Below are 57,456 nucleotides of genomic sequence, written 5' to 3'. Positions count from 1 at the left end.
CGAAAGACTGCATGTTTGCGCGGGCGCCGTTACCGCCCCCTTATGTGCTATCGAGATGGGGTAATGCAGGTGAGGCAGGTAGTTTCGAAATTGGCGGGAGTGGCGCTGTTGTTGGCAGCAGTGTCTTCGCCGGCTGTGGCGCAGGATGCAGGCGGCTACGAGAAACAAAGCTACAACTATAGTGAATGGGCCAAGGGCCGCTTTTCAGAAGTGGTGACTGTGAGGAATCCGGGACGACTGTTGTTCTTGGGCGGTATCGGCGCGGAAGATGAGGCAGCAACATCCGGCGGAGCGATCAAGCACGTTGGAGACTTCGGCGCACAATGCAGGTACGCGTGGGACAAGATCAAGCGTATCCTGGAGAAGCAGGGTGGTTCTTTGAACGATGTTATCAAGGTCACCACGTTTGTGACCGATATCAGGACCTTTCCAGAGGCAGGAAAGTGCCGGAGCGAAGTTTTCGCCGGATCGACCCAGCCAGCAGGTACGTTCGTCGCGGTCAGTCAGCTCGCATGGCCAGGCATGATGATCGAGGTCGATGTGATCGCGGCAACCGCCAAATAGGCTTCGGCTTGACGCCTTGTTTGAAGATACAAGGCGCGGGGTCGAACCGTCGCCTTGTTGTTAATTCAGAGGGCTCCTGACAGTGCCCGGAGGTTTTGATGCGAGACGCCGTCAATCCTCAGCGCTGCCCATCGTGCACAGAGATATCGGATGCGGCGAGCCCGCCGATCCGCGCATGAGGCCTGCCGCCGGTCGCCATTACCAGCCCGAAAGCGATCTCGTCTCGTCTGGGCGCATCCCATAGCGTCATCTCCGCGGTGCCGAAATGGCTGCGCACATAGCACGCATGGATGTGTCCAAGCGGAACCATGAGACGCGTGCCTGGCCCGCCGATGGTCTTTGCCGCCGGCACGATCGCCTTGGGCTGACCGAGTACCTCGCGCATGCCCTGGCCACCGGCTTCATGCCACACCGCGCCGTGTTCGAGCTCGCCGTCTTCGCCGACGATGATGCCCTTGCCATAGGCTTCAATGTGCGAGACGCCTCCGAGCTGCGCGATCAGGCGCGTTGCAAGTTCGCGCCCGAGCTCACGCAAGGACGCCTGAAACGGCATCAGGTTGGGCTCGTAGCGACCGGCGAAGGGATTGCGGATGATCGCCACGGCCGTCCCGACCAACAGCGGCTTCTCCAGGCGAGGCCCGCGTTCATGCCAGATCTCCTCGACACTGAGCGCGGTCTTGCGAACATCGTAGGACATGCGCGCCTCTATGCTTCGTCGACGACCGGATTGCGGAGCACGCCGATGTTCTCGATCTCGACCTCGACCACGTCGCCAGGCTTGAGAAAGATCGGCGGCTTGCGGGTGAAGCCGACGCCGGCCGGCGTGCCGGTGGCGATGACGTCGCCGGGAACGAGGTCGAAAATGGTCGAGCAGTATTCGATCAGCCGCGGGACCGAGAAGATCAGCATCGAGGTATCGGAGGACTGCACCACCGCGCCGTTAACGCGTGTCTCGAGCTTTAGCTTGGCAGGATCGCCGATCTCGTCCGGCGTAACGAGCCATGGTCCGAACGGACCGGTGCCGACGAAGTTCTTGCCGGAGGCAATTTGCCCGGCATGGCGCTGCCAGTCGCGTACGCTGACGTCGTTGTAGATCGAATAGCCCGCCACGTGATTCCAGGCATCGGCCTGGCTGATGTGGCGACCGCCCTTGCTGATGACGACGGCGAGCTCGCCTTCCCAGTCGAAATTGTCGGAGACCTTCGGCCGGATCACCGGCGCGTTGTGGCCGACCTGGGAGCGCCAGACCCGCAGGAAGATCGGTGGAAACTCGGTGATCTCGCGCTTCATGCCGAAAGCTACCGCTTCGTTGTGGTGGTCGAGATAATTGCGCACGGCGCAGACGATCTTTTCGGGACGCGGGATCGCCGGAAGGTATTTGACGTCAGCCAGCGCCATCGTCGGCTTGTGTTCGGCGACAATGGCCTCGCGGCGCGCGTAGTCGTCGCTGCCGAGAAAGTCGGCGAGCGTCGGATATTGGGGTAGGGCACGGCCGAGATCGACCACGCCATTTTCGACGACGGCTCCCCAACTTTCCCGATTTCCATCCAAGAACGACAGCAGCTTCATGCTTCTACCCCAAAAGTTCGCATTTTTTCGATCTTGGATATTATTTTCGAAAATTATGGGAGACGCAAGCCTGACCCGAGCGAAAATGCCGACGCGTCCTATTCGGTCTCGAGCAGGTGCCCGGCGTATTTCGCGACATTGTCCGCGGTGGTGCGGATATGCGTCTCGATCAGCGGCACGGCGAGATCGGCATTGCGCGATATGGCGGCTTGCATGATCGCCTGGTGCTCGCCGGCCTTGTCGCGGGGGCGTGGCCGGAAATTGGCCGACAGATGCCGGTATCGCTCGGCGCGGTCGAACAGCTCGGCGCGGATCGCGAGCAGGGTTGCAGAGCCGCAGGCGGAGACCAGCGCCTGGTGGAATTGTCGGTGGGCGATCTTCCATTCGGGATCGCGCAGCGGATGCTCGGGATCACGTTGTTCGATGCGTTTCAGCCTGTGAAGCGTCGAGATGACGGCAATCTCCCAGTCGTCATCGCCCTTCTGGATCGCGCGGCGGATCAATTCGACTTCGATGAGGACCCGGGCGTCGGTGACCTCCACAAGATCCTGCCGGCTGACCGGCGCAACGCGAAATCCGCGCTGCTCCTGGGCGTCGACCAAGCCCTCGGCGGCGAGGGCGGTCAGCGCCTCGCGCAAAGTGGTGAAGCTCGCGCCGAAACGCTCGCGCAGGACGTCGAACCTCAACGGCTCGCCGGGGGCCAGACCGCAGGTCACGATCTCCTCGCGCAGCCGATGGGTGATGTCGGCGGCGATCGTCTTGCCGAATTCCTTGCGGGGGCGAATGGCGCTGTCAGGCATGGTCCTGCCTTTGAATCGATAGCTCAAGATGCCGCGCCACGGACCATCTTGCAATAATTTTCGTAATCGCTACTATTTTCGAAAATCAGAGTCCGAGGAGGGGTATGAGCTCATGAGAGCGGTCCTGGTACGTCAACCGGGCGGGCCGGATGCCCTTGAATTGGTCGAGCTGCCGGTGCCCGCGCCCGGTGCCGGACAGGTTCAGATCCGTGCCGAAGCATTCGGCGTGGGGCAGCCGGACGTGCTGATCCGCCGCGGCGTGTACAAATGGATGCCGCCGCTGCCGGCCAATCCCGGCAATGATGTTACTGGCCGCATTTCCACGCTAGGGTCGGGGGTTGAAGGCTTGCGCGTCGGCCAGAAGGTCCTGCTGAGCGCGCGTGATCTATCGCAGCGCGGCGGCTGTTATGCTGATTATGTCGTCGCTCCCGCCGACGCCGTGCATGTGCTTCCCGACAATGTCGATCTGCAAGCAGCGGTGTGCCTGTCGAATTATCAGGTGGCTTACGCACTCCTGCAGGAATGCCGCCATCCGCGCGCGCCCGCGAGTGTCCTGGTGATCGGCGCTGCCGGCGGCGTTGGCACCGCGCTGGTGCAACTGGCCAAGCTGGCACAGATGACCGTGATCGGCACGGTCTCCACCGACGAGAAGGCCGAGTTCGCGCGCCGTCACGGCGCCGACCACGTCATCTTCTACCGCAGCGAAGATGTCGTGGCGCGGACCCGCGAGTTGACCAAGGGCGAGGGCGTCGGTCTCGTTCTCGACCACGTCTGCGGACCCGAATTTGCCTCCTATCTTGGTGCGCTCGGAAAATGGGGCACGCTGCTGTCATACAACGCCTTCGCCGGGCTGCCGGAAGAAAATCTGATGGCCGCGATGCGCAATCATCTCGATATCTGCCCGGCCGTGCGCTGCTTCTCCTTTCACATCTACGACCATGATCGCGAGGGCCGTCGCGCGCTGATGCGCAACGTGATCGAGGCCCTGAGCCGCAATGCGATCAAGCCGGCGATCTCGGCGGTTCTGAAGCTGGATGACGTCAGGCAAGCTCACACCTTGCTGGAGCAGGGCTCCGCGCTCGGCAAGATCATCATGACGCGTTGAAAGAGTGGACGATGACAATGACCACGCAGGGACCCATTGCTCGATTCACACGGCTGAGACACGCCACGTTCACCTCGCCGGATACGGAGCGATTGCTGGATTACTACCGCGGAGTGATTGGTCTCGGTCTGGCCGGCCGCGATGGCGATCGTATTTTTCTTGCCAGCGATTCCGAGCAGCTTTCGCTTGTGATCGAGCCCGGCGAGGCGGCTTTGACGAGTATCGCGTTCGAGATCTCACCTGATGTGGAGATGGAGGCGCTGAGGGCGGCCCTGAAACGCATGGATCTGCGTCCAGAACTGCGCAGTGATCCTCTGCCAGGCGTCTCCAGGCTGCTATCGTTCATCGATCCTGAAGGAACGCGGTTCGAATTGATTCAAGGCTGGACGCCGACGCCGGCGCAGGAGCGGATCGGCGCGCTCGCCGTCACCAAGCTGGGTCATGTCGCGCTCAGGACACCCGACCCGCTCGCGACATCGAACTTCTGCGCAAACGTCATGGGCTTGCGGGTCTCCGATTGGGTCGAGGACCGCTTCGTCTTCATGCGCAGCGGCTACGAACATCATACGCTGAACTTCGCCCGTGCTCCCGTGCGTAGCCTCCATCACCTCGCATTCGAATTGCGCGGCCCTTCCCACATGCAACAGGCTTGCGATCATCTCGCTCGCCACAAGCTCAATATCCTGTGGGGACCAGTCCGCCACGGCCCGGGCCACAATACGGCCGTCTACCACCGCAATCCCGATGGCCATCTGGTCGAGCTGTTCCACGATCTCGATCGGATGATCGACGAAGAGCTCGGCTATTTCGATCCGCGCCCTTGGCATCGCGATCGTCCGCAGCGTCCGAAAGTCTGGGTTGGGCTGCCGCGCGACGTCTGGGGTCTGCCGCCGTCACTTGAATGCGTCGAGTTCGCCCGTTAGGCGCTCGGCACTCTTCTTGAAGACCGCCGCGTCGCCGCGGCCAACGAAACAAAGTCAAAGGGAGGATGCATCCATGCAATGGATGAGGCGGATTGCTGCGACCGGATTTCTGCTTGGCAGCATCATGGCTGCTGGCCCTGCCCAATCGGCAGATAACTACCCGTCGCGGCCGATACGTTTGGTTCATGGCTTCGCTGCTGGTGGAGCGGCCGATACGCTGTCGCGCATCGTTGCCGACGGGCTCTCCAAGAAACTCGGGCAACCGGTCGTCGTCGAGGCCAAGCCGGGGGCAGGCGGCAACATTGCGGCGGACGCGATCGCCAGGGCTGAGCCCGACGGCCATACGATCGGCCTCGTCACGGGCGCCCATGCCATTTCGGCCGCGACCTATAAGAGTCTGAGCTACCAGCCGACCGAAAGCTTCGACATGATCTCGACGCTGGTCTACTACGCGCTGGTCATTGCAGTGCGTAACGACTACCCGGCCAAATCGCTCGGCGAATTGATCGCGATGGCAAAGGAAAAGCCGGGCGCGCTCAGCTTCGGCTCGGTCGGTTTCGGCAGCACGCACCATCTCGCAGGAGAGCTGCTTAATGCGATGGCCGGCACCGAGATGGTGCACGTCCCTTACCGTGGGGATTCCCAATCCATTACTGCGCTGCTTGGCGGCGAGGTTCCGGTCATCATCGGCACGCCGGTCCTGCTCGCAGCGCAAATCCAGAGCGGAGCCGTTCGCGGGTTGGCAGTGACTTCGCCAACGCGGACCGCGCTTTTGCCGAATGTCCCGACGGTCGAGGAAGCCGGAGTCAAGGGATATGACGTGCGCACATGGGCGGGCCTTCTTGCCCCCAAGGCCACCCCGCCTGCCATTGTTGCGGCACTCAACGCGGCGACGCTCGAGATCCTCAAGGAATCCGAGATCAAGAATCGCCTGGAAACAGCCGTGGGAGGCGAAGTCCGTGGCAGCTCCCCCGAGGAAATGAAGAAGCTGATCCAGTCTGAAATCGCGAAGTGGTCGGGCGTGGTGGAGGCGGCGAAGATCCCGAAGATCTGATCCGTGCGTTCGCTTCGCGGAAAAACGGAGAGAAGCTTGCAGGGGAGGGAGTATCATGGATCGTCGTTCTTTCGTGGAGGCGCTGTTGGCTGGCACCGCCATTTCGGTCTTTGGCGGACCGCGGTACAGCCTTGGGGCCGAATTCGTCCTTAACGCGCGCAATGCGCCGAAGGGCGGAAAGGTTCTGATCAAAGGCGGATCCCTGATCACCATGGATCCAGCGGTGCCTGATCTGGCCGGTGACGTGCTGATTGAGAACGGTAAGATCGCCGCAATCGGCCGGCAGGTCGAGGCGGCAGGTGCCGAGATCGTCGATGCCAGCCGACTGATCGTCGCGCCTGGTTTCATCGAAACGCACAGGCACACGTGGCAATCCTGCTTGCGACACCTCGGCGCGAACTGGAGCGCGGCCCAGTACTTCGCCAACAATTTCTTCAAGTTCGGCGTCGTGATGCGTCCAGAAGATGTCTATGCCGCCAATCTGATCGGCCGGCTCGCAGCGCTGGATGACGGCATCACGACGCTCGTCGACTGGTCTCACATCATGAATAGTCCGGCTCACGCCGATGCCGCAGTCCAGGGTCTTCGCGATGCATTGGCGCGATCCGTCTTTGCGATGGGCTGGCCGCAGGCCCCGGACCCTGCGAAATGGATATCCAAGAGCACCCAGGACAGTCCCGATGACATCAGGCGCGTGCGAAAGCAGCATTTCAGCAGCAACGACGGGCTTGTCACCCTGGCCATGGCCGGCAGGGGGCCTGACTTTGCGGTGATCCAACAGGTCGGTCGTGATCTATCGATCGCGCGCGATCTCGCGATACCGACCACGATTCATGTAGGTTTTGCCGTCCCTGGCGGCATCAAGGCGATGAAGGAGGCAGGACTGCTAGGCTCCGACATCACACACGTCCATGTGAAAGACAGCACCGACGAGGAGCTGCAGTTCATCCGGGACACGGGCGGCACCGTCTCGATCTCGCCGTTAGACGAGATGCTCCGCGTGCGCTGGCGTCGTGGGCTGCCGCCGGTCATCCGGATTGTCGAAAAGGGGCTGGTCACAAGCCTGAGCTGCGACAGCGAGTCGACGTCCTCGGGCGACATGTTCTCGATCATGAAGACCACCCTGGCTGTCGGGCGCTACCAAGCGAGCAATCCCAGCGACGATCGGCCGGAGCCGCCCAACTGGAACGCCGCGAGGGGCATATCGACGCGAAAGGCTTTCGAGATGGCGACGATCGAAGGTGCTCGAACGGCGGGCCTGGAGAAGGTGACTGGCTCGCTCACCGTCGGTAAGAGCGCCGATATCATCCTCTTGCAAGCGGACAATCTCGCTTACTATCCTCTGCAGAATCCCGTGGACGCGATCGTCGGCGCGGCAGATGCCGGTTGCATCGAGGCTGTCTTCGTCGCCGGCACACCGGTGAAGTTTGGTGGGAAGTTGCTCGACGATGCGCTCGTTGCGAGAGCCAGGCGCCTCGCAGCCGAATCTCGCGAGTACTTATTTCAGAAAGTCGGATTCGCCCGCGGCTGACCAAGGATCGGCCGCGGCCCGCGCCCGCAACCACTTCGCTCGAGGTTCCTGTCGAGAGTCATCCAAGAACTGCTTAGCTGGAAAATCAACATGACTGAAGCCACGTCGAAGGTGGAATCCTCGCTGCACTCACGTCCGAACCTCAGTCACGTAGGCATCTATGTCTGGGATATCAATAAGATCGAGGACTTCTACTGCAAGACCCTCGACCTGGTGGTTACGGATCGTGGCGTCGGCAGCCGTTTCCAAAACCAGCTCGTTTTCATGAGCTCGCAACCGAACATGCATCATCAATTGGCGCTTGCCTCGGGCAGAGCGCAAAATGCTCCTAGCACCGTGATGCAGCTGTCCTTCAAAGTCACAAAGTTGGAGCAGCTTCGTTCCGTGCGAGCCAAAGCCCTGGCCAACGGCGCAACCGAGCTGTTCGGACTGAACCACGGCAACGCCTGGTCGATCTACTTCAACGACCCCGAGGGTAATCTGGTCGAAGTCTATGTGGATACGCCGTTCCATGTGCCGCAACCGCACGGCGATCCGCTTGAACTTGAAAAGACCGATGAGGAGCTCTTGCGGGAGACCGAGGAGGCCTGCCGAAAGGACCCTGGCTTCATGATGCTTTCCGAGTGGGAGCGGCTCATGTCGCAGCGTCTGGGGAACGACAAGGCTCACTGATCCATGGCCTCACGCCGCGCGCATGGCCTCCAGGAAGCTGCCCACCTCGCGCTTGAGGCGGCTGGAATCGCCGGCCAGTGATTTCGCCGACGACAGCACCTGCGCCGACGCGGCGCCGGTGTCCTGGGCGCCCCGCTGCACATCGCCGATATTGTCCGACACCTGCTGGGTGCCGTGGGCGGCCTGCTGCACGTTGCGTGAGATTTCCTGGGTCGCCGCGCCCTGCTCCTCGACGGCGGCGGCGATCGTGGAGGCGATCTCCGACAGCTTTTCGATGGTTTCGCTGACCTCCTTGATGGCGCCGACCGACTCCTGGGTGGCCGATTGCACGCCGGAAATCTGCTGGCTGATCTCGTCGGTCGCTTTCGCGGTCTGCTCGGCCAAAGCCTTCACCTCGGAGGCCACCACGGCAAAACCACGGCCGGCATCGCCGGCGCGCGCCGCCTCGATCGTCGCGTTGAGCGCCAACAGGTTGGTCTGTCCGGCGATCGAGTTGATCAGCTCGACGACGTCGCTGATCCGGGCCGCGGCCTGCGACAACTGCCCGACCCGGCTGTTGGTCTGGCGAACCTGCGCGACCGCCTCGCCGGCGATCCTGGCCGAGGTCTGCACCTGCCGGCTGATCTCGTTCACCGAGGATGAGAGCTCTTCCGCTGCCGAGGCGACGGACTGGACGTTGGCCGAGGCTTCCCCGGAGGCCGATGCCACCGCGGTCGCCAGCTCCTGCGACCGATCCGCCGTCCTGGTCAGCGTGTCCGCCGACGTCTCCAGGCCGCTCGCCGCGGTCGAGACCGTATTCACGATCTCGGCGATCGCGGTCTCGAAGCCGCGGGTGATGCCGTCGAGCCGGCGCGCGCGCTCGATCTGCACCTGGGCGTCGCGGGACGCAGCCTCATCGGCGGCTTTCTTGGCGATCAATGCCTCCTTGAAGATGTTCAGCGCGCGGGCCATCGCGCCGATCTCGTCCTTGCGGGTGTCGTTCGGGATCTCCGCGCTCAGCTCGCCATTGGCGAGCCGCAGGGTCACGCCGGTCAGGCCGACTAGCGGACCGATGACGCCGCGGACGACGCCGATGACGGCTGCGACCGAAACCGCCGCAACGAGCAGAAGCACGCCGAGCGCAACAGACAGCCGGAGCCGCGCCGCGGCGATCGCTTGGTCGATCGCCTGATGCGCCGACGTCAGCGCCGCGTCGCGCAGCACGATCACGTTGTTGAGCATCGGCGTGGTCCAGCGGCTCCACTCGTCCACGCTGATGGGCGCTGGCTGGCCGTCGCGCGCGGCGGTGACGATCTGGCGGTAGCGGCGCTCGCCATCGCCCATCAAGGTCGAGCGGACATGCTCGAGCGCAGCAGACACCTCCGGCGCGTTGCGGACGCTGCGCGCGGCAAGTTCGATCTGCTGCCAGAGCAGCGTCACCTGCCCGCTATTCTCGGTCACATCCGCGAGACGGGCCGGCGTCCAGCTCGTGTTCTGAATGAAGAAGCGCAGCACCGACGAGCGCCCGCCATTGATGTTGCGCATCGACTGCGACAACTGCGCGAGCTGTGCCGATGGCAGGAGGTTCTCGACCTCACCGCCGGTCCGTGCAAGTTCGATCGCCGTCTCGTCGATGGCGGTGCTGAGCGCGTCGGCCGCGCGCCCGAGCCCGTCGGATGTCGTGGCCTGGATATTGGCTGGGCGCTGTGCGGCCGGTAGCTGCGCCGCGCCTCGCGCTGCCGCGCGGACATCCGTCAGCGTCTGCATGGCCGCGTCGACATGCCTGGTCGGCAAGCCTGCCGTCTGCACCCCGGTTCTGGCCCGACCGAGTGCCTCGTCCGTCGTCGCAATCGCCTTGTCGAGCTTCGCCATGTCCTCGGGCGACGCCGCTCCAGCCAGGCCGAGCACAGTCCACTGACCGCGCTCGAGCGGGATCGTGGCGTTCACCTTCATCACCAGCTCGAAGGCATCGAGGACCCGCGCGGCCTGCTCGCGCTTGCCGAGATCTCCCCAACTGCTCCAGGCGAGGATGCAGGCGAAGGCCATGGCAAAAATCCCGGTCAGCAGGGTGCCTGACAGGATCTTCCATTTCAGGCTGACCGCTCCTGCCTCCCGGTGAAGAGGATCGCTCTGCATCGTCGCGAGATCAGACATCGGTCATTCCAATCGATTATGATCTGCCGTGTTATGACTTCGATACCGCCGGCAACCACGGATCGCGGCAGCACTGCCGCACCATCATGATTAGGAAAAATTGCGACTAATCTCTTAAAATGTGCTATTTCGGACGGTATTTCGATGTAGATCAGATCAGTTGGACAAGGTTATCAGTTGAGCAAAGACGCCGGCTCGCTCGCTTCCTTGAAGCTGTTTGAAGCGCGGGTTCACCGATCCACGCCGTCGCGAGGCGATGCGGGGTGGCGATCATCAAGTGGCGGATGCGACGGGGGCGCTTTTCGGCAACGGCGGACAAATCCCACCGATGGCCTCCTTTACGGCCTTGCTCTTGAGCGCGATGGCGGCGCGGATCTCTTCGATGCAGGCACCGTCCCTTTGCGGTCTGTGCTCGCCGGCCGAGCCGCCTGATCCTCGAGAATGGCTGCGCGCAACCGCTCAGTCAGCCGCTTCAGCGCTGGGGACACATACCCTCCCTTACGGCAGAGAAAGCACAGGGTCCTCCGCATCGTTGTGTACCTGCAGCGAAGCTCGACCAGCCCAGTGCCCAACCGGCCTTGTCGCAGGCTGCGCCGCGGAACGAAGCTGAGCATATCGGATTTCTCGACGAACGCTGCGACCAGTTGCGCCGAACCGATCTCGACGCGCACATTGGGGGGCGCGAAGCTGCGCGCAACAAACGCGGCGTCCAGCCATTGACGGCTGGCAATGGCCGCGCCGGTGAGGACCCAATCGAACCGGGCCATGTTCCGCATGTCGACGCTGCCGCTTTGATCCAGCGCGTGTCCGGCACGGGCTACCACAACAACGTCATCCTCCACCCAATCCTGCCGCTCGAATTGCGACTCGTCTTCTCTCAGCGCGGTGGTGATGATGCCGTCAAGCTGGTCATCGGCGAGCTCGCGCCGCAGGGCATCGTTCAATCCAACCTGCACTGCGAGCGAGATGCCCGCCGACTCCTCCCGATACCATCCAGCAAGGGCCGGGAGCATCGCCTCGACGATTGAGGTGCCGAGGCCGATACGAATATGGCCACGCTCGCCGGCGGCCTGCTCGGCCGTGTGGCGCAACGCGTCCGCCATCGACACGCGCATTCGCCGCGCATGTTCCAGAAGTGTCCGGCCTGGCTCGGTCAACGCCAGGCGTCGCCCTCGGCGCTCGAACAGCGGCGCCTTCACATGTTCCTCAAGGCGCCGGATGCACTTGCTGAGCGCTGGCTTGGTTCGCCCGACTTCCACCGCAGCTCGGCCAAGATGGCCCAGGCGGGCGATGGTTTCGAAATACACCAGATCCCGAATATCCATTGGCCAATCGTTTCCTGATATTCAACGAATGATGAATTTTAGAAACTAGACGTAGACGACGTGTTGCGCAATCTAGGTGGGAAGGACAACTCATTGAACGGGCCGGGAATGCCCTCCGCAACCATACTTGTCACCGTGCCCACGCTCGCGCCCGCGGGTCTCGACATCCTTCGTGCCGAAGGATGCCATGTCATCTTCACCAGCAGGGATGGGGGTGTGCAGGAGATGCTGCAGCACCTTGCGCGCGGACCGATCGACGGGGTCATCTCTCGGACGCTTCCGTTCGGCGTGGAAGCCTTCGCGGCCGCTGGCTCAAGGCTCAAGGTCGTGTCGCGCCACGGGGTCGGCTTCGACAATGTTGATGTCGCCACCGCGACGGCCAAGGGTATTCCGGTCCTGATAGCGCCCGCAGCAAACGGGCAGTCGGTCGCCGAACTGGCGCTTGCCCTGATGCTTGCGGTCGCGCGCCGCCTCCCAGCGCGCGACGCCGCCATTCGCGCCGGCGAATGGGATCGCAGCGGCAGCGGACTTCAACTGTCCGGGCGCACGCTCGGCCTGGTCGGTTACGGCGGAATCGGCAAGGCGGTGGCGCGGATGGCGCTCGGATTCGGAATGCGGGTGGTTGTGTTCGATCCCGTTGCGAAGCCCGAACCTGACAGCGCGGTCGAAATGGTCGATAGCCTCGAACGGTTGCTGCCGCGTAGTAACTTCCTGTCTCTACACGTTCCGCTGACGGTGCAAACGCAGGGCATGATCGGGAAAAGAGAGCTTGAGGCTCTTCCTCGCAATGCCGTTCTGGTGAATACCGCGCGCGGTGGTCTCGTCGACGAGACGGCCCTGTTGGCCGCGCTCGCAAGCGGGCATTTGTACGGCGCCGGCCTCGATACGTTTGCCAGTGAGCCGCTGATGCCGAACGATCCCTTGTGCACCCGCAGCGATGTCGTGCTCAGCGCGCACATGGGCGGATCGACTGACGCGGCGCTGGACGCGACAGCGCGTATGGCGGCTCAGCACGTACTGGCCGTTCTCAATGGCCGGCCAATCGATCGCGCGGTGTGCGTGAACCCCGAAGTCTTGAAGGAAACTTGCTCGTGACAGAAACCAAAGTGTGGCCGCCTGGCTATAGGATCAATCCGCGCGTCGAGGTGATGCCGAAGCCTCTGATCGCCGGATTCAGAGGGGTGCCGACGGCACACGCTGGAGACAGCCTTGGCCGGTCCATCGGTGCAGTCGGACTGCGCTCCTACCACAACGATCTAAATCTAATGGTGGCCGGACCGGCGATCACGGTGCGCGTCCGTCCTGGCGACAATCTGATGATCCATCAGGCCATCGCCATGGCGCAGCCGGGCGACGTCCTCGTCGTCGATGCGGGCGGCGATGTGAGCCAGGCCGTGATCGGCGGGTTGATGCGGACCTCGGCGATCACACGGCGGATCGCAGCATTCGTCATTGATGGCGCCGTTCGAGATCTCGCTGAGTGGGCCCAGGGCGGAATCGCCTGCTACGCACGCGGTCATACCCATCGCGGGCCCACCAAGGATGGGCCGGGCGAGGTCAACGTGCCCATCGCGTGCGCCGGCATGGCCGTTTGTCCCGGCGATCTCGTCATCTGCGACGCCGACGGCGTCATCGCGGTTCCGGCCGCTGAGGCCGATGCCCTGCTTCCTCGCGTCAAAGCCCATGCCAAACGAGAGAACGAGATCCGCGCGGCCAACGCGGCCGGCACCACGGATCCTGAACGTTTCAACGCGCTGCTACGATCGAAGGGATGTCCCGTCTGAGCCGGATTCCGACCAGTCTGAACCGTCCGCTTTCAGGGAGTGGGCCGAGCATCGTCTCGTTGCCAGCTGCCGAGGCAGAGGGAATTGGGACGTTTCGCGATCTGCCGGTCAGTCTCATGATATTGGCGGAAGATTCGTTGCGTCACGGCGACTTGCCGGCGGCCGCGGCCATCGCGGGATCAGGCCGAGACGCCACGGTAGAGTTCCATCCTGCTCGCATTTTGATGCAAGACAGTTCGGGCATTCCCGTCCTGGCAGACCTTGCAGCATTGCGCGATGCAACGCCGGAAGATGCCGCGGTCGAGCCGCGGATTCCGGTCGACCTCGTCATGGATCATTCGGTGGAGGTCGACCGGCACGGCACAGCCGAGGCGTTGCGCGCCAATCTTGCCATCGAGTTCGAACGAAACGCCGAACGTTACAGATTCCTGCGATGGGCCGCGTCGGCATTCAAGCGATTGGGCGTCGTACCTCCAGGGCGGGGGATCTGCCACCAGATCAATCTCGAAGTCTTGGCAAGCGTCGTAAGCGTGCGCGATGGCGTAGCCAGGCCGGACACGATGCTGGGGACCGATAGTCACAGCACGATGGTCAACGCTTTGAGCGTCTTTGGGTGGGGTGTCGGTGGGATCGAGGCACTATCTGCTATGCTCGGTCGTGCCGTAGCCTTGCGCATACCGAGAGTCGTCGGTGTACGGCTTCGTAACCAGCTTCCCGCTGGGTCAACGGCGACGGATCTCGCGTTGACGATGACCGAGTTGCTGCGCGGGCATGGTGTAGTCGGGAAGTTTGTCGAGTTCTATGGCCCCGGCCTTGGTGCGCTTAGCCTCCCTGACCGTGCGACGATTGCGAACATGGCGCCCGAGTACGGAGCGACCATGGGGTTCTTCCCCATCGATGACGAGGTACTCGCGTATCTACGCCTGACGGGCCGGGACGCTCCGCATGTGGCGCTTGTTGAATCCTATGCGAGAACACAGGGCCTTTGGCAAACAGAAGAGCGCCGCTTCGATGAGACCATCGAATTTGATCTTTCCCGTGTTGAGCCAAGCCTTGCTGGCCCCTCCCGTCCGAATCAACGCCTAGGCCTGTCCGCGGTGGCGGGGACGGTAAAGGTGTCTCACAGCGAGCCTCCTGCCGAGCCGAACCTTCCCATCCGCGACGGCGATATCGCCATTGCCGCGATCACGAGCTGCACTAATACCGCGAACACCGAGGCGATGTTGCGTGCGGGTCTCCTTGCCCGCGCGGCCCGGTCCCGTGGATTGAAGGTGCCGGCATGGACCAAAACGTCGCTGGCACCCGGGTCTCGCGTGGTCAGTGATTATTTGCGAGAGGCGGCCCTTCTGGAGGATCTCGCAGCACTTGGATTCTCAGTGGTAGGCCACGGCTGCACGACCTGCATGGGAAACTCCGGTCCACTCGAAGCGGAAGTCGAGGACGCGATCCGCCGCAACGATCTGACGGTCGCCGCTGTTCTGTCCGGCAACCGCAACTTCGAGGGACGTATCCACCCGCTGGTTCGCGCGGCGTATCTGGCATCGCCGCCCTTGGTCGTCGCTTATGCGCTCGCTGGCAATGTCAGAATCGATCTGACGAAGGAGCCGTTGGGTACGGATGTCGAAGGGCGTCAGGTGATGCTCGCCGACCTATGGCCCGACGATGCTGCGGTCGCCGCCGCGATGGCCGCGGTGAAACCGAGCCACTACGCAGCGCGCGCGGCGACGACCTTCGATGGGCCTCACGCCTGGAAACAAATCGTGCCACCCACCGGTACCCGCTTCGCTTGGCAGCCGGACAGCCTGTTCATTCGCCCTCCGCCATTCGCCACCAGCCAAATGGCAACGCCATTGATCGCCGGCGGTATCGCGGGCGCACAGATCCTGGCGCTGCTCGGCGATGATGTGACGACGGATCACATTTCGCCGGTGTCGCGCATCCTTCCTGACACCGAGGCCGGACAATGGCTGATGGCGCACGGGACCGCGGCCGATGGTCTACAATCCTATAGCGCCCGTCGCGTCAATCACGAGGTTATGGCCCGCGGCACATTTGCCAATTTGCGTTTACGGAATCGACTTGTGCCGGGGCGGGAAGGCGGGTTCACGCGCCTGTCTCGTGACGGGGAGGTTCTCACCATTCATGCTGCGGCCGCCGCGTTATGCGAGACTGGCAAGCCGATAGTCATCGTCGCGGGGCGCAACTATGGGGCTGGCTCTGCTCGCGATTGGGCCGCAAAGGGCACGCGCATACTTGGAGTCTCGGCCGTCATCGCCGAAAGCTTCGAACGTATTCACCGGGCTAACCTCGTGGCGCTGGGGGTTCTTCCGCTGCAATTCGAGGCGGGGCAGGGCGCGGATTCGCTGGGTCTCAGTGGCTTCGAAAGCATCGACATTCTCGGGCTGGACGCGCTTGCGCCCGGCGGCCGCGTGATAGCGCGGTTTAGAAAAGAGAGCGGCGATCTCGTCGAGGCGACGCTGCTGTGTCGCATTGAGACCGATCTCGAAGCTGCCGATCTCAAGGGCGGTGGCGTCTTACCCGTCGTGCTGCGAGATCTGCTCGCGTCATCTTAGCGCCGCACAATAACAACGAACCAGCGATGGGCATCGGCACAATCGCGGTCTTACAAACGGAGGGAAACCAAGTGAAGTTCGAAATGAAATCGCATGCGTCAGATTCGGGTCCGAAAGCACGGTGGTGGCGAATATTGCCGCCCTGCATTATCATCTACATCATCGCTTACATGGACCGGGTCAACATCGGCTTTGCCATGGCCGGCGGCATGAACAAGGAGCTTGGTATCACGGACACAGCCGCGGGACTGGCCGCGGGAATCTTCTTCTGGGGCTATTTGGCACTGCAGGTGCCAGGTGGCCATTTGGCCGAGCACGGCCGTGCAAAAAGCTTCATCACCTGGACCATCCTGGCGTGGGGCGGCTTGTCCTTTCTGACCGGCTTCGTGCAAAACGAATGGCAGCTCCTCGTGATGCGTTTTTTGCTCGGCGTCGCTGAAGGCGGGCTCTATCCGGCGATCCTCGTGATCGTTGGAAAGTGGTTCCCGCAGCGCGAAATCGGACGCGCCAATGCGCTGTTTCTCATCAGCTTGCCTCTCTCTGCCGCACTTACCAATCCGATATCAGGCTTTGTCGTGGAGCAATACGGCTGGCGAGACCTATTTTTCTTTGAGGGGATCGTCTCCCTCGCCCTGATACTGATCTGGTGGCCACTCATCAGCGACAGTCCAGAGCGAGCGAGATGGATTTCCAAGGACGAGCGGGACTATCTGCAGAACACGTTGCGTGCGGATGAAGAGCAGCGTGCTGCCAACTTCTCCGGCGGTGCCAGTGATGGCAGGCGCGGATACAAGCAGCTCCTGCTCGACAAGAATTTGTGGCTCATGTCGGCAATTTTCTGCTGCTTCCTTTCGGGTTCATATGGCTATCTGATTTGGCTGCCAAGGCTGCTCAAAGAGCTCACCAAGATGAATCTCACGGTGGTCGGCTGGCTCAGTGTGCCGCCCCTCGTAGCTGCGGTATTCGGCCTGTATTTGTTCGGAGCGCTGTCGGACAGACATGGTAACCGGCGCGGCTGGTGCGCTATTGCTCTTGGAGGCTTCGGCTTGACCTTTGGTCTGGCAGTGCTGTTCCCCACGATGATCTGGCTGTCGTTTGCACTGATCATGTTGGCCGGGCTGCTTTCCAAGGCGATGTCCAGTCCGTATTGGTCTATGCCGGCCCTGATCTTTCCGCCAGGGGTCGCTGGGGGAGCTCGCGGCATTATCAATGGCTTGGGAAACCTGGGCGGATTTATTGGACCCTCTCTCGTGGGATGGCTGAGTACAATGACTGGGAGCATCAACGCCGGAATCTACAGCTTGGCTTTGCTCCTCGTCGTTGGGAGCCTTATCTGCATGCTCCTGCCCAGAGTTACGGCAGCCCATCAATTTCGGGACTAGTCGATGGCATCGTCTGTGCCGCCCTTAGCCATTTCTTGTCGAGTTAGCTCGGTGGCGCGCTCGGAGAGCTTCTTCAGCAGAACGTCTAGAGCTTCCGCCTCCTGATCGCTCAGACAAGTCGCTAATTCCACGTTGTACGATCTAGTTTTCGCTCGTGCCTGCTCGTACAACGCGCGTCCGGCACTTGTCAGCGAGAGTACCAGCAGACGCATGTTGGTTTGGAGCCGCGTCTTGGTGATGAGTCCACTTGCGACAAGTTTGGCGACGCTCCTGCTTGCAAGTTCCGGCTCGATGTCGGCGACGCGCGATAGCTCGCTCAAGCTCATGTCGGGATTTTGTGCGACATAGGCCAGAATGCGCCAGTCGCGCCGGCTGATTCCCAATTCGCGCCCGAGCATGATTCCCGCACCGCGCGCCGCAAGTTTTCCCAAGTTGTAGATACGGAACGCGATCAACTCGTCGATGCTTCCCGGATTTTTCATGGCAAGCGCGGCGTTCTGGCCTGTCGGGCTTGTTGAGAGACATGGCCCATTATTAAGCATTCCTGATCAATTGAAAAGAAACCGTCGTTTGTGCTGGAGCGCTCTCCAGCGCAACACGTACAGCGCTGATCCACCACGTCGGTCGTGGTGGCTCGCCAGCAATAATATGCGACTGCAACACGTTTGATTTGGTCAAGTGTTCAGATCGACGATAGAAATTTGCTGGCGACCCTCGTGGGATCGTCAGTCTCAGAATGACAAAGGCAGAATCAAGAAGATGTTGAAGACAGTCGCATCGATCATTGCAGCCGGCACGCTGCTCTGGGCTCATGCTTCATCCGCGAACGAGATAAAGGTCACGCTGCTCGGAACGGGCACGCCGACCCCGCGGATCGGAAGCTTCAGTGCGTCCACGCTGGTCGAGGCCGGACCTGAAAAATTGCTGTTTGACATCGGCCGCGGTTCGACCATTCGCCTCTTTCAGAAGCGGATTCCGCTTGGTGCGATTACCGCTCAGTTCATCACTCATCTGCACTCAGACCATATCGTCGGTTTGCCGGATCTCTGGTTGAGCGGCTGGATTGGGACTCCCTGGGCGTCACGAAAATCGCCGATGGTGCTCTTTGGGCCGACCGGAACCGTCGCTATGACGCAAAACCTGACCAAAGCGTTCTCCGAGGACATCCGCATACGCGAAGATGACGAACATCTGCCGCCGGAAGGCGTGGCGTTCGACGCCAAGGACATCCAGCCTGGGCTCGTCTACGACAAGAACGGCGTGAAGGTGACCGCGATCGAAGTCAACCATGGCGAAAAGATCAGGCCGGCGTTTGGCTATGTGGTTGAGTACGACGGCAAGAAAGTCGTCCTGTCCGGCGATACCAAATATGACGAACGAGTCGCAAACGCCGCGAAGGGTGCCGATCTCTTGGTCCATGAGGTCGCTATCATTGAACCCGAGCTTTCCAAGACTTATCCCTCCTACCGCGACATCGAAGCACACCACAGCTCGCCGGAAGAAGCCAGCCGCATCTTCTCCCTGGCAAAGCCGAAGCTCGCCGTCTACTCGCATGTCGTGTTTGCGACGAAGACGCCGGTGCAGGACGTCCCGGATCAGGCGCTCGTTGAGAGGACGCGCGCGACATACCAAGGGCCGTTGGTGATCGGTCGCGATCTGATGTCCTTCGTCATCGGTGACGATGTCTCCGCAGTCGGGGCCAACGGCGAGTTGATCAAGCCGCTGCAAGGTCAAGGCGCGCGATAAGCCTAGAAAGCGGTTTTTGCGCTTCGAACGTGCACTGAGTGCTTCGTTGACGGTGTTTTCTCCGGCACAGGCGCCACAATCGGAACGAGCATCTCGAAATCGGATCTTTGTGGCCTTTGTGGCGCCTACACCCATAACTGGAATATGTCGATCTTCGGCGCGTATACATCGGTTAAATCGGGGTCGAGGAGGGGCTCATTTGAAATGCGGCTGTGATGGCTTCAATCGTCGGCACTCGCGACCCGAATTCCAATATCGCCCAGGTCGGCACCACGACCCGGTGGACACCTGTCACAAGATTAGCCTTCTCGGCTGAGCTCATGTGGAGCCGTCTCGATCAGAACAATTGGAGCATCATCGCTCTCCCCGCGATCGGGACCAAGGATGCTGCGGTGTACGCGTTCAAAGATCTGAGCACGATCGTCGGCGCATGCCGAATTGCATATCAGTTTCTCTAAATTGCCGTAGTCCTACGGAACGGACTATTAAGCATTTTTTGCCTCCCAGCCTCCATCGTTCCGAACGGCAGCTGCGGCGTGTTGGGAGGACAAACGTGCTTCGCTTCCTTGATAATCTACGATTGGCCTCAAGCTTGCGGCAGCTTCGCTGATTAGCATGCTTTTGATCGGCTGTGTGATCTACGCGCAGATCAGTGGCAATGCGGCGGTGCGGTCCGCCAATGATGTCGCCGCTCGCCAGGGCGTCATCATGCAGGATGCGCTTGCCGCCAAGGAATCGGTGCGCGCGATGCAGCTCGCCGTTCGCGACCTCCGTCTCGCGAGTTCTGCGGCCGATGCCCAGACGGCCCAGGACAATCTCGTAAAGAAGCAAGACTTGCTTCTAGTCCATGCGGACAGCATCCTGAAAATCGCCGTGAGCGAGGAAACGCGCGAGCACGCGACGCGGGCCAAGGCGCTGGCCGTTGAGTATGTGAACAATGCGCGGGACGTCGCGAAGGTCAAATCGGAGGTCATCGCGCTGCAGGCCAACCGAGATCTTGGCGAACTTCCGGCGGACGTTCTCACACGGATTACGAAGTTCAACAAAGAGATGGAGCGCATCGTCAAAGAATCGACTCTGCCGACCGCGCGCAAGCTTGATTCTGAAACCGACAAGATCGTCGAAATTGCCAAGGACCGTCTCGGCGAAGAGCGCCAGTTGGCGCAGCAGGAGATGACCTCAGCCGAACGCAGGTCCCTGGCGATCGGCCTCACGACGGCGCTGCTGCTGGTGGCGAATTGCGTGCTCCTGATCGTTACGATTGCCCGACCGATCGCTGCGCTCACCAAGTCGATGCTCGAACTGGCTGACGGCAATTTCGACATTGTGCTGCCAGGGCTCGGCCGAAAGGACGAAGTCGGCGACGTTGCGAGTGCGGTCGAGAAGTTCAAGATCGTCTCGGAACAGAAGGCGCGGCAGGAAGCCGAAGCCAAGGCTCTGCAGGACAGGCTGCTGGCCGAGAAGCGCCGCGCTGAGATGCATCAGATGGCAGATGGGTTTGAGGCCGCGGTCGGCGAAATCGTCGAGACCGTATCGTCCGCCTCCACCGAGCTCGAGGCTTCCGCCAACAGCCTGACCACGACGGCGGAGCGCTCAAAGGAGCTCGCCACCAGGGTCGCCGCCGCCTCCGAGGAAGCCTCGACCAACGTGCAGTCGGTGGCCTCGGCGACCGAGGAGCTGACCTCATCCGTGACCGAGATCAGCCGGCAGGTGCAGGACTCCGCCCGCATGGCCCACGAAGCGGTCGAGCAGGCCCGCCGGACCAATGAGCGGGTCGGCGAACTGTCGAAGGCCGCCTCGCGGATTGGCGACGTCGTCGAGCTGATCAACACCATCGCCGGCCAGACCAACCTGCTCGCGCTCAACGCCACCATCGAGGCGGCGCGTGCGGGCGAAGCCGGCCGCGGCTTCGCCGTGGTGGCTTCCGAAGTGAAGGCGCTGGCCGAGCAGACCGCCAAGGCGACCGGCGAGATCGGCCAACAGATCGGCAGCATCCAGGGCGCGACGCAGGAATCGGTCGGCGCCATCAGGGATATTTCCGGGACCATCGAGCGGCTGGCGGAGATCGCCTCGGCGATCGCGGCCGCCGTGGAGGAGCAGGGTGCCGCGACCCAGGAGATTTCGCGCAACATCCAGCAGGCCTCGGTCGGCACCCAGCAGGTGTCCGCCAATATCGTCAATGTGCAGCGGGGCGCAGCGGAGACCGGTTCGGCATCCGCGCAGGTGCTCTCCGCGGCGCAGGGCCTGTCGGGCGACAGCAACCGCCTCAAGCTCGAGGTCGGCAGGTTCCTGCATACGGTGCGGGCAGCCTGAGTCCGTCGATCGAAGGCAGCACGGTCATGCACAAAGAGGGGAGCGGAATTCGCCCGCCTCACTTCTGCCGCTAGATCAACCCGAATCCTTCCAAACGGTGAGTGCGCCCGTGACGTACGCGTCGATCACGCGCACCGGGGACTCTTGTCAATGAAATCATCGAGGGTAATAACGTCGATTGCCCGCGATCCGCCTCTTCAATGAAGCGCCTCTTCGACTCCCCCAAGAATCAACGGACAATCCTAACGGAAGCACAGCGTTTTCACACAACCAGGGTCACAAGCGGCCTATCGGTCCTCCGATTGCAGACTTCCGGTCGTCCCGCCGAGAGCGGACATCCTCAGCGCCGTCCGGAAGGGCCGGAATGGGCCAACCCTTAGCGGACATGGCACTCGCTGCAAGAAAGATGACAGCCAGATGTGCAGCGCGAACCGCGCTCTCACGAACGAAAAGTGGACGTATCTGGTGCGGTTTCTGGTGCGGCGGTGGCGCTGCACGCGGCGAGAACGCAGTAAGCTATTGATCACGTTGGTGGGCCCGGCAGGACTCGAACCTGCAACCAGACCGTTATGAGCGGTGGGCTATCGATCAGCTTCGTTGATTTTGCTAAGTTTTCGTCCGATTTCGATTGCGTCTGTCGCGTTTCGTTCACGTCGTTTCTGGTGCGAAACTGGTGCGGTTTCCAACCTATCCTACACGAGGGTGTCGTCAGCTCCGCTGGTTCCTGGGAGATCGAACGTCAGGCTCCCGGGAGCCTCGGGCATGGAACCGACGGCGCGCGCGCTGGAGCTCGGGGTTCAGTGGCCGTCTACGATCTCGCAAGCGTTTTGCCCTGGATCTCCTGAAGCTGTTTGTCAGAGAAATGGAGGATCATTGAAGGAGTTTCGGTAGCGCGACCCGCCCTGGGGCGAGTCCTTCCGAATGGGTAAACAAGGCGATCTTGGGATGGTCGCGTCGACGACATTCCGGATTATCGCCGGCTTGCGCCCGTGCGCGTACCAACCATCCGAACGAACGGGATTCCTGCCGCTGTTCGCGTCATTCGGCGCTGCTGGCAGCAATATGCGGGCAGAGCGGCTGCACTTCAGCGCGGCCTACAGCGTGCTGCGCATGGACCTCTTCGTCTTCCGGCGGATCAGCCTATGGCGGTCCGATCGCGCTTCAATCCCGGTCTGATCGACCTAAGTCTGATCAATGCGAGCGACGGCCGGTGGGAAACCCGGCAGTCGTTTTGTTTCATCAGCGAGTCGAAACGAACGTCATGCGTGGTCCAATAGATCGGGCGCGGTCCTGTTGAAATGCGATCGCGCAACTTCGAACATCAATAAGCTGGCGCCTGCCAGGACCACCATCGCCACTGCAAACCACAGCGGCGTGGCGGCGCTTCCTGAAATATCTCGTGCGTATCCGGCTAGAGCCGGCAGCGCACCGTTCCCAGCATAGTAGCAGGTGTAGTAGATGCCCATGGCCATGGCGCGATGCTGTCGCCTGGCGCTCTCGCCGGGCAATGCCATGATCAGGCCCCCGGGCGGCGCAAACGTCAGGCCGACGATCGCAAACAGCGCGACCGAGGCTCCGACGCTTGTCACCGCGGCGATCGCGCAAGCCGACGACAGGAAGCAGATCAACATCGTCGCGGTGGGACGGCCGATCTTCTCGGCCATCCAGGCTCCGAATGGCAGCGCAGGGATGATCGCCCAGCTTGCGGTGCTGACGACTGCGTTTGCAGTCTCGGTGCTGAAACCCTCAGCAACCAGAAAGCTCGGCCCGAAAGCCGGAACGATGAGGAAACCGGTGTTGTAGAAAGTCCAGACAAGTCCCGCGAGGATGGACAGAAGGAACTCCTGATAAGTCAGGCCTGACTGCAAGTGTCTGGCGTCCTCATGATGCGTGGAATTGGGAGGTCGATAAAAAACGGCAACCAATAGCAGCGCGGTGGCGCTAAGCGCTGCTGGCAGGTACATGGACGCGGCAACGCCGAAGGTATTTGCAAACACCGGCAGGGCAACGAGGGCTAGCGCTATTCCTAACGGCCAGCTGGCGACCATGATGCCGAGGGCGGTGACGACGTTGTGTCCTTCAAACCAATCGGTGACCATCTTGGTCACGACGACATTGAGGAGCACGGCGCTGGCTCCGGACAGCACCCTTCCAGCCAGCAGCGGCGGTAGATCAGCGGCCACCGCCATCAACAGGCCACCCGCGACCATACCAGCGAGGCTCACGCAGAGGACCGGCTTGTCCCCATAGCGCCTAGCGAGCATGCCACCGGGCAGAGTCACGACGACCCCCGGCAGCAAATAGAGGCCGATCAAGCTACCAAGCACCGTGTAATTGATCTGGAAATTCCGGACCAAAAGATCAGAAACGGCGGAAACGGACTGGAATTGAAAGCCGATTGCGAACCGGCTGAAAGTGAGGACGGCTAGAATGAGCCAACGCTCGTGCACTTGTCTGACCTCCATCACACCGAGGCGTTCGCGAAGCGGCTTGCCGTGTTGGTTTCCGAAGGCAGGTCGATCGTGGGATTGCCGTTGAAAAAACCATACGGCATGAGCTTGAAGCCGGTCGAAATGCAGGGCTGCACCGGAAAGTCCTCCACCCGCACCGAATGATGCAGGCCGAAAACGTGCCAGAGCACGACATCGCTGTTTTCGATCGGCCGGTCCTTAGCAACGAAGTCCGCAATGCCTCCTTCGCCGGTCGAATGATTGACGAACTGGCCCGCCGGGAATCTCTCCTCCGGCTCGTAGGCCGTGACCCAGAGATGGTTCTGGACAAAACCGGCGCGCTTTCCGGACGGCGAGTTCGGGCGGATGAAGGGCGTGATACAGTGGAGCGTTTCGAGCTTGTATCCGACCGGCGTCCCGGCGTGATTGAACCTGGCGGGGTTGATGACCTTCCAATAGCGCTGCGTTGCCTGATTTGACCTGCGCGTAGCTTGGCTCTCCCGCTTGAAAACGGTCTCTTCCTCATAGAATGCGTTGCCGTGGGGATTGGCCGCTCCCTCAGGCTCGAGATAAGTATTGCATTCCACCACGCTATTGCGGTCGCCATCGACGGCCATGTCCAGGCGCGCGCAGAAGATATGCTGGTGGATCTGCCCGAGCACGCCGGGAAGGACTTCGTGTCCATATTTTCCGGGCTTGCCTGGTTCGCACCCGGCTGTGTTGATGACGCCGGTCGCCTTCATCTCGAACTCGATGCCGCCGTCGAGGAAGAAATACCAGTACAACGCGTATTCGTAGTTTCCGACCGTGCAGATGCTGGACACGATCAGCTTGCGCGCCCTGCGGCTCTCGCCTCGCTCGGTGCGAAAATCGATATGTTTCCACAGCAGCCCGGCGTCTTCCTCGTGGATGCAGATCGCCTTCTCGATGGTCAGCGGCTCGCCCTCCATCGTATTGAGATGCACATCGAGATATTCGATCGTGCCCAGGCAATCGCATCCGAGCTTGAGCGAATTGGCCAGCTTGCCGATGCCGTACTCACCGATGTCGAAGACGTTCTTGCGGAAATGACCGTTCTGCGGACTGCCGTAGGGCACCACCATCTCGACGATTGATGCCCGGTAGACGATCGGCCTGCCGTCATATTGGATATCATGGAAGGTGACCGCCTCGCGGCTGTTGAAGCCGATGACGAACGTCCATTTGTCCCAGCTCAGCTTCCGCCCCGCGATACGGAAGCTCGCGCCTTCCGGCTGGACGACGTCGAGCGGCTTCAGCGGCGCACGCGTTTGAGCAATGAATTGGCTCTCGTAGTTGGCCTCCGTCATCGGAATCGGCGTGATGCCGTGATCGTCCACCCTGATGACCTCCCAGGACTTGAGGTCGACGACCGCGTTGAGGCCTTCGATCGGATGGGCGTAGAAGTTTTCGTTCTCGCACAGGCGAAGCCAGGCAAACGTATGACAAAGATGGCGTCCAGCCTCATCCTCGAAGCCGAACATGCCGGCCGACCAGGGATCGATACACACCTGGCTCATGTCCGTGATGCCGCGCTTCATACATGCCGCGATGAAGGCCGGGTCTTTGCGGACGATGGCCTCGATGACGGTGAACTGCTCGAGCTGGATCATCGGCCGTTGGTCCGGGAATTCCGTCCGGGACAGGATCGCCTCATCGTCGAGAGACACGACGAGCGTCGTGACGCCGCTCTGCTTGCTGCTAAACACATTGACACGCGCGTCGCGCCTGACGGCGTCGCCTGCCTTGAAGGCGCGCACATCGGATTTAGCTGGCTCCATCAACTCGATCGTCTCGAACCTTGTATCCGTGCCATACGGCGCCGCGGCCCTGACGATGGACGTTGCCTTGCGAATCTCTTCGAGGGTGAGCGGCTGCAGCGGGTGGGTGATCCGTTCCGACGCCCCATTGGTGTTGGAACAGCAGGCAACATGATCGGTCATCGCAAATGGTCTCCAGAAACTAAGGTCTTTCAGTGCGCGGTCAGGTGAGCGATCGCCCGAGATCGGCGTAAATCTTGGGATGCGCCTGGCGCATCCAGGTCGCGACGAGAAATCCCGTGACCAGCAGGCCCGCGACAATGATCGGCAGGGCATTGATCAGGTACGACTCGGAGCCGCTGAGAAGCGACAGGTTCATCACCATCAGCACAAGACAAAGGCCGAGACCGAGCAGGCTTGTCGCAGGTGCCACCAACCGGGCATAGATGCCAACGTCGCGTGGATCTCTCCCGAAGAACACGATGACGGAAAGACACACCATGATCTGCAGAACCAGGATGCCGATGCTCGCGAAGGTGCTCATCCACGCGAAGATCACCGCGTAGGGATCGGCCCCCGCAAACCAGAACAGGGCGGATATGCCGAGCACGAACATCGTCTGGGCCCGTCCCGCGATATAGGGCGAATAATGTGTCGGGTGTGTGTGCGCGAATTTCCGCCAGATCACGTCCTCGCGCCCCAGCGCGAACAGATATCTGTTCGCGGTGTTGTGGAATGAAAGCGCGCAGGCGAAGACGCTGGTAATGAGAAGCGCTCTCATGGCGATGCCGGCGGCCACGCCGAGCCGGGCATTGACGGCTGAAAAGTAGAGATCGGTGGCGTGATCGGTCGCGGTCTGAACGATGTCGGCCGTGCCGTAGTAGAGCGTGATCGTCCATGTCACGAACGCGTAGAACACCGCAATCAGAAGCACGGAGACGTAGGTCGCACGGGCGACGGTGCGCCTGGGATCACGGGCCTCCTCGCCGAAGATGGCAGTCGCCTCAAAGCCGAGGAAGGAAGCCACGACAAAGACGAGGCTGATGCCGAGGCCTTTCGAAAATATGGCATGGGGAGCCAGCGGCACCGCCGTGATGCCTTCGGGGCCTCCTCCCGACAGCAGGATGCTAATCCCTAGGGCTGCTAGAATCAGAATTTCGGCCATCATGCATGCGCCCAAGACGGCACCGCTAAAGGAGATGCTTCGCTTTCCCGTAACGTATACTGTCACGGACAGTATCGCCGCATAGACGATCCACGATATCTGCGGGCCTCCGGCCGAGCGGACCATGTCCCCTGCGAAAAAGCCGAACAGCCCATAGACGGCGACATCGATGGCGTTGTATGTCGCTAGCGAGACTAGGGCGCCAGCGAGGCCCGCGGGTTTGCCCAGGCCATTTGCGACGCAGGCATAGAAACCGCCCGCACTCGAGACAAAGCGGTTCATTGCTGCAAAGCCCGCGCTGAACACCGCATACAATAATCCAACTAGCAGGAACGTGCCGGGAACTCCGGCACCGTTACCGAGAGAGAATGCCGCTGGAGTTACTCCAATTACAGCAGTAAGCGGCGCAGCCGCGGCGACGACGAAAAATACGATATGGGCAACACCGACGGTCTCCCTTTTGAGTGTATGGTTATTGTCCGGAATGAGCATAGATTAAGTGGCCCCTTTATTGACGATGAGAGTTGCAAAGCGCGCTATCAGGGCTAGCTTGATGGTGTCCTAATTCATAGTGCCACTCTAATAGAGCCATGTCAGAGGCACATTGCTGTGCCATTGTCGTTCGAGGCATAGCAATGACGCGACTGACGCCCCTGATACGGAGTGATGAGGGCTATCCGAGCGCAAGGCGCTGGCCGGTCGCCGTAAGGAGGTGCGCAAGCCCTCGACCGACCGGGATCTCGTGGCAAAGGTGTGCGAAGTCGTCGGCATCGATGATGCGCGCATCGAAGCCTCCGTCGTAGACACCTTGTAAAGCCGAAAGGACGCGATCAACTGGAGTTCACGAATGGCGGAAGAATGCGGGTTGTCGGTATCAAACGCCCGACGCATCTGGCTCGCTTTCGGGGGCAGCCTCATCGGATGACTTCGTTCTGACTCGAGCAGGTCGAGTACTTGTTCGCGCTCCCTACGGACAATAGAAATCTCCCTGGCTTCTATCGCTGGGTCACGGCTCCGCGCGCAGGCATCATGTATCTCATCAGTCATCGCAATGCCGATCTCAAGTCATTTTAAAGGACCAAGTTCGTTGATGACATTGTTGCGTTCCGTTGAACGCATATGCCGATGCAACGTTGAAGCGCAGGCGTCGCATTCTAGCGGATGTCTAGTTTAGGATAGTAGATTTCGAAGGTACTGATCGTCACATCTGCCGTCCATGTCTATGGCTGAGGTTTGCAAAGCCACGAGAACAAGAAGTTCAGTTGTAGACGGACGTCGATCGTCTGAAAGGCACGAACGTGTGAAGATCTGGAGAATCTTGTTACGATCGTGATATTCGATATGTCGCCTCATCGCATCGCCGTTTCCGCCCGGTGATCGACACGGCTGTCCATCACTTCTGTAGAAGCTCTATAGCGACGTCGTATCATCGACGACAGGACAATCCGGAACGCGGTGCACGAGCATCGACAACGTTGCCGTGACGGCCGGTTTTGGTTGGCTTGGCCATCGTGTCTTCGGGCGCATCGCCACCAGAAAGCTCGCGATCGAACAAGGCGTAGGGTTGGACTTCACCAGATGTCGTCAATTTCGTCATTTCTCGGTTAGATGTTTCGCAATTTCAGCAGATTTCGTCACCGTGCGGCCAGGTCCATCTTTCAGCCTACGCAAGGCGATCGACGACGTGAAGTGCGTGAGGCGGTCGGGATTTGCAGTTCGAGACTCAATTTCCTCACTCATTGGAGGGGTATATGAAACTAAACAATAAGGTCGCCTTCATCACTGGCGGCACGTCGGGCATCGGTTTGGAAACCGCTAAGCTCTTTCAGGCCGAAGGCGCCCATGTGGTTCTGGTTGGCTCGAATGCTGATCGCTTAGCCGCAGCCGGCAAAGAGCTCAACGGCAAGGCTCTGCTGGTTCGCGCCGACATCCGCAAGGCGGCTGACATCGAACGTGCTGTCGAGCAAACGCGGGCGAAGCATGGTCATATCGATGTGGTATTCGCCAACGCCGGCGGGACCACCGTCGCCCCGCTCGAAGCGGTAACGGAGGAGTACGTTGCCGAAAATCTTGCCGTCAACTTCACTGGCACGTTCTTCACGATCCAGAAGACGGCCCCGCTCCTCGCCAAGGGTGGCAGCATCATTGTTACCACCTCGTTCCTGAACACTATCGGCTATCCCGGTCTGTCAATCCTTGCTGCGACGAAGGCCGCGACGCGCTCCCTGGTCCGCACCTTGGGCGCAGAGCTGGCGCCCCGTGGAATCCGCGTGAATGCAGTCAGCCCAGGTGCGATCTCAACGCCGTTCTACAGCAAGATTGGCTTGTCTGACGCTGTGCTGTCGGAAGTCGCTTCCAGCATCACGCAGAAGATCGGTCTTAAGCGTTTTGGCGAGCCTCTCGAACTCGCCAAGTCCGTTCTGTTTCTGGCAAGCGATGACTCATCTTACACGACGGGCGCGGAGTTGGTGGTCGATGCCGGCCTGACCCAGTTCTGATGTATCCCGGGGAGCGATTGCTTCCCCTGGCCCGCCGCCCGGACCTGGTTCGCAGGCGGCGGGCTATCTTTTACGTCGGCGGAATACGTCCGAACTCGGCAAGATTTTCACGGAGTTTCGGCACGGCAAAGTCGATGAACCGCCGGACCTTGATCGGCATCGCGGTTCGGGAAAGATAGACGATGTGGACTGGTATCGGCTCGACCTCGAACTCCTGTAGAACGATATTCAGCTTTCCTGCCTTGATGGCTGCATCGACGTCATGCTCAAGAACAAGCGTTGCCCCGATACCGTCAATTGCCGCATCGACCGCGGCATCGGGCGACGACACCAGCAGCCGGGGCAACTCTGATATGTTGAAGAGTTGTTCGGTGTCCGGGTGACGGAAACGCCATGGCGAGAGGCTGGGACTATCGAACACGACACAGGGATAGCCGCGAAGATCGTCGGGCGTCGCGGGCACGCCATGCTTGCTCAGCAATTCCGTGCTGGCGACGACCACGACACGTAAACTTCCAACGCGCGCTGCCACGAGACTGCTGTCGCGTAGACGTCCCACTCTGACGGCGACGTCGGCGTGGGAATCGATGAGATCGACGTTGCGGTCGGATTGGATGAGTCGAATCCGGATCTCGGGATAGGATGCGAGAAACTGATCGATGATCGGCAAGACCCGTAGACGGGCAATCTGTACCGGCGTCGTGATGACAAGTTCGCCGCGCGGGGCTTTGAATTCGCCAGCCGCACGACGCTCCTGCTCATCGACCTGCTCAAGGATCTGCTTTGCGGATGCAAAGTAGTCAGTCCCGGCATCGGTCAACTCGAGTTTGCGCGTCGACCTCGTCAGCAGCTTCGTCCCGACCAATGTCTCGAGATCGTTGACATTGCGCGTGAGTGTGGCGACCGGAATGCGCAATTTCCTGGCCGCCGCCGAAAAGCTCCCCTCCTCGACGGAGGACACCAGCATTGCCATGGCTTGTAGTCGATCCAAATGAATCACCAGGAAGGAGGATAGATCGCAATTCTAACTGGGGATGACGGATTTCGACGAATCGCCGTTTCCAGCATTCCGGTCTTGCCGGAGGTTGCGATCATTTGGGTTTGCTGAGGGGCCATCCTATTCGACGAAGAGCCGGCACCAGATCCAATTGAGACCGAGGCTCGAGCGACCAGGCCGAGGGCAGGGGCATGAGAGTGAAACGCTCCGATGCGATGGAGGACCTGATGCCCCCGCCGGCGATTGCCGAGCACCTTCCGGCGATCTTCTCGATGCCGTGGCACTCGTAGCAAGTCGCGAAGCCGCAAGGACCGGACCAGGGCGATCCCGCGCTCACCGCGAAGACGAACGTCCGATGCCGTAGGCTTTCGCCCATTTCAATCCCGCCAACGTCGAAGTCAGCGGCTTGTACTCACAGCCGATCCAGCCTTGGTAGCCGAGTTCATCGATCAACTCGAACAGATAGGGATAGTTGATCTCTCCCACGTCGGGTTCGTTTCGACCAGGCACGCCGGCAATTTGAATGTGCTTGACGATATCAATCGTCTCGCGCAGCGTCTCCGCGAGGTTACCGTCCGTCAGTTGCATATGATATAAGTCGAGATGCAGCCGGAGGTTCTCGTTGTCTACCTTTTCCAATATGCGGACCGCATCCTTGGTATGATTCAGGAAGAACCCCTTCATACCGTATGTCGTATAGCTTTCACCTCCCCGGATGAGATCCCGGCCTCCGTTGATCGGTTCGATGACCGCAGTGATTCCGAACGCCCCGAGCCGATCTGCAGCGTATTTCAGATTCTCCACGAACACCGCTTCGGCCACGCTGCGCTCGGTGCCCTGGGCGAGGACGCCGGCGATCGTATGCACGGTATTGCATCCGAGTTCGCGGCAGTATTCGATAGTCGTCTCGAGCTCTCGCCTGAACTCGTCCTCGCGCCCTGGGAGCGCGGCGATGCCCCGCTCACCGGCCTCCCAGTCTCCCGGCTTTGTATCGAGAAGAACCATTTGCAGGTCATATGACTGCAGTTTCTTCCACAGGAGTTCGGCGGGCCAGTGATAGGGCACCTGGAATTCGACTGCCTTGAAGCCGGCGTCGGCTGCCATGGCAAATCTGTCGAGGAACGGCGCCTCGTTGAACATGTAGTGCAGGTTCGCGGCGAGTTTGGGCATCTGCTGTTTCTTTCGGCTACGGTTTGCGGGGATTGACCATGAAGGAGACCGAGATCGTCGAGATGAGCGTGGCGGCAGCGAGATACACGCCGACCGGAATTGCATTGCCGGAGGCGGCAACCAGACTGGTTGCAACGACCGGAGCTAGGCCGCCGGCGACTGCGCTGGCGAGACTGACGCCGAGAGAGACACCGCTATAGCGAAGCTCCGGCGGAAACTGCACGGAGTAGAGACTGGGCTGAGGCCCATACATCATCGGATAAATGATACCGAAAGTTAGAACCACCGCGAACGCCATCCACCAGATCGACCTGGTCTCGAACAGCAGGAACATCGGGATTGCGCTGGTCGCCAGCAATATCGCGCCGGTCAGGTAGATCTTCTTTGGCCCGACAAGGTCGCCGACATATCCCCACATCGGCATCATGATGACCGACACCAGGGCACCCGTGACGACGATGCTGAGGATTTCAGGGCGAGGAAGCCCCAGCACGCTCGTGCCGTATGACAGCAGATAGACCGTGATCAGATAGAACATCGTGACCTCGCCGACCTTGCCGCCCGCGGTCAATATCACCGACTTCGTCCTTTGCCGGAACAGCTCGACGATCGGAACACGATGAATCCTGTTTTCCTCCCTGGCCATCATGAATTCGGGAGACTCGGAGATCTTCCAACGAACGGCCAGACCGAATGCGACCAGCGCGATGCTTGTGAGAAAGGGAATGCGCCATCCCCATGCGACGAACTCGCCCTCCGGCATTCTGGACGCGAGTGCGAAAGCTCCCACGGAGAGCAGCACACCTGCCGGCGTCCCGAGCTGGGGCAGAGATCCGAAAACGGACTTTCTGTCGTGTGAAGCGTGCTCTACGGCCATCAGCACCGCACCACCCCATTCACCTCCGATCGCAAGTCCCTGGATGATTCGCAGAACGATCAACATAATCGGAGCCCACACGCCGACGCTCTGATAAGTCGGTAGCATTCCGATCAACGCCGTCGGGATTCCCATCAGGAACAGGGTGAGGAGCAGCATCGACTTCCGCCCGATACGATCACCGAAGTGGCCGAACAGAATGCTGCCGACCGGACGGGCAAACAAGCCGACGGTCACGGTCAGCAGCGAACTGATTGTCGCCACGAATGGATCTGTTGCCGGGAAGAACAGCTGGCCGAAGACGAGGGCCGCAGCGGTTCCGAAGATGTAAAAGTCGTACCATTCGATGACGGAGCCAAGGACTGCAGAAAGCAGAATCCATTTCGGAGAAACCTTATGCTGTTCGATATCGGCGGTTTCCGCGGTGGCGTCGCGGTAGGCATCGCTTGCAATAGACATCATGCACTCCTGGTTGCGAGCCCTGTGCACTGCGAGAATCGTGCCACTATAGGAGAAAAATATTGAAATATGATAATATAGTAGAATTTCGGAGAAAAAGCTATCGCTGATGCGGAATGACGACCGGGTTGGCGCCGAAGTCGGCAGACGATGCAAACCGAGCGGGCAGAAGGCTGGTTACTTCGCGGCTGTGCTGTCGATGACGATGAAAAACTCGGCCGGTTCATCGCCGAGATTTCGGAATTCATGTTCGGCGTTGGCTTGATAGAAAAGCATGCTGCCAGAGCCAACTTCAAACGCTTTGCCCGACGCGATCACCTGAAGCCGACCCTTCGTCACGTACAGATACTCTTCGACGCCGTCGTGGTGAGGCGGGAAAACGACTCCGCGCCCGGGCGGCAACGTGTTCAGAACGAAATCGACGGAGCGGTCCGAAAACAGTGGCGACAGAGAGCGGCGTTCCAATCCGCTGTCCGGATCCTTGAAAACGGGTTGCTCACCAGGTGTAACGAGCATTGCTTGACGCTGGAGCTGCCCGCCGAGCAGTCGAGACAGTCCGATCTCCAGCCCGGCAGCTAGTTTGCCCAAGATCGTCGCGGTCGGAATGGAAACGCCACGCTCGATTTTTGAAATCATTGCCCGGCTGACGCCGCAGCGGACGCTGAGCTCGTCGAGCGTAAGCTTCCGCTCCTTCCGCAGCATGCGGAGGTTATGCGGCAGATTATCCAATTGAGAGCCCGCATGTTGCCCATGCGAGGGCTTCCGCAAAGGTGCTATCACGGGGTCCCCGAACGCTTCTCGACCGTGGGCGCCGATCGTTCGCCAGCGGCGCTGGCCAAGCAGTAAGCGTTCCATCTCCTATAGGCAATCCCATTCCGGCCGGTCGCGCGACACCTGGTGTCGACGGCGTCCTCCGTCAGGTGAACCGGTTACCCCGCTCAGCGATGCGGTAAAGCGCCGAGTGGTCCCAGTTCGATCCACCTTGATCGATAGCGTCCGTAAAGAGCTGCTCGACGACCTCTGTCGCCGGGATCGAGGCGCCCAGCGTTTCCGCGACGTGCATCGCGAGCCTCAGATCCTTCCTGTGCAGCGCGATGCGGAAACCCGGTTCGAAAGCGCCCTCGATCATCCGTTGTCCGTGTACATCCAGCACCCGGGAGCCGGCAAAACCGCCGAGCATCGCTTCTCGGACCTTGACCTTGTCGATGCCGAAGCGCGACACGAGCGCGAAAGCCTCGGCGACGGCTTGGATATTCAGCGCGACAATCATCTGATTGGCGATCTTGCAGACCTGCCCCGCTCCGTTTGCTTCGCCGACATGGGTGATGGATTTCCCCAGCGCCTGTAGGATCGGCTTGGCCCGTTCGAAAGCGGCTTTCGAGCCGCCCGCCATGATGGTCAGCGTGCCGGCCTTGGCTCCGATCTGGCCTCCGGATACCGGCGCATCGAGATATTGGCAGCCGATGGCGATGAGTTGGTCCGCGATGGTCTTCGTCGCCTGCGGACTGATCGAACTCATGTCGACGACGAGCTTTCCCGCAAGGTCGGCCGCCGCGATTCCTCCCGGTCCGAACACCACGTTCTCGACATCCGAGGTATCCGGCAGCATGAGAATGATAATTTCCGAAGTCTGCGCGACGTCTGCGATGTCTGAGCATATCGTCGTGGTCGCCCGGACAATCGACGGCAGACTCCTGCGATCCGGCACAGAGACCTCGAAGCCGGCTTTGACAAGGTTCAGGGCCATGGGCGCTCCCATGGTGCCGAGCCCAATAAAGCCGATGCGCGGACGGGCAGTTTCGATCTGGGACAAGCAGGTCTCCACGACAAAGCAATCCTTGCTTCAATAATTCTACTATTGTAGAATGTCAAGAAAGGTCGGGCTGGCCTGATCGGAGGCGACTTTGAAACTGATGTTTGTCGGAGCAGGTGCCGTCGGAGGCTATTTCGGGGGCCGCCTCGTTCAATCCGGTCATGACGTGAGCTTCTTGGTCCGCGCGAACCGGGCCGGCCAGATCGAACGGGACGGCCTCCGGATCAGCAGTCCGCTCGGCGATTACAGGACCACGCCGCAGTTTCATCTGCTCGACGGTATCGATCCGGATACGGACGTGGCGATCTTTTCGTGCAAGGCCTACGATCTCGGACGGGTGGTCGATGAACTGACGGATCGGCTTCCTGCCGGGTGCCTCATTCTGCCGCTCTTGAACGGATTGAAGCATTACCAGTTTCTGGATGGCGTATTTGGCGCGGAGCGGGTCCTCGGGGGACTCTGTCACATCGGCGCGACCCTGACGGACGATGGGGAGATACTCCACAGCAACACATTGCAGTTCTTCGCCTATGGCCCTCGTTCGGAGGGGCAGCGCCAGGCGTGCTCTGCGCTGGATGCGGATATCGGACGCGCCAGCTTTTCGCCGAAGCTGAGCTCGGACATCATGTGGGACGCGTGGGAGAAATACGCCATGCTCGCGGCGTATGCCGGCGTAACCTGTCTGATGAACGGGGCGATCGGAGAGATCCTCGCGCTGCCAGGCGGGTTGGATATCCTTCTCGAAGCGTTCGACGAGACGTCTCGCGTCGCGGCGCTGTCGGGCTATGCTCCTCGGGCCCGCTTCCGCGACGAAACGATCGCGACGTTTTCGGACGTCCGGTCGCGGGGGACGTCGTCCATGCTGCGTGACATGCGGAAGGGCAGGCGCGTCGAAGCCGATCATATACTCGGCGACATGGTGCACAGGGCCGCGGCCATGTCCGTCCGGGCGCCCATCCTGCGCGCGGCGTACGCCGCGGTGAAACGTTACGAACTCGCCGCGCGCGAAACCGCCGCAGCAACGTGCAATCGATAGCCTGGACTCAGGTTATTGAGAAGCTGTTTCCCAATTTGGCTATCTACCTGAAGACGGTCGAAGGGCAGAAATCATGATCCATCGACTCGATGCGGAACAACCGCCGCTAACACGTGATCAATCATCCAGGATCGGGTCATGAGCGACGCGCGGGCTTTGCATCCTGCGTTTTCGACTCGTGCCCGGACCTCGCCATAAAGAAAGACAAGCAACAATGAAGATTTTCGCTCTCTCGGCCGCGCTGTCGGCTGCCTCGATCGGACTTTTCTCGCCGGTATCGGCTCAGGTGAACACGAGCGGCTATTACGTTCCGTTGAAGCTGGCTGAGAAGGCGGCGGAAACCGCCGTGAAGACGTGCGCCGAGCGCGGATATTCCGTGAACGCATTCGTGGTCGACACGTCGGGCCTGGTGATTGTCCAGCTTCGGGGCGACCACGCGACCGTGCACACGAAAGATTCCGCATTCCGCAAGGCCTACACGGTTGTGACGATGGGACCGATCTTCGGCCTGGAAAAGACCAGCGAGTTCGTTCAACTCGTCGCGAAATATCCCAATGGGACCGGAGCCCAGCTCGCGAGCGCCCCGAACGTCGTCGCGCTTCCCGGAGCTGTCGCGATCAAGCGGGGATCCGAGATCGTCGCGGGTCTGGGGGTCGGCGGATCGCCAGGCGGAGACAAGGACGAGGAGTGCGCGGCCGCCGGCGTTGCAGCTATTTCGTCCGATGTGAGGTAGACCGACTATCAGATAGACCCAACGGGGAGAGCTGCCAATGGCACATTGTGGCAGCTCACCCCCTCTATCCTCCGAATGAGCGGAATGGTTTATTCGCAGCGCCGAAAGTCGATATCGATACTAATGCGGCCTCAGAAGCTAGGCGCGCAGGAACAGTTAGTGGCCGAGCAAGATAGGCGAAGCATTGAAGAAAGTCTGACAACGCCTCCTAGAAAAATGGACGTGGTGGCCGCTCGGGCGGCGACAACTGAGGAACAATTGGTTCGGATGCGGGCATCGAGCTCACGGCCGGTATCTTAAAAACCTGGTCCGCGATAGTCGTTCGCTCGTGCTGTTGAAGATGCTCCAGCACGACGCGAGTGATCAATTTCCAGAAAACGCCCATTTATCTGTGGCGGCATTTCCGCCGGAAGTTCACGCCATCTCGACGAAGCTACTACTGCAGAATAGCGAGGGATATCTCAGGATCGGAGCTGTCGTGACGCCTGTTTCCAAGATGCGGAATTCGCAGGCGTTACTTGTCAAGTCCGCTAACTGAAAGGTGTGGTCGCCCTTCTATTACGAACGTAGCGCAATTCGCAGACTAGGTCATAAAGGGGACTCGCTCCACATCTACTAGCAACTCGCCAGGCATATTTTCTGCCCAGGAATTTCTACATGATCGAGCGAATTGAAAGGCAGCGGGCCGTGACGATGAAGCAAACCAACTTGGTTCAGACAGGATCCTCAATTACGACTGTTGAGGCAGGGTGGTACGTTCCGGAGCCCGGTGTGAAATTCAAGGTTCTCGTTTCCACCGAACAAGCAGCTGGATCGTATTGTTGTCTTGAGACCATTGCGCAGAGCGGCACGGGCTCGCCTATTCATATCCATCACAACGAGGATGAACATTTCCTGATCCTTGAGGGGACAGCACATCTCCTGTTGGACGAGGATAAGATCGACGTGCCCGCAGGGCAGACAATTACCTTACCTCGCGGCGTTGCCCATGCATGGAGCAACAAGTCGGATGTGCCGCTGCGCATGATTGCGCTTTTCAGCCCGGGAGGGTTTGATCAGCTGTGTGTCGCGATGGCCGAGGGTACGATCGACGCGTCCGATATGTCCAACCTCCGCACACGGTTTGGTCTCGAATTGCTGGGGCCAAAGCTCTGAGATGTTGTCGAGCCGGCTTGGTCGCGATCGGCGCAACGATCAAGCGAGCCGGTATAGCGAACGCCGCGGTTTGGTGCCCGCTGTCGCGTCGTTTCGTAGGCTTTCGCTATCGATTTCAGGGCGGCCGGTCTCCGCCTAGTGCGGCCAAGATACGGGTGGCCGAGCGCGCTACGTCTGAAATCGCATGAAGGCGGGCCGGATGCCCGACGATATAAGTTGAATTCAGAACCCGCAGAGCGGCACGGTCGGCGCTGCGCAATCGTGTTCTTTGTCGTGGCGGCGGCTCCGTTGATGGCCGTTGTCGGCCTCTGCGTCCACTCTGCCTCGGCGACGATGCGCCGCCTCCGGCTCCAGGTGCCGAGCGTCGTCCATTGGACGTCCTTGAAGCGACACGGCCGATCTTAAGAGAATTTGCCAGCTTGCCTATGCCGTATTCACCTACGTCGAAGACGTTTTCCGGTAGTGACTGTTCTCGGGGCTACCGTAAGACACGACCATCTGCCGCCACCGCCCGCGCCTCTGGGGCTAGCGAAGTTGCGCTGCGCTAAAACCGCAACATCGCCAAATGGCGCACTGGAGACGTATACGACCAAAACAAATCCGGCCAGCCGCGCTTACCCGCGCAACATTGCGTTTCATATACTACCGTTGTCATTGAAGTGTTAGTGTCATGAAATCGAAGAGTAATGCAGCTGGATCAGTAAAGCTGCGTCGTCGAACGGCGCCGCTTGGTGGACTACGTCATCGTGCGACACAGCTCGATCCGTGAGATCAATCGAAAGGACCTTCCGATGAAACGCAGATTGCAATCGACTATCCTTATTGGGCTGATCACGCTGTCGCTCGGTACGGCCGCTACAGCAGAAGATTCGCATTCGCACAGCGGGCACACAATGCTGGTGTCGTCCGAGCTCAATTGGATCGACGTTCCGTCGTTGCCGCCCGGGGCAAAGCTCGCTGTCATCGAAGGACTATTGAACCAGGCGAAGCCCTTTACAATGCGCCTGAAGTTTCCGGCAAATTACAAGGTCCCTGCACATTCTCACGCCGTCGTCGAGCGCTGCACGGTGCTGTCAGGGACTTTCAACATGGGCGTCGGCGACAAGCTCGACAAGACACAAAGCCGCCCTTTGCCTGCGGGTGGTATTGCGATCATGCCAGCCGGAACGAACCACTTCGCTTGGACATCGGAAGAAACCATCGTCCAGCTCAGCGGAATTGGGCCATGGGACATCACTTACGTGAACCCGGCTGACGATCCGCGGAAGAACTAGGTTGTGGACTAAAATCGCATCCCGGGACGGGTTGCGGCGAATAGAGCAGCGGCGAGGAAAGTCGCGGACGGCTTCATCGTAGCGTATTGCAACGCGGGAAAGTGCTTCAACTTGTTGAAGAAGCGCTCGATCAGATTCCGATGCCGATAGAGAGCAGGATCGACCGAGTGCTGGACTTTGCGATGGCGGCTGGTCGCGATGGGAGCTCGACCGCCGCGGCTTGCAGCCAAGCCGACGGGAGCATAGGCGTCGTCATAGCCACGATCGGCAACGAGATCGCGACCCTGTAAGAGTGCCTCAATGAGCGGCTTCGCGGCAGGTTGAGCAAACCTGGCGTCGGCGCGCTTAGCGTGGAGATCACGTCATGAAGAGCACTGCCACGAGGAAGGCGAACTCGCCGGTAGTCGCCTTCGCGGCAGTGTGTTCAGTATACTTCGTGGCGATGGGAAGCATCGAGAAGCGTCCGGAATGAAGCTAGGTCTCGACGAGCCTGACATGCCTGCGGGCCTGAAGTGGGGAGCGTGTCGTGTGGTCTAAGAACACCTTTACCGAGCGGTTGAATCTAACCTGGCCTATCCTTCAAGCCCCGATGGGGTGGCTAAGCAGTCCGGCGCTGGCTGCGGCCGTAAGCAACGAAGGAGCGTTGGGCAGCCTCGGAATGTTTGGGTATTCGGCGGAGGATGCTGAACGTCGAATTGCCGGCTTTCGTCAGCAAAGCGGCGGCAGCCTCAACGTCAATTACCCGCTCTGGCCGCGTTCAGCGCCCCGGTCTGAGACGGTTGAAAGAATGCGAAAGCGTTTAGAGCCGCATTATGCCGCGAAAGAGCTTGGGCCGGTTCCATATCCGACGAATTCGGCGGGCGAAGTTACCGCCGAGCATTTGGATATGCTTCTCCGCGTCAAGCCGGAGATGGTGAGTTTCCATTTTGGAGTGCCGGAGCCAGACATTGTTCAAGCAATAAAAGACGCCGGCATCTTCATCATTTCCAGTGCGACGACAGTTGCGGAGGCCCTAGCGCTTGAGCGGGCCGGGGTCGATGCGATTATTGCGCAGGGACTTGAGGCTGGAGGCCATCGCGGTACCTTCAGCGGTGTCGACCTGAGTTTGCAACCAACGTTGGTGGCCTTGTTGCCTCAAGCTGTTGACGCGGTGAGTGTCCCTGTCATTGCCGCCGGTGGCATCGCCGACGGTAGACAGATGGCTGCGGCTTTCGTGATGGGCGCAAGCGCTGTTCAACTTGGAACCGCGTTCTTGCATTGTGAAGAAGCAAATGTGCTTGACGCCCATCGGCGAGCGCTACTCGAATCGAATGATGCCTGCACATTAGTCACTGACATGCTAACGGGACGTCCAGCGCGCTACATTAGGAATCGCCTAACGGACGATTTGATCGCGGCGAAAATCGAACCGGTCTCGTTTCCAGCGCAGCTTAGTCTGATTGCTCCCCTCGAAAAAGCCGGGGATCCAGAGTTTTCTGTTCTTCTTGCGGGGCAGTCTGCTTCTATGGGACGAAATTCATCAGCTTCGACGCTAGTCAAATCCCTAGTTGAGGAAACGGAGCGATCTCTCAGGAGACTCTTGAGCTAGTCATCTGGAACGTAAGTCGTCACATAACATTATAGCTCGAATCACGGCGGCTCAGGCGCACGACGGCTTGCCTATGCCGATTCTATGGAAGCGCTGCGGCGTCACCGGCATGATCCGGCGCATCGCGGCAAAATGGTTCTGACCTGCGCCGCGGAAGGTGGTCGCGAGGAAAACCGACAAGGTCTTGCGGGGCGTGCAGCCCAATGCCGGCATCGAGGCGGCTTACCGCAGGAAGATGCAGGCCTTGATCACGGAAATGGACAAGTCCGTCGCCAATTGGCTCCGCGCGGCATATCGGGCGAATGCGCCGGTCATGGCGCAGGATCCCACACCGGCCGATGATGCGATCCGGAAAGCTGGTGAAGCGCTGGCAAAGGAATTTTGACGAGGCCGCGCCGGCACTGGCGGAGTATTTCGGCCGGTCCGTTGCGGATCGGTCGAGCCGCGCGCTGAAAGCTGTCCTGAAAATGGCGGGCTTCACCGTCAAATTCAAGCGGTCGGTGCAGACCGGCCTGGACTTCGGACAATTGACGCAGGACCTGCAAGAGCAGTTCGGCGACACGCGCCGGCGAGCCGCATTCATGGCCCGCGACCAGAACAACAAGGCGACCGCGTCGATGACGCGCGCGCCAGGACAAACTCGGATCACTCAAGTGATTTGGGTGCATTCCGGCGTTGGCAAGCATCCCCGCTCCACACCCGTCGCCATGAACGGCAAGAAATACGACGTGAACAAAGGCATGTGGGATGAGCCGGTGAAGCGCTGGGTCTATCCCGGCGAGGAAACCAACTGCCGGTGCAGCAGCAGGCCGGTCATCTTTGGATTCTCATAAGGAAACAGCCGTGCCCGATCCGACCGCAACCATAGTGCTGCTCGCGACGCCAGGAATCACCCCGCCGTCAAGGATTTGCATGATCGGCTCGACATGCAGACCCAGGCGGGAGTTAAGATCGAAAAGCTCGAGGCGGCCAATTCGTGACACCTGAGGACATGCAAAGGCAGATCGAGGGCCTTGCCGAACATGTCGCGCACGCGATTGCGCCGAATATCCCCACGCCGACCATCCCGCCGGTGGTCAAGATCGCGGATCCTTCAGTCGAGGACCGCTTCACGAAGATCGAAAGCAAGCTTCGATTCTTCTGACCACGAAGGGAGCGTCGACGTGACGGGCGATCGGCCGGTGACCTTGACGATGGGACGGACGACGCAGCCGGGGAGCTTTTTCGCTGGCGCGATGTCGAGCGTCACCTTGGACAGCGCCAGCGGATGGCACAGCGGAATCGGTTCATGGGTGCGTTTGGCGGCCGTGATGCCGGCGATGCGCGCGATGCCGAGCACGTCGCCGTTTTTTGTGTTGCCCGACAGGATCAGCTCGAGTGTCGTCTTGCTTATGACGACGCAGCCTTCGGCGATTCAGCGCGCGCCCGTAGCGCTTGCGGCCCGATCTCGATGAAGCAGCGCCCTCGTCGCGGCCGCCACGTCGGTCTGCCGCATCAGGCTCTCGCCGACCAGGAAGGTGGACATGCCGACGCGCGCCAGCCGCGCCAGATCGGCCGGGGTAAAGATGCCGCTTTCGCCGACCATCAGGCGGTCGTTCGGGATCAGCGGCGCCAGCGCCTCGCTGGTCGTAAGCGTGGTCTCGAACGTGCGCAAGTTGCGGTTATTGACGCCGATCATCGGCGAGCGGAGTTTCAGCGCGCGGTCGAGCTCAGTGCGGTCGTGGATTTCGATCAGCACGTCCATGCCGTAGTCAAGGCTCGCGTCCTCGATGTCTTTGGCCATAGCATCATCGAGCATCGCCATGATGATCAGGATGCAATCGGCACCATGTGCGCGCGCCTCAGCCAGCTGATAGCTGTCAACGATAAAGTCCTTGCGCAGCACGGGAAGGGTCGTCGCCGTCCGCGCCGCCACCATGAAATCGAGATGGCCCTGAAAGGAGGGGGTATCCGTCAGCACCGAGAGGCACGCGGCGCCGCCGGCCTGATAGGCCTTGGCAAGCGCGGGCGGATCGAAATCGGCACGGATCAGCCCCTTCGAAGGCGAGGCCTTCTTCACCTCGGCGATCAATGCATATTCGCCGTAAGCGAGCTTGTCGCGGATCGCCCGGACAAAGCCGCGCGGCGCGGGGGCGGCCTTCGCCCGTTCCTCGACGCTAACAAGAGGATGTGCCCGCTTGGCGGCCGCGATCTCCTCGCGCTTGTAAGCTTCGATCCGCTTCAAAATATCGGGCATGGCGCGCCTTTCAGGTTCAGCTGTTGGAGACCGCGACCAGATGCTTCAGCCGCGCCGTCACTGTCATAGGTGTCCCCTGGCACATCGGTATCGTGGATGTCGACGACGCTACCAAATTTTCCAATGCTGGGCATCTCGCGCTCCGAATCATTTGTCGTTTGCCACTGCTACGTTGGCGAGCAAGTTAACCATGGTCCTTGTGGCCGCGCCCCGCCGATCCCGGCATTATTTGGCTGCAGATGACACAGGCCGAGTTACGGATGTGACCGGCGCTCAGCGAACGCGCTAATGGGAGCAGTTTGCGTGACCTGGGCATTCGTTAGAAACCGTCCCTTCGTCGACCACATCGCGTTGAAACTTGCAGTTGCTGCCACGCTCACGCTTGCTTCGCGGGCGCTACCTTCGCGCAGGCGCCGACCGATGATGTCAAGATCGACGTGAGCCGCGCCGATCTGCAGGTGATCGGCCAGGACATCATGAAATCGCCCTATGAGACGGCCGCGCCGCTGCTGATCGAACTGCAAAACCAGTTGCAGGGCGCAGACACCGAAAGCCGAGGTGCCAGCGCAGGCTCCGAAGTCGGAAGACAAGCCGGCAGCTGCCGCGAAGAAGTAGAGCCCCGCATATGCCATCCGTCTCCGAGCGCCAACACCGCGCGGAGGCGCGGCATGGGCTTGCTTTCGATTGCGCGAGCGTCCGTACCTACGACCGGGACGGCCGCTTGCATGTCGAGAGATCACCAATATCAGCAAGGCCGCGGTCAATCTGTACATCGGCCGCGAGATTCCCGATTACAAGGCGCTCGGGCTCGATCCGGACAAGGTCTATCGCCTTCTCCGCGATCCGGAGGAACTCGCCAAGGCCGCGCCGACGTTCAACAACATCCCGTTGCTGTCGCGGCATGTGCCTGTCACGGCCGACGATCACGAGCCGGATCTGGTGATCGGCTCGACGGGGACCGATGCGGCTTTCAACGCTCCGCACTTGGCAACAGCCTGGTGATCTGGGCGCGTGACGCCATCGACGACGTCGAGAGCGAGATCGAGGAGATTGTGTGTGCCCCCGCTGTGCCCCGGCTTTTCGGGGCACACATAAGGGGAATGGAACGCTCAAGTAATTGATATTTAGGAATTAATGGTGGGCGCACAAGGGATCGAACCTTGGACCTCTCCCGTGTGAAGGTATGGCACGTGCGCTGGATAAGACGCCGAGATCGCCAGGCTGAGCGAATGTCGGCATCGGTCGTTGTGAGTCCGGGATTGAACCTATCGAGCGCCATATTGGGTGGCGCGGTGCGCGGACGGCGGCCTGACACGGGCTATCAGCGGGCCACCGGCGCCGACTTAGGCTGCCCGCCTATAGGAAAACCGGGCTTCCGAAATAGTGGGTCTAGCGATGTAGCGGACCCCCGACTCGAACCCCCGATGCCTCGGGAGCTGGTTGCCACATGTTGGGGGCGCAGGCAGCGCAGTACTGCTGCAGCATTGTGTTCCGCCGAGCTGACCGTCTCCGACCTAGCGGGGGCGATTAGGCAGTGCCAGCTCGCACAAGCCGGAAAAGCTATTGCGGTTGAATAGCACTTCGAGCTGCCTTTTGTCCTGATGCGCGTTGACAGTGTTCAACCGCGGAAACCTTCCAAGCTGACGGAGGCCTCTGAAAAATTCGCTGCGACGCACGCCAGTCCTCCTCGATCGCGAAAAATTCCATGCCGCAGCTGATATCCAAATGCGCTCGAACAGCCGTCGCTGTACTCCAGTGTACGCGGGAGCGCTCGGGCGTCCGCATTGACGTTAATTGCCGCACAGCAAACTCTCGTCCCGCCGAGCTTTGTGAAGTAGGAGAGGACATGGGATACAGTCGAAAAGGGGGAGACAGAAGCGAAGGGCTGCCGACTGCTCCATCCAATCCGTCATCTGGAGAACCAAAGTCGATTCCGTTCGTTCAACGGCTCACCTGCACGATTAACGAAGCGAGCGAGTCACCGGCTTGGGACGCACGAAGCTTTACGAGTTAATTGGGACAGGGCAACTCATTACGACAACGGTAGGACGTCGGCGGTTAGTGCTCGTGAGATCGCTCCAAGCACTGCTCGATGTGAACCCCTCGGAGCCTGGAGGTATGAAAAAGATTTGGTAACACTTCGCGGCTTGGGAGACTTGGCCGCGGTTGTCCGTCTTTTTCCGTTCCAATTCGCCAAGTGGCTGGGGGTAACTCTGTGGAACCGCCAGCCTGCAAATCACCCAACCGTTGAAGATAAAGAAAGATTTTGCCCTGAATCGCGGACACTCTCTCCGCCATCTAACCGCGACGTGCCATATCCATGTAAAGCAGGGCCGCCGAGAGCCACCGGATTCGGACGGTGGAGACCCACGGTGGAGAACCGCCGGGATCATCGGAAAGCATCTCAATTTGCCGTCGTCGACCACGGGGGAAAGCGAAATCCGTCACCTGCCCCGAAAAGACCAACGCCAGGCCGATTGGATGGCGCGGCGTCCCTGTGCGGGGTTCGCTCGGCGAACTCGCTGGCGAGCTGCGTCTTGGCGACTATCTCATGCCCCTGACGACAGTTGCGGTCATTCCGGCGGTTTTAAGTAACGGCTGACGATGAACCGCAGCGGCACGATCGAGGCGAAGAAGCGCAACATCGAACGCGCTCGATAAGCAGACATATCAACCCGGTAAATATCTCAGATCAAAACGATCAATTTTACGAATGTTCCGGGATCGCTCATCAATGACGCGATCGGTCGGGCGCCGGCGCGTCGCCATGGGTCGGTCGGGGCAAGCTCGTTTCAGAGAAAAACGCGCCGCCAAGGGGGGGATTTATGACGAGAGGACTGATGCGGTCCGCTTCCATCATGTTGATGCTGGCCGGAATGATCCAGGGCGCGTCGGCCGCCGAGAACGCCGCCACGAACTATCCAGCGGGCTCCCCCGGCGTGTTCATTGCGTCTTTCCCACCGATCCCCGGCCTGTTTGCGATCAGCCAGACCAGCTATACCAGCGCCAACGGCCTTTATGACGGCCAGGGCAACAAGCTGCCGATCAACTTCAAGCTCTCCGCCGTGTCGGAGACCATGCGGTTTCTCGCAAGTTATCCCGGCGATTTCTTCGGCGCACACATCTATTCCCAGCTTGTCCTGCCGTATGTTCATCTCGAAAGCTCCAATCCCGGCGGATCGTTCCAGGCCAACGGCTTTGCCAACCTGACCTTTTCGCCGATCATCCTGAGCTGGGCGTTGTCGCCCGTTCAGACCTTCACGGTCGGCCTCGATCTCCTGCCGAACACCGGCACCTATTCGGCACGGCAGCCGCTGAACGTCGGTACGAACTACACGACCATCTCGCCGGTCCTCGCCTATCGCTATGCTGATCCGAAGGGATTGGAGTTCGCCGTCTCGCCGCGTCTGCTGCTGAACGGCACCAATACGGACTCGGTCAACGCCTTCACGCAGCTGACCCAGCAGTACCGCAGCGGCGATGCACTGGTCGTCGACTTCAATGCGGGCTACAATATCGGTGCCTGGAAGCTCGGCGTCGTCGGCGGCTACACGCATCAATATCAGGACGACAAGATTAACGGCGTCAAGGCGTTCAATCTTGCCGGCGTGCAAGACGGCAACCGGCTGCGCTCACTCAATGTAGGTCCTTCGCTGACCTACAATGCGGGGCCCGTTCAGATCAACGTGAACTACCAGCATACGTTCTATGTCGAGAACGGCAGCCGTGGCGATACGGTTTGGGCCAATCTGGCCTTCCCGATCTGGGTGCCCGCGCCACCGCCCGGAGGCGGACCAGGCAGGCGCTGACTTTTCGTAGCCCGATCCATTGTTGGTGAAGAAAAACGGCCGGCGGTTCTTGCGCCGGCCGTTCGTCGTGCTCTGCTGCAGATGGACTGCGATCATGGCAGCTCGGCCGCGACCTCACGCATCAGGTTGCGCAGCCACAACAGGCCTGCATCGTTGGAGCGATAGCGGTGCCACTGCACGCGCTGGCGGAAAACAGGCAGTGCGATCGGCAGCTCGATGATCCGGATGGGGAGACTGCGTTGCGCCGCGATGGCGAGCCGCCGGTGCACGGTGGCAATCCGGTTCGTCCCGGTGACGAGATGCGGGATGGCGGTGAACGCGTAGACCGACACATCCTCGCTGCGACTGGTATTGCGCTGCTCCAGATAGTGGGTTTCGAGCGATTGCGCTGTGATCGCCGGCCGCATCACGACGTGGGATGCCTTGGCGAAGTCCTGACGTGAGAGCTTGCCTTTGCCATACTTTCCGTTGCGCCACGCGATCACGCAGAATTCGTCCTCGAAAATCAGTTCGGACGGATGCAGCTTCGAGCTGAACTCCTCCGGGATAATGAGCAGATCGACGTCGCCGCGCTCGAGAGCCCGCTCCGGGCGCTGCACCTGCTGGAGGAAATCGAATCGGATTCGGGGCGCAAGCGCTTCGGTGCGGGCGAGCAGCCGCGGGATCAGCGTCACCAGCGTGTAGTCCGATGCCAGGATCTTGAAGCAGCGATCCGATCGAGCGGGATCGAATTCGGCGGACGAGGCGATCGCCCAGTCGACGCGCACCAGAAGGTCCCTGATCGAGTCCTTCAGCACTTCCGCCCGCGGCGTCAGCTCCATCTTGCGGCCGATCTTCACCAGCAGCTCGTCATCGAAGTAGGTTCGCAGTCGCAGCAAGGCATTGCTCATCGCCGACTGCGTCATGTTCATCCGCGCGGCAGCGCCGCTGACGCTGCGCAGGTGCAGCAAATGGTCGAGCGCGACCAGCAGATTGAGGTCGAACTTGTTGTTGAAGCGCATCGCCAGCCCGCTCGATGTATTGAGAAGATCAATGCGAATGATCTTGATAATCAATTTTTCGAAATGGTCAAATGAGGCTATTCCAGACCCCGGGATGAAACGTCGAAGGGATGTGTGGCCTGTCCACCCATCGCGAGTGCATTCATGTTCAAGTATTTTCCGACCAACTACGTCTGGAATCTCTCGGTCGATCTCGCGATCGAAATGGGCGCCCGGATCGGCGAGATCGAGGAGATGTGCGCACCGCTGCAGGAGGCTGCACGGCAGCCCGATGCCAGCGGCACCCAGGCGTTTCGCGAGACCTGGGCGCGGATGGCGGACAAGCTCTGTGCGCTCGCTGCCGAGGACGAGGCGAAGGGACGGCTGCTCTCGGCCGGCGAGAAATACGGCCGTGCGGCGAGCTATCGGATTACCTGCGAGCGGCTGCAGGCCCACGACGCGCCGGGGCGGCTGGCGCTGTACCGCAAGTGTCTCGAGGTCTTCGCCAAGGGAATCGCGCTGGGGCGCGAGAACTGTGAGCGGGTCGAGATCCCTTATGAAGGCACCCACATCGCCGGTCTTATGGTTCGTGCGGAAGGCCGCGACGGACCGGCGCCGCTGCTGGTGCAGGTCAACGGCCTGGATTCGACCAAGGAGATGAAATACCGCGTCGGCCTGCCCGCGTGGCTCGCCAAACGGGGGGTGTCATCGCTCGTGATCGATCAGCCGGGGTCGGGCGAGGCGCTGCGCCTGCAGGAGCTTCCTGCACGCTATGATAGCGAGCACTGGGCCTCCCGTGTCGTCGACTGGTTAGAGACCCGCAGCGATGTCGATCCGAAGCGCATCGGTCTCGAGGGTGTTTCACTCGGCGGCTATTACTGCCCGCGCGCCGTCGCCTTCGAGCCGCGCTTCGCCTGCGGCGTCGCCTGGGGCGCCAATCACGATTGGCGCGACGTGCAGAAGAGGCGTCTGCAGAAGGAAGGCGATTTCCCGGTCCCGCATTATTGGGCGCATGTGCGCTGGGTGTGGGGGGCCAAGGATCAGGACGACTTCATGCGGATTGCCGAGCAGGTTCATCTCGACGGCATTCTCGACCGCATCAGGGTCCCGTTCCTGGTGACGCATGGCGAGAAGGACTCGCAAATCCCGCTGCATTGGGCGGAGCGGACCTATGAGCAGCTGATCAATTCACCCAAGCGCGAGCTGAAGATCTTCACCGAGCGTGAGGGCGGTGCCCAGCATGCGAGCTTCGACAACAGCATCAATGCCGGCCACTACATCGCGGACTGGGTCGCAGAGACGTTGAACGGACATGTCGCCTGAGGCGGCAGGCGGAGAGGAGAGCCATGAAAATTGTCGGACTCGAGAGCCTGATATTCGGCGTTGACGACGTGAGAGGCGCGGCGCGCTTCCTGGTCGATTACGGGCTGACGCCCGTCGACGTCTCCGATCGCCGCGGCCGCTTCGAGGCGATCGACGGAACCGCCGTGGTGATCGCGCGGCAGGACGATCCGGCGCTGCCGCCGGGGCCGGTGCCGGGCTGCCGTCTGCGCAAGACGGTCATGGGCGTCGCCGACGACGCGACGCTGGGCGCGATCGCCGCTGAGCTGCGGCGCGATCGCGAGGTCCGGCGGCTGCCGGATGGCTCGATCGAATCGATCGACGATTCCGGCTTCGTGATCGGCTTTCAACTCGCGGCCCGGCGCCCGTTCGTGCTGGCTGGCGAGATCTCGAATGCGCCGGGCGGCGTGGTGTTCCGGCCGATCAACAGCCTCGGCGTGCCGCCGCCGGGCAGCGTCATCCGTCCACGCTCGCTGTCGCATGTGGTCTATTTCGTGCCCGACGTGGTCAAGGCGGAAGCCTTCTACGTCAACCGCCTCGGCTTCCGTTGCACCGATCGCTTCACCGGCACAGGGCCGTTCCTGCAGCCCGGCGGTTCGCTGGACCATCACACCCATTTCCTGATCGGCGCGCCGCCGCACATGCATGGCGTCGAGCACTTCACGTTCCACTTCGGCGGCCCGTCGGAAATGATCACCAACGGCTATCGCTTCGTCGAGAAGGGCTATCAGGCGTTCTGGGGCCCTGGCCGTCATATCCTCGGCTCGAACTGGTTCTGGTACTTCAACAGTCCGTTCGGCTGTCACATCGAGATGGATGCCGACATGGATCAGCATGATGCAAGCTGGCAGCCGCGCGAGGCGACGGTCTCGGCTGACAACTCGCAGACCTTCCTGCTGAAGATGCGCAAGAAGTGGTATCCCGGCCCCGGAATTCCCGAGAATGGCGACTACGCGTGAGGCCGTGCCGGCCAGCTGGGTTCATCTGTGCCGCGCCGACGAGATCGGCGAGGCGCAGTCGCGCGGCTTCGATGCTGACGCTGAGGGCCAGGACAGCCTGTTCGTGGTGCGGTGGCAGGGGCGGCTGCATGGTTGGCGCAATGCCTGTCCGCACATCGGCGGCGCGCCGATGGCCTGGCGCAGGGATGCGTATCTCAACGCTGAGGGCACGCGGATCGTCTGTCATGCGCACGGCGCCGAGTTCATGCCCGATACCGGGCTGTGCGTGCAGGGGCCCTGCCGCGGTGAGCGGCTGAGCCGTATCGAGCTCGTCGTCGATACCGACGGCGAGCTGTTCGTGAAGTCATAACACGCCTGCAAGGCGGACTGCAGAGGGAGGAGGCACCATGGCGGTGGTGAGCAGGGTGCTGACGATCGGCGGTGGGTTTTCCGGCATGGCCGCGTCGATCCAGATGCGCAAGGCAGGCATCGACGTCGATCTCGTCGAGATCGATCCCAACTGGCGGCCCGAGGGCGCCGGCATCACGGTGAGCGGGCCGACCTTGCGCGCGCTTGAAACGATCGGCGTGTTCGCGGAATTCGCGCGGCGCGGCTACACCTCGGATGGTGTCGACCTGTTCACGCCGTCTGGCCACAGGATCGGCGAGATCCCGACACCCAGGGCCGCAGGATCGGAGGTGCCCGGCGGAGGTGGAATCATGCGGCCCGAGCTCGGACGCATCCTCGCCGATGCGACACGCGCTGCCGGCGTTGCCGCGCGGGTCGGGTGCACCTCCACGCAGATCACGCAGCACGACAGCGATGTCGAGGTCAGCTTCACCGACGGCACGACCGGCCGCTACGATCTGGTCGTGGTCGCCGACGGCGTGCATTCGAAGACCCGGGCGCTGCTGTTCCCCGAGATCAAGCCGCCGCAATATATCGGACAGGTGGTCTGGCGCGCCGTGTTGCCGCGGCCGGCCGACATCGTGCGTCCGCGGATGTGGCTGGGCGGTGCGGTCAAGGCCGGCGTCAATCCGGTGTCGCCGAGCCACATGTACATGTTCATCACCGAAGCACGGCCGGAGAGGCTGCAGGCCGAGCGTGCGTCATGGCCGCAACTGGTGGCCGACATGCTGGCGCCGTTCAGCGATCCCGTGCTGGTGGCGCTGCGTGCGCATCTGTTCGGCGCCGATGCTGCGATCGATTATCGGCCGCTCGCCAACCTGCTGGTGCCGGCGCCGTGGAATCGGGGCCGCGTCATCCTGATCGGCGACACTGTGGCGGCGACAACGCCGCATCTCGCCTCCGGTGCGGGCATCGGCATCGAGAGCGGCATCGTCCTGGCCGAAGAGCTGGCACGTGCGGCGACCTTGCAGGAGGCGTTCGACCGCTTCCATGCGCGGCGCTGGGATCGCTGCCGCATGGTGATCGAGAACTCCGCGCTGCTCTGCCGCATCGAAATGGAGAATGGCGACAAGGCTGAGCACGCCAGGATCATGCGCGAGTCGATCATCGGACTGACGCAGCCGATCTAAGCAGGCAACAAACAGCAACAACATGCATCGAGGGGAGGAAGCAATGACGGTGACGACGGAAACATGGCGCGGCCGCATTGCCCTGATGGTCGCGCATTGCGCCGGGATGGTTGATCTCGTCGCGCTGCCGGTCTGGGTGGGCGCGCTGATCGAGCGCTACAGGTTCAGCCCGCAGCAGGCCGGAATGCTGGCCACGTTGTTCCTGCTGGGAGCCGTCCTCAGTAGCCTGTTCTTTGCCCCCCGCTTCAATCGTTTGAACGCCCGTCTGGCGGCGGCTGCCGGATTCGCCTTGGCCGCGCTGACGTTCCTCGCCGCCAGCCGGACGTCCGAGTTTGCGATGCTTGCGATGCTGCACGCGCTTGCAGGGGCAACGGCGGCCTGCGGGTTGAGCTTCACCCACGGTACCATCGCACGCAGCCTCAACCCGCACCGGCTTTTCGCTATCGTGGGGATGGCGCTCGGGGTGTTTGCGATTCTCTTCCTTGGTGTAACGCCCAACCTTGTGGCGGGCTTTGGCGGGACCGCGCTGTTCGTCGTGTTCTCCGGCGTAATGGCGGTCGCGGCGCTGGCGGCGGCGTTATCTTTTCCGAAGCCTGTGATGCGTAGCGACGACGATCTCATCGCCGAGGTCAGCCATCTTCCCCGCACTGTCTGGTTCGGCATTGCCGGCATCAGCTGCATGGCGCTGACGCAGGCGATGCTGTTCAGCTTCATCGAGCGGATCGGGAGTGACCGCGGCTTCGGCGCGGAGATGGTGACGGGCGTGCTGATCGCGCTCGGCTTCGTCAATCTGCTGCCGGCGCCGCTCGCCGCCGTTCTGGAGACACGGCTGCCGGCGCGACACGTGCTGCTGGCGGGCCCGGTCTGCCAGGCGCTGATCGCCGTGACAATCACCTTCGGCTCCGGCTTCGTCACCTATGCCGTCCCGACCGCGATCTTTGCCGCGGTGATGATCTTCACCCACACCTTTGCCTTCGGGTTGCTGTCGCGGCTCGACCCCACCGCGCGCGCTCTCGCCGGCACGCCGGCAATGCTGATGATCGGGGCCGCGATTGGCCCCATTCTCGGTGGCACCTTGGTGCAGCTGTTCGGCTATCCCGCGCTCGGGCTCGGCGCCGTCCTCATCTCATCCGTCGCCGTCGTGACGTTCTCCCGCGTATTTGTCGCACGCGGCGCGGCATCCACCGCCTCTCTCGAAATCGCCTGACCAGGAGACCTCCCGTATGACCCTTCCGCAGATCCGCCGCGTCGTCACCGGACACGACGCGCAGGGCGCCGCCGTGATCGCCTCCGACGGCGCCTTGCCGACCGTCACCGAGCTGGCGGCGATCCCCGGCACCTTCTTCCACGAGGTTTGGAGCACGCAGGCGACCCCTGCGCTCATTGACAACAGTCCTGATCCGACAATCGGGCCGCTGCGGCTGCCACCGCCGACCAACGGCAGCCGCATCCGTTTCGTCGATATTCCGCCGGATACCGAGGATTTCCTCCGCAACGGTGCCGACCGCATGCACGCCGCCTTCAGCCAAATCGGCGATCCGCATGCCTCGACGGTGACGACGGCATCGCCGCATCCGCTTATGCACCGGACCGAGACCATCGATTACGGCGTCGTCATCTCCGGCGAGATCACGCTGGTGCTCGACAAGGGCACCGCGGATCTCAAGGCCGGTGACGTCGTGATCCAGCGCGGCACCAACCACGCCTGGGCCAATCGCAGTGCCAAGCCGTGCCGGATGCTGTTCATCCTGGTCGATGGTAAGTTCGGTCCCGAAGCCAACCCGACCAGGGGCAGTTGATGAAGTTTGCGGCCTATCAGAACGGCAGCCCCGATGGCCGCCTCGTGATCGTTTCCAAGGACCAGGCGCGCGCGGTCGATGCGAGCGCGATCGCGCCTGATCTCCTGACGGCGCTGCGGAATTGGCAGCAGGCCGAGCCGGCGCTGCGGCGGCTCGCTGAAAGTCTTGAGGACGGCTCGGCTAGCCATGTCGTCGCGTTCGATCCCGCGCGATGTCTCGCACCGCTGCCGCGCGCGCCGCAATGGTTGGACGGCTCGGCTTTCCTCAATCACGGACGGCTGATGGACGTCGCCTTCAACAAGCCGCCGATCCCCGATTTCGACGCCATCCCGGTCATGTACCAGGGGGCCAGCGACGATTTCCTCGGGCCGCAGGCCGAGGTCCCGTTCGTGACGGAGGCTGACGGCATCGACTTCGAGGGCGAGTTCGGCGTGATCGTTGACGACGTGCCAATGGCCGTCTCCGCCGAGGACGCCGCGCGGCGGATCCGGCTGCTGGTCCAGATCAACGATTGGAGCCTGCGCGCGGTCGGCGCGCGCGAGGTGCGCACCGGCTTCGGCTTTCTGCAGGCGAAGCCCTCGACGAGTTTCGCGCCGATCGCGGTTACGCCGGATGAAGTCGGCGACGCCTGGCGCGACGGCCAGCTCGACATGGCCCTGCATGTCCAGCGCAACGGCGAGCGGATGGGCGCGGCGTCGGGGCGCGAGATGGCGTTCTCGTTTCCGCAGCTGATCGCCCACGCCGCGCGGACCCGCCGGTTGACGGCTGGCACAATCATCGGTTCGGGCACGGTCTCGAACGCCGATCGCGCCGCTGGATCGAGCTGTCTCGCCGAGGTCAGGGCGATCGAGATGATCGAGCATGGCGAGGCACGGACATCGTTCCTGCGCTTCGGTGACGAGGTGACGATGCAGGCCTGCTTCGCCGATGGCCGGCCGGGTCCGTTCGGACGCATCGACCAGCGCGTGGTTCGCGCAGCCGATGCCGGTCGGCCGGACTGAACGATGCGCATCCTGATCACGGGTGCTGCGGGTTTCATCGGCAGTGCGCTGCTGGGCCGGTTGCTGACCGACATCGGGAGCGCGGACATCACCGGACTGGATCTCGCCCCAGCACCGGCCTGGGCCTCCGGCGAACGTCTATCCTGGATCAGAGGCGGCCTCGACGATCGCGCTGTCCTGGAGTGCGTCGGCGCCTCATCGTTCGATCTGGTGTTTCATCTCGCCAGCGTTCCCGGCGGTCGCGCCGAGGCCGAGCCGGTGCTCGGCCGCCGCGTCAACCTCGATGCGTCGCTGGATCTGTTCCAAGTGCTGGCGCAGAGTCGGCGACGGCCGCGCGTGGTCTATGCTAGCAGCATCGCCGTCTATGGCGCGCTCTCCGCGGCGCTGGTCAGCACGCAGACGGAGGCGCGCCCCGTGATCACCTATGGGGCGCACAAGCGGATGGTGGAGATTGCGCTTGCCGACCACACACGACGCGGAGATCTATCAGGGATTGCACTGCGGCTCCCGGGCATCGTCGCGCGGCCGAGACCTGTGAGCGGCTTCGGCTCGGCCTTCATGAGCGAGCTGCTGCACGCACTGTCCGCGGGCGAACGCTACGTCTGTCCGGTGTCGCCGGCCGCGACCGCCTGGTGGCTGTCCGCGAAGGCCGTCGTCGACAATCTCATCCGTGCCGGCAAGATCGAGGTCTGCGGTCATCTGCAGCTTCCGGCGCTTTGTCTCTCGATCGCCGACGTCGTGGCCGGCCTGGCGCGACTGTACGGTGCGGAGCGGTCAGCGGGCGTGATGTTCGATCCCGACGACCGCATCGAGGCAGCGTTCGGCCGTTATCCAATGCTGGATGTCAGTGCCGAGCTGGCGCTGGGCTTCGCCCATGATGGGACCCTGGCGGGGATGATCACGAATGCGCTTTGCGCCGCAAATCGGTGAGAGAGGCCTAAGCAGTTGGGGCGGGTTCGATCGAAAGCATGCGAAATCTGGGTTGCTCATTCGAGCTCTCCTGCCAGCTCAAAGGTGCATCGTCGACCCGAGGCCGCCTGGTGCAGTGTAGGTTGAAACGTGGGGCGTGCAGCTGTTGTTGGAGGTCGGTTGGGGCCGCTCCGGTCACAAGCGGTCTTTTAGTCCTCCGGCAGCTCACTTCCGGTCGTCCCCCGAGAGCGGACATCCTCGACACAGGCCGGAAGGTCCGGAATGGGCCCAACAGGCGACATGAAAGATTTTGTCAGATACCAAGGAGGCCGCGATTCGAGACGGCTCGGAGCAACAAATGGATCACTTGACTTGGCTCACACGCTGGTACGCCAGTCAATGCAATGGGAGTTGGGAGCATCAGAACGGCGTTAAGCTCGATACCTTAGACAATCCGGGATGGATCCTCACGATAAACCTTGAGGAAACGGATTTGGAAAATCGCCAATTCGAGCCTCAACGGAACGGCACGAAGTCGCAAGCCTACGACCCGACCAAAGTCACGTCGTGGTGGATTTGCCGTGTGGAGAAAAAGAAGTTCATAGCTGCCTGCGGCCCTTCCGACCTACCGGAGATTGTCTCCATTTTCCGCAACTGGGTGGATCAGGCGAACCGGGAAAAGAGTACAAGGGATGCCGACTAATCGGCTAAGGGTCAAAATGCGAAACACTCGACCTGAGCAATTCCGGTCCGCTGACCACTCCAGAGCAGACGTCAAAGTTGCGGCCTTCCACTTCGCTTGTGGGCCGATTTTGTTGCAGAACTCTTGAGCGGTGTGCCGAACCGTGATTCCGTCGTTCTGAGGGGGCCATCGACGGAGCAGTTCGATGATGGGGCGGCGCAAGAGTGAGCAGGGCCAACTGTTCTATGCGTTCGATCTCGAGGCCGTAGTGCCGGACGACCACCAAGTCCGACAGATTGCTGCCGTGCTGGATTTGTCCTGGGCTCGAACAGAACTCGCCCCGTACTACTCGCATACGGGGCGGCCTTCGGTCGATCCGGAACTGATGATGCGGATGCTGATCCTCGGGTACGTGTTCGCCATTCGCTCCGAGCGCGCGCTTTGCCGCGAGGTTCAGCTCAATCTCGCCTATCGTTGGTTCTGCGGCCTCGGGATCGAAGACAAGATCCCAGATCACTCGGCTTTCACGCGTGCCCGTAACGAGCCGCTTCCGTCAATACGACGTGTTTCACCGCCTGTTCGAACGTGTCGTCGTAGCCTGCATCCGAGCGGATCTTGTTGGCGGCAGTGGCTTCGCGGTCGATGCCAGCCTGATTGCAGCGGACGCCAAAAAGTGCCGATCGACGCCCGGGGACAAATGGGACCACGAGCTCGACCCGGCGACTGAAAATCGAGCCGTGCAGGACTATCTTGCAAGCCTCGACGATCCAGCATGGGGCGCTGCGACCGAGGTTGTGCCGAAGTTCGTGGCTCCTGCCGATCCGGCTGCGCAATGGACCGGCGCTCTGCGCAATGCTGCGTTCTTCGCGTACGCCGACAATTACCTCATTGATGTGAAGTTCGGTATCATCATGGATGTGGAGGCGTCCCGGGCGATTCGGCAGGCGGAAGTCGGCGCGTCACAGACCATGATTGAGCGCACCGAGGCGACCTTCGGAATCAAGCCGGATTGGCTCGTCGCCGATACAGCCTATGGCTCGGCGCCCAACCTGCACTTCCTGGTCGATGTGAAGGGCATCGCGCCGCATGTCCCAGTCATCGACAAGTCGAAGCGCGATGATGGCACGTTCAGCCGGGACGACTTCATCTACGACGACGACCACGATTGTTACGTCTGCCCCAATGGCAAGATCGTGCCAAGGTCAACCAGAAAGCGCAAAACGCGCGGTGACGACATGGTCTCGTACTTCTCGCGCGTCGCTGATTGCCGCTCTTGTCCGCTCAAGTCGAAGTGCTGTCCGAAAACACCGAGCCGCAAGATCACACGACATATTCACGAGGCAGCGCGCGACGTCGCCCGGGCCATTGCCAAGACCGCCGCCTATGAGCAGACGCGCCGCGACCGAAAGAAAGTGGAAATGCTCTTTGCCCATCTGAAGCGGATCCTTCGGATGGGCCGACTGAGACTAAGGAGGCCGGCAGGCGCCCAGTTCGAGTTCACGCTCGCGGCGATCGCCCAGAATCTGCGCCGCCTCGCCAAGTTGACAATTCATCCGCCGGATACATCCCGGTTGCGGGTTGCGTAGCGTCTCGTTGCTTTGTGTGTAAGGCGTTAGTGCCAATGCGTTGTCGCCGTCCCGGTCGGGAAGGCGGGCAGAGCATACGACCCCATTTTCAGAAATTAGCACCTACCGCAAGCCGCTATCTCACCGACTTTCGCAACAAAATCGGCCCGTTCCGGACCTTCCCTGCTGCG

50 protein-coding genes and 3 pseudogenes are annotated in these 57,456 nt (G+C 61.2%); 33 read left to right on the top strand and 20 right to left on the bottom strand.

What is annotated here, in order from left to right; all coding sequences use genetic code 11:
• Positions 1-99: 99 nt before the first annotated feature.
• The gene (locus BRAS3843_RS39970) at positions 100-564 is read left to right on the top strand and encodes a RidA family protein (RefSeq protein ID WP_175361172.1); all 465 of its coding nucleotides are present in this window, start codon (positions 100-102) and stop codon (positions 562-564) included.
• Positions 565-682: 118 nt separating this feature from the next.
• On the opposite strand, the gene BRAS3843_RS31655 is transcribed toward BRAS3843_RS39970, so the two are convergent.
• From BRAS3843_RS31655 to BRAS3843_RS31645, 3 genes are all read right to left on the bottom strand, one after another.
• Positions 683-1,261 carry an amino acid synthesis family protein gene (locus BRAS3843_RS31655; protein ID WP_008973282.1) on the bottom strand — a complete coding sequence of 193 codons (579 nt, stop codon included), beginning with the start codon at positions 1,259-1,261 and terminating at the stop codon, positions 683-685.
• Between the two features lie 8 nt (positions 1,262-1,269).
• A complete protein-coding gene (locus BRAS3843_RS31650; protein WP_008973281.1) occupies positions 1,270-2,133 on the bottom strand; it encodes a fumarylacetoacetate hydrolase family protein in 864 nt (287 codons plus the stop codon).
• 98 nt (positions 2,134-2,231) lie between these two features.
• On the bottom strand, positions 2,232-2,933 hold the full coding sequence (locus BRAS3843_RS31645; protein ID WP_008973280.1) for an FCD domain-containing protein: 702 nt from the start codon (positions 2,931-2,933) through the stop codon (positions 2,232-2,234).
• A 112-nt stretch (positions 2,934-3,045) separates the two neighbouring features.
• On the opposite strand from BRAS3843_RS31645, the gene BRAS3843_RS31640 reads away from it, so the two are divergent.
• The 5 genes from BRAS3843_RS31640 (at position 3,046) to BRAS3843_RS31620 (ending at position 8,218) form a co-directional block, all read left to right on the top strand.
• A complete protein-coding gene (locus BRAS3843_RS31640) occupies positions 3,046-4,038 on the top strand; it encodes a zinc-dependent alcohol dehydrogenase family protein (protein WP_008973279.1) in 993 nt (330 codons plus the stop codon).
• 11 nt (positions 4,039-4,049) lie between these two features.
• Entirely contained in the window at positions 4,050-4,961 is a 912-nt protein-coding gene (locus BRAS3843_RS31635; RefSeq protein WP_244425524.1) for a VOC family protein, read from the top strand.
• 16 nt (positions 4,962-4,977) lie between these two features.
• Entirely contained in the window at positions 4,978-6,015 is a 1,038-nt protein-coding gene (locus BRAS3843_RS31630) for a tripartite tricarboxylate transporter substrate binding protein (protein ID WP_244425523.1), read from the top strand.
• 55 nt (positions 6,016-6,070) lie between these two features.
• The gene (locus BRAS3843_RS31625; protein ID WP_008973276.1) at positions 6,071-7,546 is read left to right on the top strand and encodes an amidohydrolase family protein; all 1,476 of its coding nucleotides are present in this window, start codon (positions 6,071-6,073) and stop codon (positions 7,544-7,546) included.
• 90 nt (positions 7,547-7,636) lie between these two features.
• Complete coding sequence (locus tag BRAS3843_RS31620) at positions 7,637-8,218, top strand: VOC family protein (RefSeq protein ID WP_008973275.1); 582 nt, start codon at positions 7,637-7,639, stop codon at positions 8,216-8,218.
• 9 nt (positions 8,219-8,227) lie between these two features.
• Here the strand turns inward: BRAS3843_RS31620 and BRAS3843_RS31615 are convergent, their stop codons facing one another.
• Complete coding sequence (locus BRAS3843_RS31615) at positions 8,228-10,351, bottom strand: HAMP domain-containing methyl-accepting chemotaxis protein (RefSeq protein ID WP_008973274.1); 2,124 nt, start codon at positions 10,349-10,351, stop codon at positions 8,228-8,230.
• Between the two features lie 338 nt (positions 10,352-10,689).
• A complete protein-coding gene (locus tag BRAS3843_RS31610; protein WP_008973273.1) occupies positions 10,690-11,676 on the bottom strand; it encodes a LysR family transcriptional regulator in 987 nt (328 codons plus the stop codon).
• A 108-nt stretch (positions 11,677-11,784) separates the two neighbouring features.
• On the opposite strand from BRAS3843_RS31610, the gene BRAS3843_RS31605 reads away from it, so the two are divergent.
• Genes BRAS3843_RS31605 through BRAS3843_RS31590 form a run of 4 tightly spaced genes read left to right on the top strand, consistent with a single transcriptional unit; the run spans position 11,785 to position 17,415 of the window.
• The gene (locus BRAS3843_RS31605) at positions 11,785-12,771 is read left to right on the top strand and encodes a hydroxyacid dehydrogenase (RefSeq protein ID WP_035983390.1); all 987 of its coding nucleotides are present in this window, start codon (positions 11,785-11,787) and stop codon (positions 12,769-12,771) included.
• The gene (locus BRAS3843_RS31600; RefSeq protein ID WP_008973271.1) at positions 12,768-13,460 is read left to right on the top strand and encodes an RraA family protein; all 693 of its coding nucleotides are present in this window, start codon (positions 12,768-12,770) and stop codon (positions 13,458-13,460) included. Before BRAS3843_RS31605 ends, BRAS3843_RS31600 begins: the two co-directional genes overlap by 4 nt.
• Positions 13,448-16,033, top strand: coding sequence for an aconitate hydratase AcnA (gene acnA, locus BRAS3843_RS31595; RefSeq protein ID WP_008973270.1), 2,586 nt, complete (start codon positions 13,448-13,450; stop codon positions 16,031-16,033). Before BRAS3843_RS31600 ends, acnA begins: the two co-directional genes overlap by 13 nt.
• 26 nt (positions 16,034-16,059) lie before the next feature.
• Positions 16,060-17,415 carry an MFS transporter gene (locus tag BRAS3843_RS31590; RefSeq protein ID WP_008973269.1) on the top strand — a complete coding sequence of 452 codons (1,356 nt, stop codon included), beginning with the start codon at positions 16,060-16,062 and terminating at the stop codon, positions 17,413-17,415.
• On the opposite strand, the gene BRAS3843_RS31585 is transcribed toward BRAS3843_RS31590, so the two are convergent.
• Positions 17,412-17,897, bottom strand: coding sequence for a MarR family transcriptional regulator (locus BRAS3843_RS31585; RefSeq protein ID WP_008973268.1), 486 nt, complete (start codon positions 17,895-17,897; stop codon positions 17,412-17,414). The genes BRAS3843_RS31590 and BRAS3843_RS31585 overlap by 4 nt on opposite strands.
• 196 nt (positions 17,898-18,093) lie before the next feature.
• On the opposite strand from BRAS3843_RS31585, the gene BRAS3843_RS31580 reads away from it, so the two are divergent.
• The 4 genes from BRAS3843_RS31580 to BRAS3843_RS31570 all read left to right on the top strand — a co-directional run bounded on the left by BRAS3843_RS31580 (position 18,094) and on the right by BRAS3843_RS31570 (position 22,650).
• Positions 18,094-19,161, top strand: a complete 1,068-nt coding sequence (locus BRAS3843_RS31580) for an MBL fold metallo-hydrolase (protein ID WP_244425522.1) — start codon at positions 18,094-18,096, stop codon at positions 19,159-19,161.
• A 215-nt stretch (positions 19,162-19,376) separates the two neighbouring features.
• On the top strand, positions 19,377-19,619 hold the full coding sequence (locus BRAS3843_RS41025; RefSeq protein WP_139025026.1) for a porin: 243 nt from the start codon (positions 19,377-19,379) through the stop codon (positions 19,617-19,619).
• A gap of 157 nt (positions 19,620-19,776) precedes the next feature.
• Positions 19,777-21,474, top strand: a complete 1,698-nt coding sequence (locus BRAS3843_RS31575) for a methyl-accepting chemotaxis protein (protein ID WP_008973265.1) — start codon at positions 19,777-19,779, stop codon at positions 21,472-21,474.
• Positions 21,475-22,395: 921 nt separating this feature from the next.
• Positions 22,396-22,650 (top strand): hypothetical protein, encoded by a 255-nt coding sequence (locus BRAS3843_RS31570; protein WP_139025025.1) that lies wholly within the window; start codon positions 22,396-22,398, stop codon positions 22,648-22,650.
• An 83-nt stretch (positions 22,651-22,733) separates the two neighbouring features.
• Here BRAS3843_RS31570 and BRAS3843_RS31565 read toward each other — a convergent pair whose 3' ends face one another.
• From BRAS3843_RS31565 to BRAS3843_RS31555, 3 genes are read right to left on the bottom strand one after another with little or no spacing between them, the layout of a single operon-like run.
• Entirely contained in the window at positions 22,734-23,924 is a 1,191-nt protein-coding gene (locus BRAS3843_RS31565) for an MFS transporter (protein WP_175361171.1), read from the bottom strand.
• Positions 23,925-23,938: 14 nt separating this feature from the next.
• Complete coding sequence (locus BRAS3843_RS31560; protein ID WP_008973262.1) at positions 23,939-25,885, bottom strand: primary-amine oxidase; 1,947 nt, start codon at positions 25,883-25,885, stop codon at positions 23,939-23,941.
• Positions 25,886-25,925: 40 nt separating this feature from the next.
• Complete coding sequence (locus tag BRAS3843_RS31555) at positions 25,926-27,359, bottom strand: APC family permease (protein WP_008973261.1); 1,434 nt, start codon at positions 27,357-27,359, stop codon at positions 25,926-25,928.
• 1,259 nt (positions 27,360-28,618) lie between these two features.
• Here BRAS3843_RS31555 and BRAS3843_RS31550 point away from each other — a divergent pair.
• A complete protein-coding gene (locus BRAS3843_RS31550; protein ID WP_008973257.1) occupies positions 28,619-29,365 on the top strand; it encodes an SDR family oxidoreductase in 747 nt (248 codons plus the stop codon).
• A gap of 70 nt (positions 29,366-29,435) precedes the next feature.
• Here the strand turns inward: BRAS3843_RS31550 and BRAS3843_RS31545 are convergent, their stop codons facing one another.
• From BRAS3843_RS31545 to BRAS3843_RS31525, 5 genes are all read right to left on the bottom strand, one after another.
• On the bottom strand, positions 29,436-30,338 hold the full coding sequence (locus BRAS3843_RS31545) for a LysR family transcriptional regulator (protein WP_008973256.1): 903 nt from the start codon (positions 30,336-30,338) through the stop codon (positions 29,436-29,438).
• 357 nt (positions 30,339-30,695) lie between these two features.
• The gene (gene otnI / locus BRAS3843_RS31540) at positions 30,696-31,532 is read right to left on the bottom strand and encodes a 2-oxo-tetronate isomerase (RefSeq protein WP_008973255.1); all 837 of its coding nucleotides are present in this window, start codon (positions 31,530-31,532) and stop codon (positions 30,696-30,698) included.
• A 16-nt stretch (positions 31,533-31,548) separates the two neighbouring features.
• Complete coding sequence (locus tag BRAS3843_RS31535; RefSeq protein WP_139025023.1) at positions 31,549-33,024, bottom strand: MFS transporter; 1,476 nt, start codon at positions 33,022-33,024, stop codon at positions 31,549-31,551.
• Positions 33,025-33,045: 21 nt separating this feature from the next.
• Positions 33,046-33,723 carry an XRE family transcriptional regulator gene (locus BRAS3843_RS31530; RefSeq protein ID WP_139025022.1) on the bottom strand — a complete coding sequence of 226 codons (678 nt, stop codon included), beginning with the start codon at positions 33,721-33,723 and terminating at the stop codon, positions 33,046-33,048.
• Between the two features lie 61 nt (positions 33,724-33,784).
• Positions 33,785-34,681, bottom strand: a complete 897-nt coding sequence (locus BRAS3843_RS31525; protein ID WP_008973252.1) for a 2-hydroxy-3-oxopropionate reductase — start codon at positions 34,679-34,681, stop codon at positions 33,785-33,787.
• 100 nt (positions 34,682-34,781) lie between these two features.
• Here BRAS3843_RS31525 and BRAS3843_RS31520 point away from each other — a divergent pair, with 100 nt between their 5' ends.
• The 4 genes from BRAS3843_RS31520 (at position 34,782) to BRAS3843_RS31505 (ending at position 38,879) form a co-directional block, all read left to right on the top strand.
• Complete coding sequence (locus BRAS3843_RS31520; protein WP_050886556.1) at positions 34,782-35,717, top strand: 2-dehydropantoate 2-reductase; 936 nt, start codon at positions 34,782-34,784, stop codon at positions 35,715-35,717.
• Between the two features lie 214 nt (positions 35,718-35,931).
• Entirely contained in the window at positions 35,932-36,450 is a 519-nt protein-coding gene (locus BRAS3843_RS31515; RefSeq protein WP_008973250.1) for a heme-binding protein, read from the top strand.
• A 657-nt stretch (positions 36,451-37,107) separates the two neighbouring features.
• Positions 37,108-37,605, top strand: coding sequence for a cupin domain-containing protein (locus BRAS3843_RS31510; RefSeq protein WP_008973247.1), 498 nt, complete (start codon positions 37,108-37,110; stop codon positions 37,603-37,605).
• 731 nt (positions 37,606-38,336) lie between these two features.
• Positions 38,337-38,879: a cupin domain-containing protein gene (locus tag BRAS3843_RS31505; protein ID WP_201768879.1), complete on the top strand. Its 543-nt coding sequence runs from the start codon at positions 38,337-38,339 to the stop codon at positions 38,877-38,879.
• 98 nt (positions 38,880-38,977) lie between these two features.
• On the opposite strand, the pseudogene BRAS3843_RS42615 reads toward BRAS3843_RS31505, so the two are convergent.
• A pseudogene (locus BRAS3843_RS42615) lies at positions 38,978-39,217 on the bottom strand (hypothetical protein); the annotation flags it as partial.
• A 188-nt stretch (positions 39,218-39,405) separates the two neighbouring features.
• On the opposite strand from BRAS3843_RS42615, the gene BRAS3843_RS31495 reads away from it, so the two are divergent.
• Positions 39,406-40,467 carry a nitronate monooxygenase gene (locus tag BRAS3843_RS31495; RefSeq protein ID WP_008973244.1) on the top strand — a complete coding sequence of 354 codons (1,062 nt, stop codon included), beginning with the start codon at positions 39,406-39,408 and terminating at the stop codon, positions 40,465-40,467.
• A gap of 51 nt (positions 40,468-40,518) precedes the next feature.
• Here the strand turns inward: BRAS3843_RS31495 and BRAS3843_RS41745 are convergent, their stop codons facing one another.
• On the bottom strand, positions 40,519-40,680 hold the full coding sequence (locus BRAS3843_RS41745) for a hypothetical protein (RefSeq protein WP_175361167.1): 162 nt from the start codon (positions 40,678-40,680) through the stop codon (positions 40,519-40,521).
• A gap of 146 nt (positions 40,681-40,826) precedes the next feature.
• On the opposite strand from BRAS3843_RS41745, the gene BRAS3843_RS31490 reads away from it, so the two are divergent.
• Positions 40,827-41,300: a phage minor head protein gene (locus BRAS3843_RS31490; RefSeq protein ID WP_050886555.1), complete on the top strand. Its 474-nt coding sequence runs from the start codon at positions 40,827-40,829 to the stop codon at positions 41,298-41,300.
• 332 nt (positions 41,301-41,632) lie between these two features.
• On the opposite strand, the pseudogene BRAS3843_RS31485 reads toward BRAS3843_RS31490, so the two are convergent.
• The 3 genes and pseudogenes from BRAS3843_RS31485 to BRAS3843_RS31475 form a co-directional block, all read right to left on the bottom strand.
• Positions 41,633-41,881 (bottom strand): annotated as a pseudogene (locus tag BRAS3843_RS31485) (cyclic pyranopterin monophosphate synthase MoaC); the annotation flags it as partial.
• Positions 41,882-42,703: an indole-3-glycerol phosphate synthase TrpC gene (gene trpC / locus BRAS3843_RS31480; RefSeq protein ID WP_008973239.1), complete on the bottom strand. Its 822-nt coding sequence runs from the start codon at positions 42,701-42,703 to the stop codon at positions 41,882-41,884.
• A gap of 254 nt (positions 42,704-42,957) precedes the next feature.
• Complete coding sequence (locus BRAS3843_RS31475) at positions 42,958-43,335, bottom strand: hypothetical protein (RefSeq protein ID WP_035983383.1); 378 nt, start codon at positions 43,333-43,335, stop codon at positions 42,958-42,960.
• 52 nt (positions 43,336-43,387) lie between these two features.
• On the opposite strand from BRAS3843_RS31475, the gene BRAS3843_RS41845 reads away from it, so the two are divergent.
• A complete protein-coding gene (locus tag BRAS3843_RS41845; protein WP_008973238.1) occupies positions 43,388-43,705 on the top strand; it encodes a DUF2213 domain-containing protein in 318 nt (105 codons plus the stop codon).
• Positions 43,706-45,528: 1,823 nt separating this feature from the next.
• Positions 45,529-46,512, top strand: coding sequence for a transporter (locus BRAS3843_RS31465; protein ID WP_035983382.1), 984 nt, complete (start codon positions 45,529-45,531; stop codon positions 46,510-46,512).
• Positions 46,513-46,604: 92 nt separating this feature from the next.
• On the opposite strand, the gene BRAS3843_RS31460 is transcribed toward BRAS3843_RS31465, so the two are convergent.
• Positions 46,605-47,513 (bottom strand): LysR family transcriptional regulator, encoded by a 909-nt coding sequence (locus tag BRAS3843_RS31460; RefSeq protein ID WP_008973234.1) that lies wholly within the window; start codon positions 47,511-47,513, stop codon positions 46,605-46,607.
• A 144-nt stretch (positions 47,514-47,657) separates the two neighbouring features.
• Between BRAS3843_RS31460 and BRAS3843_RS31455 the strand changes: the two genes are divergently transcribed.
• The 10 genes and pseudogenes from BRAS3843_RS31455 to BRAS3843_RS31410 all read left to right on the top strand — a co-directional run bounded on the left by BRAS3843_RS31455 (position 47,658) and on the right by BRAS3843_RS31410 (position 57,286).
• Positions 47,658-48,815, top strand: coding sequence for a prolyl oligopeptidase family serine peptidase (locus BRAS3843_RS31455; RefSeq protein WP_008973233.1), 1,158 nt, complete (start codon positions 47,658-47,660; stop codon positions 48,813-48,815).
• 23 nt (positions 48,816-48,838) lie between these two features.
• A complete protein-coding gene (locus tag BRAS3843_RS31450) occupies positions 48,839-49,792 on the top strand; it encodes a VOC family protein (protein ID WP_008973232.1) in 954 nt (317 codons plus the stop codon).
• The gene (locus BRAS3843_RS31445) at positions 49,776-50,141 is read left to right on the top strand and encodes a Rieske 2Fe-2S domain-containing protein (protein WP_008973231.1); all 366 of its coding nucleotides are present in this window, start codon (positions 49,776-49,778) and stop codon (positions 50,139-50,141) included. The genes BRAS3843_RS31450 and BRAS3843_RS31445 overlap by 17 nt, the downstream gene beginning before the upstream one ends.
• A gap of 37 nt (positions 50,142-50,178) precedes the next feature.
• Entirely contained in the window at positions 50,179-51,309 is a 1,131-nt protein-coding gene (locus tag BRAS3843_RS31440; protein ID WP_008973230.1) for an FAD-dependent oxidoreductase, read from the top strand.
• A gap of 49 nt (positions 51,310-51,358) precedes the next feature.
• Positions 51,359-52,516, top strand: a complete 1,158-nt coding sequence (locus tag BRAS3843_RS31435) for an MFS transporter (protein WP_008973229.1) — start codon at positions 51,359-51,361, stop codon at positions 52,514-52,516.
• Between the two features lie 16 nt (positions 52,517-52,532).
• Entirely contained in the window at positions 52,533-53,108 is a 576-nt protein-coding gene (locus tag BRAS3843_RS31430) for a cupin domain-containing protein (protein ID WP_008973228.1), read from the top strand.
• Complete coding sequence (locus BRAS3843_RS31425) at positions 53,108-54,109, top strand: fumarylacetoacetate hydrolase family protein (RefSeq protein WP_008973227.1); 1,002 nt, start codon at positions 53,108-53,110, stop codon at positions 54,107-54,109. Before BRAS3843_RS31430 ends, BRAS3843_RS31425 begins: the two co-directional genes overlap by 1 nt.
• Before the next feature lie 3 nt (positions 54,110-54,112).
• Positions 54,113-55,039, top strand: a complete 927-nt coding sequence (locus BRAS3843_RS31420) for an NAD-dependent epimerase/dehydratase family protein (RefSeq protein ID WP_008973226.1) — start codon at positions 54,113-54,115, stop codon at positions 55,037-55,039.
• A 337-nt stretch (positions 55,040-55,376) separates the two neighbouring features.
• A complete protein-coding gene (locus BRAS3843_RS31415) occupies positions 55,377-55,721 on the top strand; it encodes an immunity 53 family protein (protein WP_035983380.1) in 345 nt (114 codons plus the stop codon).
• Positions 55,722-55,905: 184 nt separating this feature from the next.
• Positions 55,906-57,286 (top strand): annotated as a pseudogene (locus BRAS3843_RS31410) (IS1182 family transposase).
• The last annotated feature ends 170 nt before the right edge of the window (positions 57,287-57,456 follow it).

The sequence above is a fragment of the Bradyrhizobium sp. STM 3843 genome (assembly GCF_000239815.1).
Classification (GTDB): Bacteria; Pseudomonadota; Alphaproteobacteria; order Rhizobiales; family Xanthobacteraceae; genus Bradyrhizobium.
This window is presented reverse-complemented; position numbering and strand designations above follow the sequence as displayed.

Excerpts from the sequence above, each read along its gene's own strand:
- BRAS3843_RS31655 (WP_008973282.1), bottom strand. The coding sequence starts at position 1,261 with ATGTCCTACGATGTTCGCAAGACCGCGCTCAGTGTCGAGGAGATCTGG.
- BRAS3843_RS31650 (WP_008973281.1), bottom strand. The coding sequence starts at position 2,133 with ATGAAGCTGCTGTCGTTCTTGGATGGAAATCGGGAAAGTTGGGGAGCC.
- BRAS3843_RS31645 (WP_008973280.1), bottom strand. The coding sequence starts at position 2,933 with ATGCCTGACAGCGCCATTCGCCCCCGCAAGGAATTCGGCAAGACGATC.
- BRAS3843_RS31640 (WP_008973279.1), top strand. The coding sequence starts at position 3,046 with ATGAGAGCGGTCCTGGTACGTCAACCGGGCGGGCCGGATGCCCTTGAA.
- BRAS3843_RS31635 (WP_244425524.1), top strand. The coding sequence starts at position 4,050 with ATGACAATGACCACGCAGGGACCCATTGCTCGATTCACACGGCTGAGA.
- BRAS3843_RS31625 (WP_008973276.1), top strand. The coding sequence starts at position 6,071 with ATGGATCGTCGTTCTTTCGTGGAGGCGCTGTTGGCTGGCACCGCCATT.
- BRAS3843_RS31620 (WP_008973275.1), top strand. The coding sequence starts at position 7,637 with ATGACTGAAGCCACGTCGAAGGTGGAATCCTCGCTGCACTCACGTCCG.
- BRAS3843_RS31615 (WP_008973274.1), bottom strand. The coding sequence starts at position 10,351 with ATGTCTGATCTCGCGACGATGCAGAGCGATCCTCTTCACCGGGAGGCA.
- BRAS3843_RS31610 (WP_008973273.1), bottom strand. The coding sequence starts at position 11,676 with ATGGATATTCGGGATCTGGTGTATTTCGAAACCATCGCCCGCCTGGGC.
- BRAS3843_RS31605 (WP_035983390.1), top strand. The coding sequence starts at position 11,785 with ATGCCCTCCGCAACCATACTTGTCACCGTGCCCACGCTCGCGCCCGCG.
- acnA (WP_008973270.1), top strand. The coding sequence starts at position 13,448 with ATGTCCCGTCTGAGCCGGATTCCGACCAGTCTGAACCGTCCGCTTTCA.
- BRAS3843_RS31590 (WP_008973269.1), top strand. The coding sequence starts at position 16,060 with ATGGGCATCGGCACAATCGCGGTCTTACAAACGGAGGGAAACCAAGTG.
- BRAS3843_RS31585 (WP_008973268.1), bottom strand. The coding sequence starts at position 17,897 with ATGAAAAATCCGGGAAGCATCGACGAGTTGATCGCGTTCCGTATCTAC.
- BRAS3843_RS41025 (WP_139025026.1), top strand. The coding sequence starts at position 19,377 with ATGGCTTCAATCGTCGGCACTCGCGACCCGAATTCCAATATCGCCCAG.
- BRAS3843_RS31575 (WP_008973265.1), top strand. The coding sequence starts at position 19,777 with ATGCTTTTGATCGGCTGTGTGATCTACGCGCAGATCAGTGGCAATGCG.
- BRAS3843_RS31570 (WP_139025025.1), top strand. The coding sequence starts at position 22,396 with ATGGGTAAACAAGGCGATCTTGGGATGGTCGCGTCGACGACATTCCGG.
- BRAS3843_RS31560 (WP_008973262.1), bottom strand. The coding sequence starts at position 25,885 with ATGACCGATCATGTTGCCTGCTGTTCCAACACCAATGGGGCGTCGGAA.
- BRAS3843_RS31555 (WP_008973261.1), bottom strand. The coding sequence starts at position 27,359 with ATGCTCATTCCGGACAATAACCATACACTCAAAAGGGAGACCGTCGGT.
- BRAS3843_RS31550 (WP_008973257.1), top strand. The coding sequence starts at position 28,619 with ATGAAACTAAACAATAAGGTCGCCTTCATCACTGGCGGCACGTCGGGC.
- BRAS3843_RS31545 (WP_008973256.1), bottom strand. The coding sequence starts at position 30,338 with ATGGCAATGCTGGTGTCCTCCGTCGAGGAGGGGAGCTTTTCGGCGGCG.
- otnI (WP_008973255.1), bottom strand. The coding sequence starts at position 31,532 with ATGCCCAAACTCGCCGCGAACCTGCACTACATGTTCAACGAGGCGCCG.
- BRAS3843_RS31530 (WP_139025022.1), bottom strand. The coding sequence starts at position 33,723 with ATGGAACGCTTACTGCTTGGCCAGCGCCGCTGGCGAACGATCGGCGCC.
- BRAS3843_RS31520 (WP_050886556.1), top strand. The coding sequence starts at position 34,782 with ATGTTTGTCGGAGCAGGTGCCGTCGGAGGCTATTTCGGGGGCCGCCTC.
- BRAS3843_RS31515 (WP_008973250.1), top strand. The coding sequence starts at position 35,932 with ATGAAGATTTTCGCTCTCTCGGCCGCGCTGTCGGCTGCCTCGATCGGA.
- BRAS3843_RS31510 (WP_008973247.1), top strand. The coding sequence starts at position 37,108 with ATGATCGAGCGAATTGAAAGGCAGCGGGCCGTGACGATGAAGCAAACC.
- BRAS3843_RS41745 (WP_175361167.1), bottom strand. The coding sequence starts at position 40,680 with ATGCCGGCATTGGGCTGCACGCCCCGCAAGACCTTGTCGGTTTTCCTC.
- trpC (WP_008973239.1), bottom strand. The coding sequence starts at position 42,703 with ATGCCCGATATTTTGAAGCGGATCGAAGCTTACAAGCGCGAGGAGATC.
- BRAS3843_RS31475 (WP_035983383.1), bottom strand. The coding sequence starts at position 43,335 with ATGGCATATGCGGGGCTCTACTTCTTCGCGGCAGCTGCCGGCTTGTCT.
- BRAS3843_RS31465 (WP_035983382.1), top strand. The coding sequence starts at position 45,529 with ATGACGAGAGGACTGATGCGGTCCGCTTCCATCATGTTGATGCTGGCC.
- BRAS3843_RS31460 (WP_008973234.1), bottom strand. The coding sequence starts at position 47,513 with ATGCGCTTCAACAACAAGTTCGACCTCAATCTGCTGGTCGCGCTCGAC.
- BRAS3843_RS31455 (WP_008973233.1), top strand. The coding sequence starts at position 47,658 with ATGTTCAAGTATTTTCCGACCAACTACGTCTGGAATCTCTCGGTCGAT.
- BRAS3843_RS31450 (WP_008973232.1), top strand. The coding sequence starts at position 48,839 with ATGAAAATTGTCGGACTCGAGAGCCTGATATTCGGCGTTGACGACGTG.
- BRAS3843_RS31445 (WP_008973231.1), top strand. The coding sequence starts at position 49,776 with ATGGCGACTACGCGTGAGGCCGTGCCGGCCAGCTGGGTTCATCTGTGC.
- BRAS3843_RS31440 (WP_008973230.1), top strand. The coding sequence starts at position 50,179 with ATGGCGGTGGTGAGCAGGGTGCTGACGATCGGCGGTGGGTTTTCCGGC.
- BRAS3843_RS31430 (WP_008973228.1), top strand. The coding sequence starts at position 52,533 with ATGACCCTTCCGCAGATCCGCCGCGTCGTCACCGGACACGACGCGCAG.
- BRAS3843_RS31425 (WP_008973227.1), top strand. The coding sequence starts at position 53,108 with ATGAAGTTTGCGGCCTATCAGAACGGCAGCCCCGATGGCCGCCTCGTG.
- BRAS3843_RS31420 (WP_008973226.1), top strand. The coding sequence starts at position 54,113 with ATGCGCATCCTGATCACGGGTGCTGCGGGTTTCATCGGCAGTGCGCTG.
- BRAS3843_RS31415 (WP_035983380.1), top strand. The coding sequence starts at position 55,377 with ATGGATCACTTGACTTGGCTCACACGCTGGTACGCCAGTCAATGCAAT.